Source organism: Vibrio sp. T9 (assembly GCF_003123985.1).
Classification (GTDB): Bacteria; Pseudomonadota; Gammaproteobacteria; order Enterobacterales; family Vibrionaceae; genus Vibrio; species Vibrio diabolicus.
The window spans coordinates 403,700-445,229 of sequence record NZ_NIGY01000004.1; the positions used below are offsets into that span (position 1 = coordinate 403,700).

Below are 41,530 nucleotides of genomic sequence, written 5' to 3' on the forward strand. Positions count from 1 at the left end.
GCTGTCACCCGTTTTTACCGTTTTAAAGTTCCATTCGGGATGATGGTGATGACCCACAATCGAATCAATCGCCGCTTCTGTACAGTAAATTGGCGTGTTCGGAATCTTCTCCATCAATGCAGACAATGCGCCTGAGTGATCTTCTTCTGCATGGTTCACGACGATAAAATCGATCGTTTTAAGATCGATTTCCATTTCTAGGTTCTGGATAAATTGTTGGCTGAATCGATGATCGACCGTATCGATCAGCGCCGTTTTTTCTTCACGAATAAGATAGCTGTTGTAACTGGTGCCTTTTGTCATTTTGTATTCTGTACCATGGAAATCTTGAACTTCCCAATCGCGTTGACCTACCCAGTGGATGTTGTTTTTTACGTGAATTGTCATGATTACTACCTTAAATGACGAAATAAACAAAAATAATTTCTTCTTGTATTGCACTGGGCATGCCAACTTTTAATTACTATATATTTCAATAATTTAATTAAAACACAACCTTAAAGAATGTCATTTAGACACATTTGAAAATTGTCATTAAGACACTACAATGGTCATATTGACACAATTGGTATTGGCTATGACTTCTTTAATCGCGCAATGGCTACACATCACGCAAGACCTAAATTCAGCACTCACTCGGCAAGCTCGATTTGATACCTTATTAACAACGATTCGAGAGGTATTAAAATGTGATGCTTCTGCTCTTCTTTTGTATGAAGATCAGCACTTTAAGCCGCTGGCTATCAATGGCTTAGCAAAGGAAGTATTGGGACGCCGTTTTTCTATAAACCAACACCCGAGATTGGAAGCCATTGCACGCGCTGGCGATATCGTACGGTTTCCATCGAATAGCGACTTACCCGATCCCTATGACGGGTTAATTCCGAACCACGACGACAAGCTGCACGTCCATTCATGTATTGGTCTCCCTTTGCTGATCGACGATCAATTGATTGGCGCGATCACTATTGATGCCTTCGACCCGAACCAGTTCGATGGTTTACTCAATCAAGAACTACGCTTTGTCAGTGCGTTAGCCGCGGGTGGCTTGCACACTGCGCTACTACTGGAGCAGTTAGAAACACAAGCAAGCTTGCCACGTGAGTCTTACACTGAGAAACGCACGCTAAGCAACGAAATCATTGGCAAATCTGCTGGGATGAAAGCACTTCAAGAGCAAATCGATGCGGTGGCAGATACCGAGCTATCGGTGTTGGTAATGGGTGAAACAGGGGTTGGTAAAGAGCTCGTCGCAAACGCAATTCATCATCGCTCTCACCGAGCCAATAATACCTTGGTGTACTTAAACTGTGCCGCGTTACCTGAGTCTGTCGCAGAGAGTGAGCTTTTTGGTCATATCAAAGGCGCTTTTACTGGTGCTATCAGTAATCGCAAGGGTAAGTTCGAGCAAGCCGACGGCGGCACACTGTTTTTGGATGAAGTTGGCGAACTGTCGTTAGAACTGCAAGCTAAGTTACTTCGAGCTCTCCAATACGGCGACATCCAACGTGTGGGTGATGACCGCCATATTCGAGTCAATACACGCATTGTGGCGGCAACGAACCGTGTTCTGCATGAAGAAGTAAAAGCTGGCCGTTTCAGAGCAGATTTGTACCACCGTTTGAGTGTATTCCCTCTTCATGTTCCCCCACTTCGTGAACGTGAAGACGATGTCGTGCTACTGGCTGGTTTCTTTGCAGAGCAACTACGCAGCAAGTTGGGGCTGAACAGTGTTCGACTCTCTCCCACTCTAGTTCAAGCACTTAAAGATTACTCTTGGCCGGGCAACGTGCGTGAACTGGAACACGTAATCAAACGAGCGGGCGTGCTTGCCAAAGCTAGAACTCAATCGATGGATATCGAATTGGTGGAACAAGATTTCGATATCAAAGCGTCAAACAATCAGCCCATCAATGAAGAGCCAGGTATACCTAGCTCTTCATTTGAACTGTCAGACGCTGGTTTAAAGCAAGCCACTGACACCTTCCAAAAAGCCATGATTCTAAAAGCACTAGAGCAGAATCAAGGAAACTGGGCTGCAACAGCACGTCAGTTAGAACTCGATAATGGTAATTTACACCGCTTAGCCAAACGGCTAGGTATAAAGTAAAAAAGGATACGGACGGTTTGAATTCCGCAAGAAAATCTATCTCGCTTATGTCAAAATGCACCATCACAATCGAAAAGTCTGTAATGTAATGAACTACCAAGCTGCTATTTTTGATATGGATGGTTTGCTCCTTGATACTGAGCGCGTCTGTATGCGTATTTTCCAAGAAGCATGTGAAGTCCAAAACCTTCCGTTTTATGAAGATGTTTACCTGTCGATCATTGGTCGCAATGCGGCAGGTATTGAAGCAATTTTCCGCAAAGCCTACGGTGAGAACCTAGACCGCCTGCATCATGAATGGCGTACTCGTTACAATGCTGTCGTCAAACACCAAGCCATCCCAGTGAAAAATGGTGTTGTTGAGCTGCTAGAATGGCTGAAAGCACAAGGCTTACCAATCGCAGTAGCGACTTCTACGGCAAAAGAGGTGGCGAAAATCAAACTGGAATTAGCGGGTTTGAGTAAGTACTTCGACAACCTCACCACAGGCTGCGAGGTAAACCACGGTAAACCCGATCCAGAAATCTATTTGCTGGCAGCGAATCGTCTGGATGTAGAACCAAGCCAATGTTTGGCCTTTGAAGATTCCAATAACGGTGTTCGCGCAGCCGTGGCAGCGAATATGGTTACTTATCAGATTCCGGATTTAGTTGAACCTTGCAAAGAGGTAAAACAATTTGGTCATTTCATCGTGCCGTCATTACATGAAGCGTTAGATGCGTTGAAGCAAAATCGCTAAACGTAAACTGCCGCTCTAACTGTTAAAGCTCAGCAATTTGGCTGAGCTTTTTTATGCTTGAGCCTCTCCTCTCACCTTCTCTAATCTACTTCTAATAAATGCCAAGATACTGCTCCAAAGGCTTAATAAGATAGACCTTATCTCTGTACGGGGCGTGTTCCTTTCTTTTTTGATTTACCTCACGCCATCGCATGAAATAGGGTCTATGAGTGATCAAATAGTGGAACTAACCAGTACAACTTTGCAACAAAACGTCAATATACCGCTTGAAGCACGTTTTTCGAGTGAAAATTGGCTGATAATGAGAACTATTGGATGAGATTAATCCAAGTCAGCCCAAAATATAAAATGGAGAGTGTTATATGTCTTTACGTTTATTAGCAGCAACCTTCGCATTAGTAGGAATGAGCTTTGGTGCCCAAGCCAGTGCCGAGTGTGAAGTGTCCCTAGATGCTAACGATATGATGCAGTTTTCTACTAAAACACTGAGCGTTCCAGCCACTTGTAAAGAAGTAAAACTGACGCTAAACCACACAGGTAAAATGCCTGCACAATCAATGGGTCACAACGTCGTTATCGCAGATACCGCTAATCTACAAGCAGTAGGTACGGACGGCATGGCAGCAGGTGCAGAAAACAATTACGTGAAGCCAAATGACGACCGTGTATACGCTCACACAAAAGTGATTGGCGGCGGTGAAAGCACCAGCATTACTTTCAGCACTGAAAAAATGAAAGCTGGCGGCGACTACTCATTCTTCTGCTCGTTCCCTGGTCACTGGGCGATCATGCAGGGTAAATTTGAGTTCAAATAAGAGCTAACTAAGTCAAAACAAGACTCACTATAGGGAAGCCATCGCTTCCCTTTTTATTGCACGTTAGTTAAGGACGTCGATGGATAATCTCATCCAAAGGTACAGGCCTTGCTAAGTAAAACCCTTGAACTTTATCAACCCCACTTGACCGCACAAAGTCATAGTCAGACTGCGTTTCCACCCCTTCCGCTACGACCTCGCAATTTGCAATATGTCCTAACTTAGCAACCAATCGATACAGTTGCCGTCCACGATGATCGTTAGCGTCCAATAGCAGCGATCTGTCTAGCTTAATCTTGTTAAATGGATATTTGAACAAATGAGGAAACGATGCGTAGCCCGTACCAAAATCATCCATTGTGATACGAACTCCCATACTCTGTAGAGCTTTCATGGTGCTAGTTAAAGAAACTTCATTGTCTAATACGGCTTCTTCAGTAATTTCAATTTCAAGCCATTCAGCCGGGATTCCAAAATAGACCAACCTGCCTTGTAAATGCTGAACAAAATCCACTTGTTGAATGGTAGCAACAGAAACATTAATGGCCACTCTTCGCTGCTCAGATAATCCCATTTCCTTCATATCCGACAACACCTTTTCGAGTACTAGTTTATCGAGCAGTGGCATGGCATCTAACCGATGAAAATCTTCAATAAACGTTGGTGAAAGTAAGTTTCCATCTTCATCTTTATATCGAATAAGCGCTTCGTAAGAATACTGTTCCGCATCCTTTGTTGAGTGCTGCTTTTGATAAAACATCACCAACTCGCCTTCACGAAGAATGGAAGTTAAACGTTTCTGCGCGGATGACTTGCTGATACTCGATGTGTTCGCATCTTTCACACTACTGAGTAGTGATTTAAATAGGGATTGTTCTAAACCATTGTAAGTATTGCTTACACCAAGCTGCCCCACATATTTGCCTGCATAGGCTAGATAAAAAGGTCGATAAATTAGTACACCAATCGCAATCACCACCAGTTGAAGTATCGCCCCCTGTGCATGATGTCCCATTGCAACATAACCACTCAAAAGAGGCGGTGTCATCCAGTTCACAATATTTTCAACAGGCGCAATTAAGCCGGAGGCAATCGCGCAATAGGTGATGATAAAGCTTACCAGCGGCACTAATACAAATGGGACGACCAGAATAGGGTTAAAGATGATAGGCAAGCCAAATAGCAGCACTTCATTGATGTTGAACATCACCAATGGTGCTGCCGCTAATGCCAGTAAAATATGATTGCGCTCTTTAGCGAACAATAACAGACACAGGAGTAAACTGATGCTATTCCCTGACCCGCCCATGGATAAAAATGCGTCGTAAAAACCTTGGCTAATGACGTTAAGCGACGCTTCGCCTGTTTGCCAAGCAGCCATGTTGGCTTCGGTCGCAGCGTATATTTGCTGCTTGATGGCAAACAACATGTTGTGACCATTAATGCCCGCCGCTCCTAATAAGCTCAAGATGGATTGATAAAATAATCCTCCTGTGAACGTCAGCGGATCAAAGTTAAGTCCAGCCACTGTTGTAGTAAAAGCATCCATCACCGCTGCGGTGACATGAGATAAGCTAACCGCAAATAAAACGAATACGAAAAAATGTAAGACATCTTTAAAAAGACGAGAAGAGAAGTCCATTGCTTGAGGATCAAGCAGCTCAATTCGGAAACTTTTACAATAAACGTATGACACCGTTGCACTAAAGAGTGCTAATAACGGGTTATTCGGCAACATGTAATTACTAGAAAGGCTGTCATTCTCTATTGAAATTAAATAGAACATGACCAACGAATAAATGATGATAATCGCGCTCGACACATTCACTTTATGCGATAAATAGTAACCAGCCACAATGCAAAACGCTGTGGGATATAAGTTGATTAAAATATCAGAAAGATGGAACAATAACTGAGAAACCTCTGACACCCCTAGGATTCTAGAAGCGTGACCAAGAAAGATGGCAAGTGCGTTAGATAGCGTCAGCGGTAACAGCAATAAGGCAATAGAAGCGAGATCAGTAAGATAAGATTTAGATCCAAGTCGCCATTTATCTGTAAATACCGTTAGACGATGAAAGGGATCAAATACGCGTTCACGACGAGTGTGCATGGTGAGTTCTTATATTAAGTAATAATCATCGGCTGCGAAATAGGCAGCCGTAAATGCAACGGCCAGACTCAGTAACGTATTATTTGGTGGATAATTTTTAGTGTTTCTATTGGCTAAAACAATAGTTTGAATTGCCAGTCACAGCGCAAAGATGTCGCAAGTGCAATTTAACGATTATATACCCCTTGATCCAATGAGATTATTATCCTTAACGATAAAAGCCATACCAAGCATCTCGATATGGCTATCGTTAAAACTGATGTACATACCCAAATGACTTCAAGAAGGAGGCTTCGGTGACACGCCCTTAACGAGCGAGTTGATTTGGCTCACATACACTGTGAACGATTTTTGATTTAGCACGAGTAGAACTTCAAGTCGTTGTCTCGTCTGTAAAACAAATCATTTAATCCCGTGTAGCTCTTTCCAGTTTCCTGGATGAACCACGTAGCCGAATAGAGCATGCCCACCATAAACTAGCTCGGTTCCTTCCGGGATCCACAGCATTTGACCTGGGTGCACAAAATGTGTCTCACCATTTGCGGTCAGCTCGAAACAGCCTTCAATCACAAAAATAACCTCATCATAAAGCACCGTCCAAGCCACTTGAGCGCCTTCCCATTTAGCAAAGCCTACGCCAATGTTTGGTGAGATTTCTGGGCTTAACGCTCGGGCTACGTACGCCATTCCCGGCGTATCACCACGAACATTAAAATCTAGGTTTTTACTATCAACGAGTTTGACTTGCTTCATAACTCACTCCGGCTTTGCCATTTTGCTAATTGGATACGCGTTTTTACTCCCATGCCTAAAAAAGGCTCTGGCGGATTCAAACAAGGCATTCCTGTCACTTGCTGTATGTCATCCAATGATTTAGATGTCGCACCAACAACATAGTCAGCTAACAGCGTTCCAGAAATGGTTCCCCACGCAGCACCAACACCATTGTCACAAGCGCTGGCATAAACACCTTCATCTAATTGACCAAAAAAGTTAGTAAAGTTACGAGAGATGGCATATACCCCACCCCATGTGTGAGTAAATGGTACGCCGGCCAGCTCGGGGTAACGCGCCAAAAAGACTTGACGATGATCGTCTCGGATTTGCTCTCTGACTTTATCGTTCATGCTTGAGCCATATTTCGGCACGTGTTTGTAAGTATTTCGGATCAAAATACGTCGATCGGCGGTCATACGTAACGTCGTTCCCGCATGATCTGCTGGAGTTAAACCCCAATTCAGCTCACCTCCGTATCGTTGCATTTCTGCGTCGGTCAATGGACGCGTCCAGCTTGCAAACGTCATCACTGGCAGTAATCTGTTTTTAAGGTAACCAAACTCACGAGTAAAAATGCTGGTGCCAAGTAACAGTTCAGTGGTTTCAACAGAACCACTATCTCCATGTAATACCCAGTAACCGTTTTCTTTACTGAGTTTGCGGATTGGCGAGTTTTCTAACACCTCGACATTCTCTGGAAGGCTTTCCCCTAGCCCACGCACCAGAGCAGCAGGTTGCATTAAATAACCACCTGGCGTGTAAATTGCGCGGCTGTAGTAATTTGTCCCTAAGACTTTCGCCAGCTCACTGCCATTAACATGGAAGAATGGTTCGCCAAGGTCTTTCATTAGGTGCTCAAAGTGATCGAGATACGCTTCACCGCGCGCCCCTACGGCTCCTTGATATTTGCCCTTTGCTGACCATTGACAAGAAATACTGTGCTTCGACACTAAAGTGTCTAGCTGAGCAATCGCAGAACGGTTGAGCGATAATAACTTTTGTTTGTGCTCAGGATCGGGATGCTCAAGTGAAAACTTATGGGGCAAATCGATCACAAAGCCCGAATTTCTCCCTGACGCCCCTTGGCCGATACGTTGTGCGTCAATCAGTATAATTCGTGCGTTAGGCTGAAGTTCAGCTAAACGTCTTGCCATAGCTAGTCCAGCGAAACCGGCACCTAGCACGGCATAGTCAGCAGTTTGTTTACCTTTTAACGCTGGTTTTTCTGCAATACTTGGCAACGCATGGTACCAACCACATGTTGCATCATCATTGGGTAAATGAATCATCTTCTTTCTCCGTTACGCTGCTGAAAGTTTCAATGACAATTGATCTAGCCAAGGACTACGTAATGACTGTACTTTTCTTCCTAGCAACGCAAAGCCAAGCATCGTTCCCTCAGGAGAATAAAACGCAGCGGTCAATTCATCTGCCTGACTCTCGATGTACCATTGTCCCAGTTCGTTCGGGGCAACCGGGAAAATAGTGAGTGGAAGAATCGGCGTTTTTACAATCACAGGAGTTGGCGTTAACGAGATTGACGCGACATCGCCTAGCAAGCTTTTCGCTACGGAAGGAATCATTTGATTAATCGGCGCAATATACGGCTGCCAACCTTGCTCCGTTTCAACACAGTCGCCTAGCGAGTAAATATTCTCATCACTCGTCTGGCCAAATTGATTCACTTTAATGCCGCGGCCCACTTCGAGCCCCGCTTGCTCAGCCAGCGATACATTGGGCTTGAGCCCAACCGCGCTTAGCACTAGGTCTGCTTCAATCTGCTTGCCACTGTTCAGATGTAAAACCGCACTGGATTCGGACCTTGGCTCGATTCTGGCGATACTGTCTTGTAGAGCCCATTGCACGCCTCGATCGGTAAGTGCGCTTTGTAATGATTCACCCAACTGTTGCGGGATCAAACGCTCCATTGGCCATTGACCTAACCCGATAACTGTCACTTCATAACCGCTTTCGATCAGGTCATTCGCGAACTCACAGCCAATTAAGCCATCGCCGAGGATTGCGATGCGCTTTTTGTCTTGCAGCTGAGCTCTGAAACGGCGGTAATCAACTAAGTCGTTCACACTCATAACACAAGAGCGATCGCCCTCAATTGGGATTTCAATCGGTGATGCACCTGTTGCCAGTACCAAACGGCTGTAGGCGTATTTACCGATAGAGGTGTGTAGCGTTGAATTGGCACGCTCGATCTTTTCAACGCGGGTATGCGGGTAAACGCGGACATTGAGACGGCTTTCCCACTCCAACGCGCTCTCACTTTGTAGCGCGTCGACATCTTTCTTCATGGCCAGTGCATTAGACAAGGCAGGCTTGCTGTACAGTGTGCCATCATCAGCGGTAAAGACAGTGATCGGAACCGTTTCAGATTGCGCTCTAAGTGCCGCTGCCAACTGGTAACCACTGTGGCCACTACCGATGATAACAATAGGGTCAGCTGAAAATATAGGCTGAGTGACTTCAGATGGAAGTGGCTGAGCCGCATTTGGCTGAACAGACGATCCTACCGATACCGAAGACACTGCCGCGACCTCTTCTACTGGCGCATCATCGGTAATTTCGATCATTTCAAAATCGGCCTTACCCACTAAACAGTCAGGACATAACCAGTCATCCGGTACATCTTCCCATGCTGTTCCTGGTGCAATGCCATCGGATGGCCAACCTTGTGCTTCATCATAGATTAAGCCGCAAATAATACAGAGCCACTTTCTCATCACTTATACTCCAACTACCTTGTTCAGAATTTCCGTGTTTACAAACCGCTGTCAGATTTGTTGTGATTCCATCAACCTCGCCCTAGCTTGTGGTCTGAAATCCAAGCCGGTACGAGGTGATGAAAATCAAGTTACACGGTAGCTATACGTTGCTGTCTTACTGCAAACGAATGGCAATATTGCGTGTCTGGACATAGCTATAAATCGCTTCTTGTCCTTTTTCTCGCCCAAACCCGGACAAGCCCACGCCACCGAATGGTGTTTCGATGCCACCAGCAAACCATTCATTGATGAACACTTGTCCACCACGCAGTTGCTGTGCCACACGCAATGTTTGGTTTAGGCTTTCACCAAAGACACCAGCGACCAGGCCAAAATCGGTGCCATTCGCGATCTCGATTGCTTCTTGCTCAGTTTCAAACGGTGTAATCACCAACACAGGACCAAACACTTCTTCTTGTGCAATGCGCATATCTGGCGTGGCTTCAATCACTGTTGGTGCCACAAAGTAACCCGATAGATCAGGTGCGTAGCCACCCGTCAGGATGTTTGCACCGTCGGCTTTTGCTTGCTCTATCATTTCAAGCACGCGTGCTTGTTGATCAGCCGATACCAACGGTGTGATGTCCGGCTGGCTTTCGCCTTGGCCAATGGTTAGGCTTTTTGCCATTTCCACAACCGCCGCTTTTACTTCTTCATAACGCTCTTTTTGAATCAGCAAACGAGACATTGCCGAACAAACTTGACCCGCGTTAAAGAAAATACCGACTTGAACGCTTTGTAAAAGCGTTTCGAGACTCACATCTTTCAGTGCGATAGCGGCCGATTTACCACCCAGCTCCATCACAGATGGTGTGGCGCGTTGCGCTGAATCTTTCAGGATGCGTTGGCCGGTCGGTACCGAACCCGTAAAGACAATTTGATCAACGTCTTGGTGCTGCACCAAATGACTGCCAACGACTGAGCCTTTCCCACATAGCAAGTTAATCGTGCCTTTTGGGAAGCCCGCTTTTTCAATCGCTTTAATCAACAACGTCATGGCAAGTGGAGAAATCTCTGGCGATTTGATCACCACTGCGTTACCTGCGGCTAATGCAGGTGCCAATGAGCGTGCACAAATAGAGACAGGGAAATTCCACGGCACAATCTGCACTGACACGCCAAACGGCACATATTGAGTGAAGTCGACATAGTCTTTACCCAACGGAATTGACGTGCCTTCCAGCTTGTCGGCCATGCCAGCGTAGTATTCGAAGTAACGTGCCGACTCTAAAAACTCATCTTTGGCATCTTGCAAAGATTTCCCATTTTCACGACAGGCAACTAACCCACCTTCATCAACCATTTCACGAATAGCTGCGGCGGCTTTTAACATCCACTCGGTTCTGACGGCGGGACGAACGTCCGAAAGAAGGCCTTGATTGACCACTCGGCGTGCCGCTGCCATTGCGCGATCGGCATCGGTGATAGTGGCTTCTGCAATCGTCGCATACGCTTCGGCTGTGCCAGGATTCATGACGGCCAGCGCTTGCTCTGAATCGCACCACTCACCATCAATATAATTAAGGTAATGCATCATCTTACTGCTCCAGTGCCGCTTTCACTTGCTTTGCCAACCAGGTTTGGAAGAAATGCGTCGGAACATCCATTTCTGGTGAGAACACGCCACCACTAAAGCCAGGTGAGTAACGACCTTCCTGCATACCTTCGACCGCTCCAATATCTTCGCCGAACACGACTCGCCACGACTCAACGGTAGCGGTACGACACGCAGCAAACTCATCTTTCGTTGCTTCATCACCCACATAGAAAACACGTAGGTGCTCAACACTCTTATTCGCAGTGATTGGTTCAATCATCATTGCAAAGGCATGATCGGCTTGAATACCAAGCAACACGTTTGGAAAGAGTGCAACGTATTCTGCATGACGCAGTTTATCTTCTGGCCAGCTTGGAAATTTAGGTAAGTGTGTTCCTGCTGTATCAGAAAGGTTGTACGCGAGACTACCTTGACCAGCAAAGCGCTCTGCAAACATGATGTTGTAGTGATCCTCTAGGCGAGAATAACTGTTCAAACTCGGATGCACCCAAGGTAAGTGGTAAGCCTCGCAGTAGTTTTCTACGGCAAGCTTCCAGTTACTTTTCACTTCGATCTCTAAGTTGCCACCCATGTTCACGCGGCGAAGAAGCCCTAACCCATCTTCACCTAAGAATTGCTGCCAACGTTGCTCTAGCGGCGCGATATGATCTTCAAAGCTTTCAGCATTGCCCGATAAGTTGACAAATACCATGTCCATCCAAACGGCTGAACGAAGTGGCTTAAGGCCGTGTTTTTCACACTTAAATCGATCATCTTTGTGTTTTGCGATACCACCGATGTGTGGTGTGCCTTTTAGATTGCCGTCAAGATCGTACGTCCATGAATGGTAAGGACAGCGAATCATGCCTTGAACTTCGCCTGCCTCATGCACCAGCTTCATACCACGATGACTACATACGTTGTGGAAGACTTGGACTTCACCTTGACGATTTCTCATCATGAGTAGTGGAAGATTCATGAAATCAAGTGGCATCACATAGCCATTTTTAAGCAGGTCTGATGCAAAACCAATGCATACCCAAGTGTTACCAAACACCTGATCACGCTCAAAAGTAAAATACTCTTCGCTGGTGTAGGCCTGATTCGGCATTCCTGTTGCTTCACTGATTGGGTTCAGTACATTATCAACAAGTTCAACAGGAATAATGGTTTGGTTGACATTGCTCATATTCTTATCTCCGAGAGTCGAGTTGCATCCAGTGCGTACAACATCGTGTTGTGTTAGTGGAGATGATTTTGATTAACAACCCAGCAACAAACAAACGACTTTTTCGCCGGGTTTGGATGAGTTTTTGTCATTCGTGCATTGATCTCAAACAACAAAATAACCTTTTAATTAACAAGGTTCTTCTTGTCATGATTAATACTCATTAACCGATGAGTATTAATCAGTTGAAACACAAAAGCCCTCTCTCTACTCTCTTTCAAAAATTAACAATAACGTAACAAACAATAACGCTAAAACAAACGCACTGTGAGGGATGCCTATGAGAGCAACATCTGGGATATTGAAAGGACTCAATCCGACTGTGACTATCGCATCAAAGATCGTCGTTATCGGTTTTGTACTTTTCTGCGCCATTCTCGCCAACCAAGCGGGCCAATACTTCGAAACGATTTCCGGCATTTTGCTGCAGAATATGAAGTGGTTTTACATCGGACTTGTTTCACTCGTTGTCGGTTTTCTTCTTTACCTTATGGTTAGTCGATATGGACATATTCGTTTGAGTAAAGATGACGAAAAACCAGAGTTTAGTTATTTGTCTTGGGTATCCATGCTTTTTTCCGGAGGCATGGGGATAGGCTTAATTTTCTGGTCGGTCGCCGAACCGATGTGGCATTACGCTGACAACCCATTTACTCAAGGCCTGACCAATGAAGCCGCAACAACATCAATGAAACTGACATTCTTTCACTGGGGTCTACATCCTTGGTCTGTCTTTATTATTGTTGCACTCGCATTAGCCTACTTTTCCTACCGTAAAGATCTGCCTTTTACCCTACGCTCTATCTTATACCCTTTGATTGGCGATCGTATTTATGGGCCTATCGGGCACACGGTTGATATCCTAACAGTCGCGGTGACTGCTTTCGGTATCTCTCAAACCTTGGGGATGGGAGTTATCCAAATAAACTCTGGTTTGAATCAAGCCTTTGGTCTAGACATTAGTTTGGGGATTCAACTCTTTATTATCGTTTCCCTTTGTACTTGTGCGGTTGCATCGGTGCTATCTGGTGTAGGGAAAGGTATTCGCCGTTTATCAGAATGGAACATGCTGCTTTCACTCGCACTCGTGCTGGTCGTACTTTACATTGGCCCAACTCGCTATATCTTAAATACGCTACTTGAAAGCACGGGGCTTTATGCACAAAACATTGTCGGTATGAGCTTATGGAGCGATGCACAGAATGACTCTGGCTGGCAAAACTGGTGGACGGCTTATTACTGGCCTTGGTGGATGACTTGGGCACCTTTCGTTGGCATGTTTGTAGCTCGTATCTCTAAAGGACGCACAATACGTGAACTTATCGGTGGTGCATTAATTGTACCTACGCTAATCACGTTTTTATGGATTTCAGTATTTGGTGGTGCAGCGTTGAAGGTAGAGCAAGACGCTCGTGTTGCTCATCAAGATCAAGTCACTGCGGCACAAGAAGCAAAACAAACACCACCTGCAGATTTTTCTGGCGGCCCAATTCTTGAAGCGACTAAAGCTGATACGACACGCGCTTTGTTTACGCTATTCGACAATCTAGATACAGGTATGTTTGGTAAACTACTTAGCGTACTTGCGTGTCTATTGCTCGGTACTTATTTCATTACCTCCGCGGACTCAGGTACCTTGGTTCTATGTACCCTCGATGCCGCTGGACACAGTGAACCTCCCACGTCAATACGCGTATTATGGGGGATCATGATCGCCGCCATTGCGGGAGTGCTTCTATACGCAGGAGGGTTAAAAGCAATGCAAACGGCCTCCATTATTGCCGGTTTCCCTATCGCCATTTTTATCGCGGTGATGAGCTTAACGCTATTTCATAGTATTCGACGCGAGCCTAAGCCATGGGCAATGCTTCCAGAGCATGTTCACCCAGAGCAAGAGAAACTTGATGGTCCTGTTGAACCGCTTGTTGAAAGCAAAACTGTGGCTTCCGAGCCTATCGCTTCAACATCCTCGCTGAAAGATGATTCCACACTCAATCAAGGACCAGCACTCACTTAGTGCGTCATTTCATCCAATCAATTCAAACAAAGCGGGAACTGATATTCCCGCTTTTTTAACATGACCAAACTCTGTTATTTTCTCTGCTTATTGATTTAGGCTAAGCCTCGATCACCCACCTCATCTGGCAACTGATGCAAAAGCCATTCTCTAAAACGTTTGACGCTTGCTGGGATTAAACCTCTATTTTTAGGTTCAAGCATAGAAAAATTGGAAGGTGTTGAAAGAACATGCTCGACTGGCCTAACCAAAGCGCCGCTTTGTAAATAGTCGTCCACTAATGAGCCCCAGGCTAACGCGATGCCCTGACCATTAATTGCCGCTTGTAACAGCATTGGATAGTTATTGATGTTCATGCGATTACGAGGCGAAATATTTGGCAACCCCACACTTGCAAACCACTGCTCCCAATTCACCCAATCTCTTTGAGACTCTTCCAGATAGAGTAACGTTTTATTGAAGATTTCTTCTGGCTCACTAGGCTGGCCGATTTTCTCTAAATAAAGCGGGCTACACACAGGGAATACTTCTTCTGAAAATAGCGTTGTCACATCCATTTCCGCAGGTGGAGTGCGACAATAAAACAAGGCGATATCGCAATCTAATCGGCGTAAGTCCAACACATTATCTGAGGCCAATATCCTTATATCGATGTCATCATGTTCATTTTGAAATTGAGCAACCTTAGGCAACAACCACAAGGCTGCCATTGCATTTGTCGTCGCAACCGTGATCTTTTGTTCGCCCTGCCACTTCTTCACTTCACCCGTGATTTGAGCAATATCGAGCAAAGATTGGCTGACGGCTTGATAATATTGAAGACCTGTAGGCGTTAAGTTAATGCTTCGATTGGCTCTCGTGAACATAGCCTTGCCTAAGTATTCTTCTAATTGTCTAATTTGGCGACTGATAGCACCTTGGGTCACGTTTAGCTCGTCAGCGGCTAACGTAAAACTCAAGTGCCGCGCCGACGCTTCAAACGCAACGAGGCTATTTAAAGGTGGGAGGGGTTTGATTTTCATGTATCTTCCAGTAAGGCAGTATTGTAATTATTTTTATTCCCTGCAATCTTATGTTGCACGTGGATAATGCCATTCTGGACAACACCTCAAAAACGACAATTTATAAATGATAAAAAATAGAGATGAATCATAAATTGTTGTGAGAGAGGCAACCGTGTACAGTTTCGTGGCTACAAAGAGCACAAAAAAGAGGAGCAGTTACTCCTCTTATGCCTAGCCTTTTGGTCATTTTCTTCGAGTTAGCCCATTTACCCTATTGCCAGTTTAGTGCTCGCGTAACGCGCTTTTTTCTTTCTTGGGCTGGCTAAGAAGTACGCTAAAGTAAGAGGCCCTAATCGTCCCATAAACATCATGAAGATGATCACTAACTCACCCGGTTCGGACAAACTGCCCGTTAAGCCTCGCGACAAACCAACCGTACCCAGTGCCGAGACCGCTTCGAACATAATGTCTAACATAGACGCTTTCTCGGTCAGTAACAGCGTGAATATGGCAAACCAAGTCACCCCCACCGAGATCAGAGTCAGCGCCAATGCCTTGCTGATGGTCTCTTTGGGAATCTCGCGTTGAAAGGCATAGGTTGCTTCATCACGACGCAAATAGCTGTAAGTTGCCAAGACTAACACCATAAATGTCACAACTTTAATACCACTTGCCGTGCTCAATGATCCACCGCCGATAAACATCAACACCAGAATGATCGCCGTTGTGGCATCTTCCAACTGATCGATAGCTAAAGTGTTGAAGCCTGCCGTTCTTGGCGTCACCGCTTGAAACCACGATGCCCACCATTTCCCTGCTTCGCTCAACGGGGCAAGCGTGTTGGGGTTGTCATATTCAATCAGGTAAATCGCGATAAGTGCCACCACGTTAATGATCATCGTGCCTAAGATCATCATTCGACTGTAAACGGTGAGTTGGTGCCAACGGCGATTGCGTTTTAAGTCAATCCAAACCGAGAAGCCTAAACCACCAATAATGAACAAACTGGTAATGGTGAAGTTAACGACCGGGTCGTCCACGTAAGGCATTAAGCTATCGGCACTCAACGCAAAACCTGCATTGTTAAACGCACTGATGGTGTAGAAGAAACCATGGAACAAACTGGTTTTCCAACCCAGCTCTTCACTCCAATAAACGCTCAAAATAGTGAAACCAATAAGTTCAACGAGCAGAGCGAACATCAATACAGATTTAGCGGTGGCAATGAGTGTCGATGAGTCAGTTTGGTTGAACGCCTCTCTCGCGACGGCTCGCTCCAAAAAGCCAATTTTTCCGCCCAGAGCCAGCAAGGTCACGATGGCAAACGTCATCAAACCTAGGCCACCACATTGAATCAGGAAGGCAATAACCACTTGCCCAAAAGGCGTAAACGCCGTGCCCGTGTCTACCACAACTAATCCCGTCACCGTAATGGCCGATGTCGCAGTAAACAGACTTTGAATCCAAGTGATAGGCTCTGTGGTGGCAATCGGCAGTTTGAGTAAAACTGTGCCGAGCATGATCAAGCATGCAAAACTGAGACTAAGTATCAATGGCGGTGCGCCCAACAATTTTTTACCCGCTTTGGGTTTTCGCTCGATTGGGATAATAGAGGGATGCCACAAAACCATGTTACACCAACCTTGGAGCGACGTATTTCAGCTCAGCGCGACTACCGCAAAGCAACAGCGTGTCGAACTCATTAAGCACAAACTCATCATTGATATTGGTGTAGACGGCTTCTTCGCGCTTCACCAATATCGGCTGAATGTTGTAACTGCCTCGGCTGATCAACTTAGAAAGCGGCGTATGGTGCAGATTGGATTTAACGTGGATTTCCACCACATACAAACCATGGCCCATTTCCAAATAGTTGTTCACCATCGGATAGTTGAGTGCCTGCGCGACTCTTACGCCCATCTCCTCTTCCGGATGAATAATACGTTGTACACCAAGCTTAGACACGATGGTATGGTGCGCTTTGGTGCTCGCTTTGACCCAAATGGATTTCACACCCAGATTTTTCAGCGCCAGCGTACACAACAAACTGGCTTGCATGTCTTCACCAATCGCCACCAACACCACATCACTGTTCGCTAGCGCTAATTCTCTGAATGCACCTTCGTCTGTCGCGTCACATATGACCGCTTGCGTTAACTCTTCGACGTATTTTTCGACGATTTTCGGGTCGCTATCCACCCCCGTTACGGTGTGTCCAAGATGAATAAGTTCTAAGCTGGCGGCAACGCCAAATCGCCCTAAACCAATTACTGTAAAGTGAGCCATATCAATCCCTAACTGTGTTTTATGTATAGAAAATGCTAATGCGTTAAGGGCTAGACTGATTTTCCATCACGAAAAATAGGCAACACGAATCCTGTTCGAGTGCCGATAACCAGCACTAAACCTTGGCATTAACGTTGATTAAATTTGGAATTTAGTGGTGCTTGGACGCCTCAAGCACTAAACGATAGCCCAGCCCCGGCTCAGTTTTTAATAGCCGCTGTTCGTCAGCACTATCGTTCAGTTTTTTGCGTAGTTGACTCACTAACACGCGTAAGTAGTGAGTATCTTCGACATGACTTTTTCCCCAAATTACCGATAGCAAATGAGTTTGCTCAATGAGTTTTCCCGGCTTGAGAATCAACTGTTCAATGAAGGAAAACTCTTTCTTGGTGAGTGGAATTTCCCTCTGATCCAACCAAAATTGGTGAGTACTTTTGATGATTTTGACTCGGCCAGCCACCAGCTCATCAGCGACCGTTTGCTCATCCACCAAATCTCGAACCAGCACTTTGATGCGCGCGATGAGCTCTTTTACGCCAAAAGGCTTGCTCAAGTAATCATTCGCGCCCGCTTCTAAAAGGCGGATTTTTTCCTCTTCTTGATCGCGAGCTGTCAGCACTAGCACTGGCGTTTTATACGTCTGACGAAGCGTAGTGAGAAACTCCGCCCCATCGCCGTCGGGCAAGCCTAAATCTAGCAGAATTACGTGCGGCGAATACGCTTCGAAACACGCTTTGGCTTCTGCAATGGTACTCGCGCCAATGTAATCAAACCCTTCAGCAGACAGCGAAATTCGAATAAAGGTATGAATGCGAGGCTCATCGTCCACGACTAAAACTTTGTAACTCACGCCTGCTCTGCTCCTTGATTGAGTGGAAGTCGAATGCGGATCAGCGTCCCTTCTGATACTGGCATAGATTGAATCTCTCCTTGGTGTGCGGTGATGATGCCTTTGGCAACCGCGAGTCCCATTCCGGTGCCTGAATCGGCCGATTTGTTGTTCACACCAGAATAGAAAAGATTGAATATTTTTTCCGCATCTTCAGCTTTGATGCCAATCCCCATGTCCCGAACATCAATCACGCACGACGAACCCTGCTTAGAAAGAGAAACCTCAACAGATTCATTCTCTGGCGAAAATCGCATGGCATTATCCAACACATTGAAGATCGCTTGTTCGATAAGCGAACGACTTACTGATAAATAACCAACGGAATCATCCATATTCATGGATACTTTCTCGGTGTAATTCGGCAAACGAGAAACCGCATCCCGCACAATATCCGCAATCAGCTCATCTTTTTTAGTAATTTTTAATGTGCCATGCTGGAGCTTAGTCGCCTGTAAGAGGTTCTCGATATATTGATGCAAGCGGTGGCTTTCTGAAGTCGCACTGTCGAGCAATTCTTTGCGCTCTAAGTCTTTGAGCTTGGGCATGTACTCGTTGAGTGTGGTCAGTGTTCCAATAATGGTTGCTAGCGGCGTGCGTAGGTCATGGGACACCGATAACAGGATGCTATTTTGCAGCTTGGTTTGTTTTAACTCGCCCTGCTGGCGACGATAAAGATCTGCAAAAGTGCTGGTGATAAATGCCACCACCATAAACACGACTAGATTAAAAATGTCTTCCGGACGAAACATTTGCAAAGAGTAACGAGGCGTCGTGAAAAAGAAGTTGAAGCTCAACGCTTCGATCACCGCCGCCGCATAAGCGAATCGCGAGTTGCATTGAAACGCCACCACTACGACTGCTAACTGCAAAATCAGCAGGACGGCAGCCGTAGAGCCAAACAATTGGTCCAACAGCCATGAGGCCACAACCGCGCCAACAATCACGATGGCAGAAAAGAGAAATGTGTTATCTTGCCAATGAGCAAACATAAAGTACATCAACCAAAATTCGATGCAGAAACTTTAGCAAAAGCCCATTCGGAGTTCGCGTAAAAAAAGCGTAAAAAATGCAAGAACGACAGTGAGTTATAGACATAACCATCATTAAGTTGGCCTAACTTAATGAATAATCACAAGTAAACGTCACCCATTGACGCCTACTCACTCGGTATAAACGGCAGACACAAAAAAGAGGAGCATTTGCTCCTCTTTCGTGTAGCGTCATATTAGATGACTTGCAGTTGAGCATCACCTTGCTCAGACAAAAAGCCGCCGGTTTGATGCTTCCACAACTGAGCGTAAACGCCGCCCAATTGCAGCAGCTCGTGGTGTGAGCCTTGCTCAATGATTTTGCCGTCATCCATCACAATCAAACGATCCATCGCGGCAATCGTTGATAAACGGTGAGCAATTGCAATCACTGTTTTTCCTTCCATCAGAACTTCAAGGTTTTCTTGAATTGCCGACTCCACTTCTGAATCAAGTGCAGACGTTGCTTCGTCCATGATCAAAATTGGTGCGTTTTTCAGCAGCACGCGAGCAATCGCCACACGTTGACGCTGACCGCCAGACAACTTCACGCCGCGTTCACCCACTTCAACGTCATAGCCAACGTTACCTTGCTCGTCTCTTAGAGATTGAATGAAATCATGAGCGTGTGCTTTTTCAGCAGCTGCGATAACGGCATCCATTGAAGCATCTGGATCACCGTAAAGAATGTTTTCCTTAATTGAGCGATGTAGCAAAGAGGTGTCTTGCGTGATCATACCAATGTGTTGGCGCAGCGACTCTTGTTCGACTTGAGAAATATCCTGTTCATCAATACAAATTTTCCCCGTATTTACGTCGTAAAAACGCAGCAACAGGTTAACCAACGTGGATTTGCCTGCCCCTGAACGACCGACAATACCGACTTTTTCGCCCGGTTTGATGGTCAGGTTCAAGTTCTCAAATACCGCCTTTTCATCACTGTAGTTAAAACCTACGTGATCAAAGCAGATCTCACCTTGAGAGATTTGCAGAGGCTTGGCATTTGGTATGTCTTTCACTTCAACGTCGTTTGAAATCGTATTAATACCGTCTACTACTGTACCGATGTTTTCAAACAGTGCGCTAACTTCCCACATGATCCACTTCGACATTCCTTGTACGCGCAACGCAATACTAATGGCAATCGCAATAGCACCAATTGTTACAGCGTGATCTAGCCATAGATAAACCGAAATGGCACTGATAGACATCAGCAGTAAATAGTTGATGGCATCGACACTAAACAGCAAACAAGTCACCATGCGCATTTGGCGGTAAACCGTCACCAAAAACTGCTTCATGCTGCTTTCTGCGTATTCCAACTCTCGCTGTGAATGAGCGAATAGTTTTACGGTAGAAATGTTGGTGTAAGAATCGACAATGCGCCCAGTCATTACAGAGCGAGCATCCGCTTGCTCTGTCGCTACTTGTTTCATTTTAGGGATAAAGTAGAACTGGATAACCGCGTACATTCCTATCCAAATCACAATAGGCAACATCAGCAAACCATCGGCCTCGCCCATCATCCAGAGCATCGAAAGAAAATAAACGCTGATATAAACCAGTACATCCACCAGCTTCATGACCGTTTCTCGTACCGCTAACGCACTTTGCATCACTTTGGTCGCAACTCGGCCTGCAAAGTCACGTTGGAAAAATCCAACCGCTTGTTTTAGCAAGTAACGGTGAATCAACCAACGGATAGACATCGGGTAGTTACCCAATAACGTTTGGTGCATCACCATTGAGTGGACAAAACCCAGAGCTGGCATCACAACCGCCACTAAGAACAGCATCATTAGCATGCGATCACCCTGATCTTGCCAGAATGTTGCGCGATCTTGATTAGAGAGAATATCGACGAGCTCACCCATATAACGCAACAGCGTCACCTCAGTAATGGCAATAAGCGCACTGAACACAGCCATGACAAGTAAAGGGGCTTCAAAGCCACGAGTGTAAAAGCGACAGAAGCCAAAAAGTGTCTTCGGTGGCTTTTCGGTTTCCATCTGGGGAAAGGGTTGGGTCAGTTTTTCAAACCAATTGAACATAACAACGACTTTAAGTACCGCGAATGAATTTGCGAACGTTTTACTATCTTTTGATACAAAAGTCAGTAAAATACCGAAACAAAAGTTCAAATGATAATAATTACAATTAAGCTTAGCGTTAATCATAATTGTCGGGAATATATTTATGACAAAGAATAACTTACTGACCATCGCGATCCGTAACGCATTGGTCTGTGCTTTGGCACCAACAGCAGCAGTGGTTGCATTCACAGCACAAGCTCAAGAAGACGTTGTACAAGATGACATTATTGCAATGGAGACCATTACGGTCACCGCACAAGCACTTAAAGTAGAAACCCCTGCGGCAGAAACGCCGCGCAGCGTATCTATCATTTCTGAAGATGAACTTCGTGTTCGTGCACCGCAAAAATTGGACGAAGCATTACGCTACACGTCTGGTGTAACCGCTCAACCTTATGGCGCAGACAACGACACTGATTGGTTCAAAGTTCGTGGATTTGATGCAGCGACTTACCTAAACGGCAACCGCCTATTCCGCGATGGTTACTACACATGGTTAGTCGAACCTTACGGCCTAGAAAGTGTAGAAATCGTTAAAGGCCCATCAGCTATTCTGTTTGGTGAATCGGCACCAGGCGGTATCGTGAATGCGGTGCAGAAAAAACCAACGTTTACGCCTCAAGGCGAAGTAAAAGTCGAAGTTGGCAACAACCAACACCAATCCGTAGGTTTTGACATTGCTGACGAAGCAAACGACGCAGGCACCGTGCGCTATCGTTTGGTTGGTTTGATGACAAGCCAAGACGGTGAACTGGACGGCACAAATAACGAGCGTTTCTACCTAGCGCCAAGTGTCGAGTTCGACATTTCTGACCGTACAATGCTGACCGTTTTGGCTACTTACCTTCATGATGACGGTGTACCAACTAACCCATTCTTCCCGGCAGCAGGTACTCTGATTGGTTCTAACTTTGGCAAAATCGATCCTTCGACTAACCTTGGTCAGCCAAACTACGATAAATACGAACGCACGCAGTTTTCTCTAGGTTACTTACTAGAGCACGACATCAATGACACGTGGTCATTCTCGCAAAACCTCAACTACGGCTCCAATGAGTTGTACTTGCGCAGCTCTTACGCATTCTCAAACAACGATCCAGCGAAAGAAGAGTTAACGCAAGGCATCGTATTCCGTGACGGAAAAAACCAGAGCATCACGTTCGATAACAATGCTGTCGGCAACTGGATGACAGACAACGCAGAGCACACGGTGCTTGTCGGTATGGATCTGCAATTCCACAAAACCGATGGCGACGAGCAGGACAACTACGCGTTTGGCACCATCAACCCGTGGAACCCAGTTTACGGCAACTTCACCCCTCTTGATCCTGCCAACAACGTGAAACGTGAGATTGAGAAATCTCAAGCAAGTGTCTACTCACAATACCAATTGAAACTGCATGAACAGTGGATTGGTAACATCGGTGCTCGTTACGACTGGGTGAAAACAGAAAACTCTGGCAAAGGCGCAGGCGTTGATCAAAACGAATCTCGTGATGATGGTCAGTTGTCTCTCAGCGCGGGTGTTATGTTCCTTGCAAACAATGGTCTGTCACCTTACGCAAACTACTCTCAGTCGTTTGAAGTGATCAGTACAATTGATACAGCAACCAATGAACTATACAAACCGCTAGAAGGTGAACAAGTAGAAGTAGGTGTGAAGTATGAGCCAGGCTTTATGGATGGCTTTATCAACCTTGCATGGTTCGACATTACGCAAAAGAACGCGTTGGTGACTAACCCTTCAACATGGATCGCGACACAAACGGGGGAAGTGACTTCTCAAGGTATTGAGCTTGAAAGCACGGCGCAGCTAACCGACGATCTAAAACTGATGGCAAGCTACACCTACACTAAAGCGAAAACAGATGAGAGTTTTGGCCAAGGTAAAAAACAAGCCGCACTTATTCCTGAACACCAAGCTTCAGCATGGGTAGACTACAGCGCCTACAGCCTGATTCCAGGCCTCAATATCGGTACTGGTGTGCGCTACGTAGGTGAGTCAAAAGATAACCCTAAGAGCTCGAACCTAACTGTTCCTTCAGTCACTCTTTGGGATGCGTCAGTCACTTACGACATCACTTCACAGTGGCAAGCACAGCTAAACGTTAACAACATTCTGGATAAAGAGTTTGTTTCAGGTTGCGATTACTGGTGTTACTACGGCCAGTCTCGCTCTGTTATGCTAAACGCAAACTACCGCTGGTAATTGAACTTTCTACTCCCCTCTCTTGAGGGGAGTTTTCTCCTAAGAGTCATCCATGTTTCAACTGTCTAATATTGAGATCGTTCGAGGTGGACGTCAGATCCTCGTCATCGACCAACTTAACATCCCAACGAATGAACTAACTGTCGTTTTGGGCCATAACGGTTCAGGCAAATCGACACTGGTGAACCTGCTTTCTGGTCAAATGTCTCCAGATAAAGGCACGGTAACACTAAACGACACTTCCCTTTCATCACTCAAAACCAAAGAGCTGGCAAAGCAGATCGCCTATTTGCCACAAAAGCTGCCCTCCTCGGCTGGTTTAACAGTAGAAGAGCTAGTGCGCTTAGGTCGCTTTCCGTGGCGTGGCGCACTTGGTCGCTGGAAACCTGAAGACAAACAGATCATCGCAGAAGCCATGGCTCTCACTGGCGTAGCTCCGTTTGCTCAAGCATTAGCGGACGATTTATCGGGCGGTGAGCGCCAACGCGCTTGGGTGTCTATGCTGTTGGCTCAACAATCGCCAATTTTGATTCTCGATGAACCAACCTCGGCGCTCGATGTTCACCATCAGTTTCAACTGATGGCGTTACTGGCAGAGCTAAATAGAACCGAGAACGTAGGCATTATCGTGATCCTGCACGATTTGAACTTAGCACTGCGCTATGCAACCCACATTGTTGCGCTCAAGAAAGGTCAAATTGCGTTCGAAGGCAACGCCGGCATGTTGCTAGATGAGGAGCGCCTTTCTGAGTTGTATGAGTCACCAATTAAGCTCATTGATCATCCAACTCCAGCCAACACATTGGCGAGCCAAAAGGTGGCTGTTGTATGCGCATAATAGCTCGTTTACTTACTGTGGTTACACAATCTGCTTTTCTGTTGGCATTTTTTATGACTAATGCAAATGCAGTCATCACCGTTACCGATGAATATGGTGAGCATAGTTTTGAGCAAGCGCCACAACGCGTTGTTGCCTTAAACTGGGACATCTTAGAACAAGTTTTGGCGCTAAACGTAGAACCAATCGCAGCCCCAAATTTACCAGGCTACCGCCAATGGGTCGTCAATCCAACTGCACCAGAGTCAATTGAAGATATTGGAACCCGAGCAGAGCCCAACTTAGAAAAAATCGCCAGCTTGAAGCCAGATGTCATCCTTACTGCGTCTCCACAGCAAGACTTGATTCCGTTACTCAAACAAATTGCTCCGGTAATCTATTTACCTAATTTTTCTGAAAGTGAGGCCGCAGCTGAAACGGCCATTCGTCATTTTCGTACGCTCGGCAAGCTATTCAATAAAGAGGCACTTGCTGAACAGAAACTGACACAATTAGACACATCATTTGAGCAAATGCGCCAGCGAATTCGCCACTATTACTCTGAGCCACTCAGTGTTTTGGTGATGCGTTTTTCAACGCCGAATACAGTGTTTCTTGCAACCGAAAATTCCACCACAGACTACGTGGTCAGAAAGCTGGGATTACAGACTCCAATTAAAGAGGACCCACGTGCGTGGGGGGTAAAGCAAGATCGGATTAATCGACTTCAAAACCTTCACAACAGCTACGTTCTCTACGTACAACCTTTCCCAGAAGAACGCAAACTGAAAGATTCGCCACTTTGGCAAGCGATGCCGTTTGTAAAGAAGCAGCGGGTAAATTCAGTCAGAGCAGTGTGGGCGTATGGCGGTGCTATGTCTTTGCAATACACCGCTGAAGCGATTACCGACAGTCTAATAGAGCTGGCACCAAAGCAATGAGAACGAAACATTATATTGGTTATCTGGCGCTGATTACGTTACTTAGCGTCTTTAGTCTACAAATTGACACTAATTTATCACTCTTCGAACAATGGCAATTATTAACAAAACCAGAGGTAGCGAGCGAATTTCGTGACGTATTTTTTACGCAAGCTCAGCTTCCTAGGTTAAGTATTACTCTGCTTGTTGGTGCCATGCTTGGTCTCACTGGCAGCTTAATGCAGCAATTAACGCAGAATAACCTCACCTCTCCTTTGACTCTTGGCACCTCTTCTGGGGCTTGGCTTGCATTAGTCGTGGTAAACATTTGGTTTGTTGATTGGGTAGCCGACTACTCTGCATTAGCCGCAATGGTAGGCGCCTTAGTGGCGTTTGGCCTGATCGTATCTATTGCCGGTGTGCGTAATATGACAGGTTTGCCGTTGGTCGTTTCGGGGATGGTGATCAATATCTTGCTCGGTTCTATCGCCACAGCCATTATTATTTTAAACGCCCAGTTTGCACAGAATATCTTTATGTGGGGAGCAGGAGACCTTTCTCAATACAGCTGGGATTGGTTTGAGTGGTTATTGCCTCGCTGCGCTATCGCTATCGTAATTTTGATCGTCGCACCACGTATTCTGACCTTAATGAAACTAGGACAAGAAGGCGCAGCAGCCCGAGGCTTATCGGTAGTACCTGCTTTTAGCACGTTAATGGTGATGGGTATTTGGCTGGTATCAGCCTCAATCACTGCGGTTGGTATCATCAGTTTTATCGGCTTGTTAACACCAAACATCGCCCGTGCAATGGGAGCGAGAACGCCACGTGACGAATTGATCAGCAGCATGCTAATGGGCGCAATGCTATTAATCATCACCGACTCTGCCGCCATCTCGCTAAGCTTATGGTTAGAGGAAACCATTCCTAGCGGCGTAGCGGCTGCAGCTATTGGCACTCCCGCTTTAATTTGGTTTACTCGTAAAAAGCTGACGGCAACCGATCAACTTAACCTTTCAATGAGCCAAGGAAAAACGGCGCTTTCTAAGCGCGCAGTTTGTAGCATAGTGATAATGAGCATCGTCGGGGTTCTGGTTTACTCATTCGTTACCCATGGTATAAACGGGATCCAATGGTCCGTGCCAGGGGAGTTCCAATGGCAATTACGCTGGCCGCGAATGCTAACCGCACTTTCTGTCGGTATTGCGCTATCCGTTGCAGGAATCATTTTGCAACGCATTGTTTACAACCCTCTGGCAAGTCCCGATATTCTCGGTGTGTCTTCCGGAGCCACGTTTGCCATTATTACGACAGGAGTCATCGCTGGGTCACTTCTCTCCGCATTTAACTGGGGGATCGCTTTTTTCGGAAGTATGTCCGTATTGATGTTATTGCTGATTATCGGTAAACGAAGCCATTTTAATCCATCTAACTTCGTGTTGTCCGGCATCGCACTAACGGCACTATTAGAAGCCCTTGTTCAATTTTCGCTAGCTCAAGGTTCTGGTGACAGTTACAAAATTTTATTGTGGCTAACTGGTTCAATTTATCGAGTCACAGCCGACACCGCACTGATGCTATGTTTGGCAATAATGGTTCTGCTTACCGCTGTATTCGCGATTTCTCGCTGGCTAACATTAATTTCCATCGGACGACAATTCTCAAATGCACGAGGACTTAACCCCACCGTAGCCAATACGCTAATGCTCACCATCGTTGCTTTATTATGCGCCTTTTCTACCGCTACAGTTGGTCCGATATCTTTTGTTGGCTTGGTCGCTCCCCATATGGCGATGATGTTAGGAGCAAGAAAAGTGAAAGAGCAACTAAGTGTCGGAGCCTTAATTGGTGCAACCCTAATGTTGTGGGCAGATTGGCTGGGACAAATCGCTATTTATCCAAGTCAGGTCGCAGCTGGCACATTGGTCTCTATTTTAGGCAGTACTTACTTTCTGTTTTTAATGCTGAAAAGTAAATTCAGCTAAGTATTCAGGGAATATAGTTAGAGCTGGAAATAACGTTAGAAAAACAAACCCCGCTATGTTTGATAGCGGGGTTTGTTTTAACTGGCGTACGACACTTCTCTATTTTTCACTCACCACAGGAAAGCGCTGCTCATAAAGTTCCATAAAGTCTTTACGAATCAAATGCTCCAAGTGGTTAGCTTTATCGGTCGGGCAGAAAATCATAACATGCAAAATCTGCTCACCATTGATATTGCTAGAAATATGCATATGTGGCTCTGCACCGGGAAGATCGACCCCAGCGTGTTTTTCAATCATCGCATTGTAGCGATGTGCAACATCACTGAAGTAGCTACAATGCTCTTCAATCTTGTCGGTCAAGATTGGTAACAGAGGATACAAATTAACGAAGTCTTTCACCACGATAGAGAAATTGTGGTAGACGTAGCGCTTCATAAAATTGAGGTTCTTTACTGGGTAAGTAAAAAACATACTATTGGGTAAGGTCGCGGTTTTTCCGGTGTAGTGATATTGCCCATGGTGCAGGTCGATCTCTTGAATCACCGTCGCCATCATATTGTGCTCGATCACTTCGCCGCACAGTTTACCGACCTCAATCCAGTCACCGACACGAAAAGAACGTGAGCTTGCTCTTTGAATCGAGCCTGTAAAACACAAAATTATCTCTTTGGATGCCACAACAATGGCAACCGCTATCGCCGTGACACTTAGAGCAAACTCGTTTATTTCTGATTGCCATAAAATAAATAAAATCAGTAATGTAACGGCAAAGGTGCCGTTCTTAGTTCTGGACATCCAGCTGCGCTGATCTTCAGAAAGAAAGGCATGGTCACCACGAATCATCGATAAAATGGTACGACGAATTAACCACATAATCACAAAGATCAGTGCGGTAAAAATCAGTTTATGAGTGAGAAGAAAATCGACGACTAACTGCACTTTCTCCATTCCACGGCTCCCTTAGAATTAAAATACGGCCTAGTAACGGGTAACCATAACAAATTATTTTGTCAGTTGTCCGTGTTCACTCAAGTACTTTTGAGATTACTCCTCTCTAAAAGCGCGATTCATGCTTTCAGTGATTGGCTTTATTAAATAACTTAAAGGCGTTCGCGGTTCAGATAAAATAAGCACTTCCGCGTTCATTCCTGAAGTTAAGCGGTGTTTGGCTACATCTTCTTGCGAAATTGCAATTCTAGCGAGGTAAAAATCCTCTTGGTTTTCTTGTGAAAGCTTATCCGCAGAAATCGTTAACACCGTGCCGTCTAATGGTGCCAACGTTCTAGCATTCAGAGCGGTCAGACGAACATGCGCCTGCTGACCTGGGTTAACTAAATCGATATCCTGGGGATTCACGCGAGCCTCGACTAACAACTTATCGTCTTGAGGAACCAACTCCAATAGCGTTTCACCCGAACCAATCACACCTTTTTCAGTAAACACCTGCATGTTGACCACACGGCCTGCAATAGGTGCATTGATGGTTGTTCTCGCTACAATATCTTGTGCTGAGCGATACTCTTCACGAATGGCGACGATTTCCTTTTTGGTGTTTCGTAGCTCCTCGACAATCTCATTTAGTCTTTCAAGCTTCAACTCTTCAATTTGCGCTTGGTTTTCATCCAACCTTTTGCTTACTGTGAGTGATTGTCTGTCTAACTGACTTAAGGTACTCCGCACTTCCGCCGCAAGACGTTTGAGTTGAAGTAAGGTGGATTTACCCGAAAAGCCTTTTTGAACTAGAGCTTGGTTACTGTCTATTTCTTCGGCGATAAAATTGAGTCTTTCTCTCTCAATTACTTTGGTTTGCTGGAGGTTTTCCAGCTCCAAATTTGCCCCAGAAATACTCTGCTCAATGATGCTCAGCTTACTATCAAAGAATCGCTTTCTCGCTTCAAAGATCTTGTTTTGAACCAGTTGAGCTTCTTGGACGATATCGACGCGAGGAATACTTTCAAGATCATCAGACCATACGATCGTTGGCAATTCATCTAGCTCAGCACTTAGACGGTTTTCCTTCGCTAGAGTATGAATAAACTGACCACTTAATGAATCCAACTTCGCCATAGCTTGTCGCTTAGAGAGTTGAATTAATAATTGACCTTTTTCAACTAAGTCCCCCTCCTGCACGTACAGCTTTTCAATAATGCCGCCTTCTAGATGTTGAATTTCTTGTCGCTTAGTGAGAACAGACAAATCGCCATAAGCAATCGCAGCACTCTCTAATTTCGCTGTCGCAGCCCAGTAGCCTAGACCGCCAAGAAAAACACTTAGCGTCACCACACCAAGTAAAATTGGCTTTCGAAAGCTTAGTTTCGCTTGCGGACTAAAACGATAAACGGTTTCAGACGGATGCTGATTAACGGCTGGCAGTTGATTGCTCATTTCTTACCCTTGGAATATCTGTTCTTTCTTCGCCCATCAAGCGTTTTAATACTTCATCTTTATCACCGTATAATTTGACTCGACCTTCAGCTAAATACAGCAATCTATCCATTTGTCGTAATGTACTCGGATTATGGGCAATGACGATAATCGTTGATCCTTGCGCCTTTAAATGGGCAATCAAACGTTGATATGCAGCCTCTCCTTCACCATCAAGGTTGGCATTAGCTTCATCGAAAATCACAATAGATGGATCGCCATAAACGGCTCTTGCAAGTGCGATTCTCTGCCTTTCTCCTCCAGATAAACCACGGCCATTTTCGCCAATAACGAAATCATAGCCTTTGTTTTTCTTGAGTATTAATTCATGACATCCTGCTAGTTGCGCCGCCTTGATGACTTTAGCGGGGTCTTCCTCTTTGAAGCGCGCGATGTTCTCCCGAATTGTGCCAGGAAACAACTCTACTTCTTGAGCGAGATAACCAAAATGGGCGCCGCGGTCTTCCGATGCCCAAGTAGACACTTCCATACCATCAAGCGTAACCTTACCCGCTAGTGGCTTGATCGTACCTAATAACAACCGAGCAAACGTCGATTTACCAGTACCAGAAGGGCCAATAACTCCGACAGCGACTCCGGGAGGAATAGATAAGTTGATCGATGAGAGTACAGGCTCTGTTGTGCCAGGATGGCGATAAGCAAGTCCAGTAAGTTCATAGTGTCCTTTTGGCTTTGGCAGTGGCATATTCGATTCATCTTGGCGTACGATTGCGTCGATTTCTTTTAGTCGTTTATACGCGCCTTTAGCAGACATAGCACTTCGCCATGTTCCAATCGCCTGCTCCATCGGCGAGAGTGCCCGACTCATTAAAATGGAACTCGCGATCATCGCTCCCGCAGTAATCTCATGTTGGATCACTAACCATGCTCCGCCTCCCAGCAAAAAGATCTGTAGTGAACCACGTACAAACTTAGAAAAGTTAGCCATGTAAATGGACTTACCTGCCACTCGCTCTTCGAGCATATTGACTTCATTCACGCGCGACTGCCATTTCTCTAAGAACGCGTTCATCATCCCCATCGCAAGAATTGAATTGGCATTTTGCGTGGCTAACTCGGCGTTGTTGATATGAGAGATCGCCCTGACTTCACTCTCTTGCATGGTTTTACGCGTCATTAGCTCATTGAGTAGCCCGAGGCTAAACAATACGATAGACCCGAGTAACGCGATGTGACCCAATACTGGGTGCAATAAATATACGAACAAAATAAACAGCGGTGTCCAAGGCGCATCCAATAGTGGATAGGGTGCTTGGCTGCTCAAAAAGCTTTTGATGTTCTGAATGTCTCGCAGCGTTTGCGAGGTGTAACTCTTCCCTGTGTGCGATTGGTATTGAATGCTGCGCTTAAGCATAAAAGTGGACAGTTTGGTGTCCATCCAATAACCAAATGATTTACTCATTTGCGCGCGAGCGATATCAATAATCGACATGGTTAGTAACGCGACAATCACGATAATAGTGAGCAAAAGTAGAGTATCGGTTGAATAGGAGGATATCACTCGGTTGTACACTTGAAGCATGTACAAGGGAATCGAGAGGACTAGTATGTTGATAAAAAGGCTAAAAGCGATTAGCAAGCCCGCAAGCGTGCATAGTTTTTGTCTCACTTCTTTGAAAACCGTTTTTTGCACGACTATTTCCGTTTAAATTGAAAATTTAGGCGCCAGCAAAAGCTAGCACCTAACTTAAGACAGCCTCAAATACACTCTAGAATGACCGAGTTAGTTCACCTCAGCGTGACAGAGCCACACAAACTAAATCCCATTCTGAGTGATTTAAGTCATTTAGATTGCAAATAAATCCGCACCGTAAGTATTGATGTCAGTTTCGGTAACGCCAATGAGTTTCACGGTTAGATCAGCACCATCGGTAAACACGGCATTACCTACAGCATCATAGCTAAAGCTTAAATCACCGAAGTCTGTGACCGAGTCGCTAATAATGTGCAAAGAATCTTCACCAATGGTGAAATCCACAACTTTTGCTTCGCCATGGCCACCAAACTTATCCGTGAACACAAACTTATCGCCATTGCTGCCGCCAACTAGAACATTATCACCAGAACCAGCTACAAGAATATCTTCACCGACGCCGCCATTTAGTTTGTTGTCACCCAACAAACCCAAAAGCAAATCATTACCTGTACCACCGCCGAGGTAATCGTTTCCTGTACCAGCCCTTAAGATGTCATCACCAGCACCACCAGTTAGGCGATCATCACCGTCGCCGCCGATCACATAATCGTTACCGCCACCGCCAACAAACGAATCATTACCACCAAAACCAATAAACAAGTCATCGCCGCCATCGAAATCAGCAAATTGGTTATTTACACCTGCATCGCCTAGATACGTGTCATTGTCACTTGTGCTCATTTTTATTCCCTCTTGTCTTAATAATTGAATAGACCTTTTATTCTATGTCTGAGTAGATTTGTAACAGACATGAGAAGTCTAATAGTCAACCTAATAGGAATAAGTTTGAATATGGGATGATATTTCAGACTGACATTTTAATAATAAATATAAAACTTAGTACTTTATAGAGTATTTTCTTTTTATTACAGTAAGTTAATACTAGTACTACAGATTTCGCCTAGCCCAACTTGTTGCTTGCGTACGGTTCTTTACTTCTAACTTTCTAAAAATATTGTATAGATGTGATTTAATAGTATGCTCACTGATAAATAAAGAATCAGCAATTTCCATATTTGAGCCTCCTTCTTTCAACATTTTTAAAACTTGAATTTCACGCCGAGTAAGCTCTACCTCGATAGCAGGCTCAATAATGCTATTCGCTTCTTTTCCTCGATAATAATTAACCAGCTGATCCAGTAATCTTCGAGACAGCCAATTATCTCCTTTTATTATTGCTTTTAACCCCTGACACACCTTGTCCATAGAGTCTCCCGGACCGAATATACCCTTTACATTCGGCCATGAGGCGAGTTCTTCTGTGTCTAAGTCATAACCTAAATTAAGCATTATGGTTCCTAGCACTTTATTACTATCTTTTAAATAAACTAAAGTTTCGGATGGAATCTCAACTGAAAAATCAACAAGCAAAAAGTAGCGTTCCGGAATGAGTTCGTGATAACTAGGGTTTTTAGTATCTATGATCGTTATTTTAGTTTCTATATTTTTAGAAAGCATTTCCTTAAAGTTTTCACTCTGTAAACTTTGTTGAGTGAGCATTAGGACTTCAGGCTTTTCCATATACTGTTCCATAATGTTTCTCATACTTTCAGTGACTTAACATTCTTAAATTCGTCGTTAATCGCCCGCACTTAGTGTGATATGTAAGTGCTAGTCCACAGAGTAAAGTTATTTGCTACTTTTTTAAATTCCAAAGTTATTAAAAAGAGAATCAAAAAAAGTGTTTCTCATAAAAGAAACACTTTTAACACATTTAGGTCACAGCAATGATTAAGAACTCACTAAATTAAATAACGTAATATTTCAAGGACATTACACTGTTAACGAGTTATCCGAAATATTTTCTTTCGCCCAAATAAGTGCTTGGACTCTATTTTTTACTTCAATCTTCTTGAAAATATTGTGTAAATGAGTCTTTACCGTATTCTCGCTCACAAATAGTTGTTCGGCAATTTGTTGATTGGAAGCCCCCATAGAGAGAAAGGTAATTATTTGTTGCTCTCGTTTGGTCAAAATAGCGGGAACATTCTTATTTATAGGTTTGCAGTGGCGACGAAGGTGAGTAATATATTGCTGAGAAAACTTACGGCTGAACCACATATCCCCCTGAAGTACCTTACCAATCCCAACTTGCAGCGTTTTTATATCATCAGAGGTATAGAAAATACCTGCTAGAGTACGCCAAGCAAAAAGATCTTCAGTCGAAATGGATTGATCACAATTAATTAAGATTTCGAGCGTATCTTTCTGTTGCGACTCTTTAAATTCCGAATAACGCCGAAAGATTTCATCAGTGATCACACTGCAATCAACAATAATGGCTGACGCTAAAGGCGAATCTAACGCTCCGTGAATAAGAGAGTCTGGTGTGATTAGAGCAACACTAATACAGAGTTTGGTCTCCAATACATCTTTCAGCAGAGATGACTGCAGACTGCCCTCCGTGATTAAAATGACATTTCTTGTTTTTTGTTGCTCCATCCTGATCGCATTCCCTTGGTCGCTTTTATTGAAATACGCAATAGATTTAGATAGAGCAGTAGTATTGTCAAGTATGAAAATAACTAGTACTAATTAATAACTCATTGAAGTGTCAATAATTTTTAAGTGGCAAGTCTGTAAGAGGTATTAGCATTTTTCAGGCATTAAAAAAGGGAGCATACACTCCCTTTTTTGTATTTGAGTTGGTGATTTTGTCGCGCCCGTTAGAGCCGAAACCTCACCCTAGCTTAGTGAACTGGAACAGAGTTTTTCTGGTTAAATTTACCAAAGTGTTGCTCTAACACTTCTGGCGTCAACTTACCTTCTGCTTCCAGCTTTTTTAGCTCAGCGACGATCGCTTTTTGCTCTTCTAGCGACGGCAGTTTTACTTCTGGCTCCTGAGCGGCTTCCTGAGAAATCTGCTCTAGTTCTTTTTCGAAGTCATTCATAGTACTTACCTAAATTTAGTTAGTGAACTTTTAAACTTCGGCTATTCTATCCAACTCTATAGCTTGAAGCTACCAACCATCTTGTCCAGACGTGAAGAGAGCGCTTGAAGATCACGACTTGCATCCGCCAGCTCTTCTGCCGTTGCCGTTGTCATTTCATTGATCGCGTTGATTTCTTCAATGTTTTGGTTAATGGTATGCACCACAGTGGATTGCTCTTCCGTCGCCGTAGCAACTTGCGTATTACGATCAGAGATGTCTGTAATTCGCTCAGAAATATTGACTAACACTTCCACTGCTTCATCGGTTGAAGCGACCCCTTCAATAGTGACCGCTTTACCCGCTTCCATCGCACTTACTGCGTCTTGTGCGTCACTTTGAAGTTGGTTGATCATCCGTTGGATCTCTTCTGTTGAATCAGCCGTGCGTGACGCTAGGTTTCTTACCTCGTCAGCAACCACCGCAAAACCACGACCTTGCTCTCCAGCACGTGCAGCCTCAATCGCGGCGTTCAACGCAAGCAAGTTGGTTTGTTCTGATATGTCACGAATTACGCCCAGAATCGAGCCAATATCTTTAGTTGTCGATGCCAGCTGCGTGACGACAATATTGGTCGTTTCTACGTCATCAGCTAGGCGGCTAATCACCTCTTTGGCTTTCATAACCACTTCACGACCCGTTTGAGTATTATCAGAAGCCTGATTTGCCGTATCGGCAGCAGTAGCCGCGTTCGATGCAATTTCGCTGATGGTCGCACCCATCTGGTTAATCGCCGCAACAACTTGAATGGTTTGATCACGCTGCTCTTGGCTGTTGTCATGTGTGGATGTTGCTTTCGTCGAAACACTTTCTGCGGCTTGACTTAATGAGCCACTGGTTAAAGCAACTTCTTTCATTGTGGCGTGGATCTTCTCAATAAATCCGTTGAAGCCTTTTGAAAGCTGAGCAATTTCATCATTACCCTGAATTTCAATGCGCTGCGCCAAGTCGCCTTCACCTTGCCCAAGGTCGGTAAAACGATCGGCAATCAGTCGAATTGGTTTAGTAATACTATTTGCCAACCATACGCCCATCAGAATGAATACAACGGCGACAATGATGGTCGTAAACAGCATTTTTTGCGCAGTAGCATTTAGGTCCGCGAAGACTTCATCGACAGGAACTACACCAATGACAAACCAGTTCATTGAAGGAACATACAAACTGGAAACAAACGTGTCCTGCCCTTCAAAGTCCACATTAATCAAATTGAAGCTGTTTTTATTCAGCAGTGCACTCGCATCACTACCAAATAGCTTGGTGATAGAAGTTTGGTTTTTACCTTGTTGACGATGTATTTGAATCTCACCCTGTTCGTTAGTGAGGAACACATAACCCGTATCTTCAATTTTAAACCCATTGAGCAGCGCAACCATGTCGTCCATCGACTTTGAAAGACCTGACATTGATGTACCATTTAAGTCTTGGTAGTTGGCAAACATTTTTACTTCGCCGTTTGCCTCTTGGAAAACGCTCACTGACGTTTCTTGACCAGAAGACGTAAAGCCAAAGAACCAAGCATCTTGAGTTCGATTAAGCTGACGCAAGAACCCGTTTTGATTCCAGTAATATGCCGTTTGACGATTGGCTACCGACGCATCATTAAGTCCGTACTGGGATTTAACGTTATTGAGCTGCTGAACTAACTGAACTTCTACCGACGGATCGCGGTCTGTATTAGATAGAGCTTCGACAATAAACTCGTTTGTTGCGAGCTGTTTTGCGGCTTGTTGCATCTCTACAACTTCGCGGTCAATTTCTGTATTGATTTGCTGCAGCATCGCAGGTAGTTCGATATTAATAAGACGGTGGCTCAACACATCTCTTGCATGACGCTGAGCCATAACACCAACGATAATTGTTGATGCTAAAACAGCAAACGTAATACCAAGTACAACCTTCTGTTTGATGCTCAAGGAATGAAGTTTCAACATATTCGGACCTTTTAAAAGAATCACTTGTTATTGGCCCCATAAGGGGAATCTGGTGCATATCTCATGACACGCACATCACAGAAACTTTATCGGCTCACATATACAAAACTAGAGGCATTTCTCACTATATTATGAAAAATAAATGTAACGCTCTGTCAGATAAGAACTTTCAGTGATAGCAAGTACTTGCAATTCTCTGCAGCGTCCCAATATTGAAAAGATAAATTGCGAAAGCGCATTGGAACTTTTTCCATCTGGAAAATGACCAATACTCAACACAAAAATCAAATGGATATCGAGAGTCCAAAGCATGCATAAATCTAACTTCGAAACTCTTCAGCAATACCTAGAGTCGCAGATCATTGGTCAGCAAGATCTAGTCAAACAACTGCTTGTTGCCCTTTTGGCAGATGGACATATTTTGGTTGAGGGCCCTCCTGGGCTGGCAAAAACCCGTGCAGTAAAATCACTCTCAGATTGTGTTGAAGGCGACTTCCACCGAATTCAGTTTACCCCTGACTTGCTGCCAGCCGATTTAACCGGCACCGATATCTTCCGCCCCGAAACCGGAGAGTTCACTTTCCAATCTGGTCCTATCTTCAATTCTCTTATCCTTGCGGATGAGATAAACCGTGCACCGGCCAAAGTACAAGCGGCGATGCTTGAAGCAATGGCAGAGAAACAAGTCACAGCAGGTCGCCATACTTACCCGTTGCCAGAGTTGTTTTTGGTCATGGCGACTCAAAACCCGATTGAACAAGAAGGGACTTATCCACTACCTGAAGCACAGCTAGATCGCTTTTTATTACATTTAGAAGTGGAATACCCAGATGCGGAGCATGAGCTATCTATCTTGCGTATTAACCGCGGTGAAGCAAAAGGCGAAACTACCGTCGAGCGCCCAATGTTAAGCCAACAAGATATATTCACTGCGCGTAAAGAAGTGTTGGATATTCATATGGCCGAAACGATAGAGCAGTACATCGTCCGTTTAGTTATGGCAACACGTCGAGCCAGCGAATATGACACTGAGCTGGATAAGTGGTTGTCAATGGGCGTTAGTCCACGTGCCACCATCGCTCTGGATCGTTGTGCCCGTGCGCACGCTTGGCTTGCAGGTCGTGATTTTGTGTCCCCAGAAGATGTTCAAACCATGGCTTATCCGGTTTTGCGCCACCGTTTATTACTGAGTTACCACGCTCAAGCGGAAGGCATTACGGCAAACCAAGTCATTGATAAGCTGCTAAACCTCGTTGGCAGTGCATAAGACGAGGGAGTGATATGTCCACAACGCATCCATTGCCACCTCATGCGAATGGGGTGACATTAACCCTTGAAGAGCTGCTGCAATACCGCACTCAATCTGTACGTTGGTTGCCACCAGCACAAAGTATCTGGTCGCAAATGAGCGGTAACCATACCAGCCGCCAAAAAGGGCGAGGCATGGATTTTATGGAAGTACGCCAATACCAACCTGGCGATGATATCCGCAGTATTGATTGGCGGGTAACTGCTCGTACAGGGAAAGCGCACACAAAGTTATTTGCAGAAGACAAAGAGCAAGCTGTGATTCTTTACCTTGACCTGAGTTCTAGCCTGCATTTTGGGTCTAAGTATATGCTTAAGTCGGTTCAATTGGCTCACTTTGCCAGCGTGTTGATTTGGCTCACTTTGGCTAAAAAGGATCGCATCGGTGCGGTGATTGACGATGGACATCAATGTTTTGAGTTTCGCCCTTCCTCTCTACAAAAACAGGGGCTGCGGATTCTTAATGCTATCGTCGATACACATAACGCGCAGGTGGCTCGTACTGCCAACAACGAGGCTCGTACACTGCAGTATACTCAGGTGTTAGAAACACTTCATACACTGACACCTAAGGGCAGCGAACTGATTATGCTCAGCGACTTTGCCCACATAAGCGCAGCAGAGTTGACGCAGTTACGTCGACTAAAACAGCACAACAGTGTGAGGGCTATTCAGTTTTATGATCCTTTAGAAAGAGGTGAAACAAACTTTAGAGGTCAAGTAAAAGCCTCGGATGGACAACGTAGTCAATGGTTCAACTTTGGCTCCAAGGGCCAAAGAAAGGAACTCGAAACACACTTTACTCAACACCAAGAAACCATTAAACAGCAATGCCATTCGATGGCGATTCCATTTAACACGCTATCAAGTGGTTGGCCCTTGATTTCACAATTAAGCTAACAAACTGTACAAGCAGCATTTATTAAGCAGTAATAATAATGACAACAAACAACCAAAGCCTAGACCTTGAACCTCTGATTTTACCAAACGCTCCGGATTGGTTTCCGCTCGCTTGGGGATGGTGGGCAGTGCTTGCGGCCACCGTACTTTTCGTTTTCAGCATTTATCTTTATACGAAGTGGCGTAAAAAACGCCTACGCGCGCAAAAGGCAGCCTTAAAACTTTTAACTCAATCTGTCACACCTCATACCCCTTCCTCTGCTCTAGAAATATTGCGTCAGGCGGCATTGAGTTACTTTCCGCGTGAAGAAATCGCGCCATTAACTGGAATCGCTTGGTATGAATTTCTCGATAGCCATACCAAAGAAACTCGATTCGTAGACAAACAACATCAGTGGCAAGAAGCGCTGTATCAGAAATCCTCTCAAGAAAATCATCAAAGCTTGGTCGATGATTGTGTCTTTTGGATAACTCACGCTTTGCCACCAAAGAAAAAGGCAAATAACCGTGACTGAGCAAACACTCATAACCGATCTTGCCCAATGGCTAAACATTGAATTTGTCTGGTGGTGGGCACTATTTTTGCTGCCTGTCCCCTGGCTGGTATACAAGCTCCTGCCACAAGAATCTCAACAAGCCGAGATCAAATTGGCGTACTTACCAACTAATGAGAATGGCAGCAAGCCTAGGCAAGCCCTGCAAAAATCACTATCAATGGCGATCTGGGTTCTTCTTATCATTGCTTGCGCGCGTCCAGTTTGGTTTGGTGATCCAGTTGAGTTCCAACCCAAATATCGGGACTTGATGTTAGTCGTCGACCTATCTGGCTCGATGCAGCAAGAAGACATGGAGCTCAACGGCGAATACATCGACCGCCTCACCGCTGTCAAAAAAGTTCTGTCGGATTTCGTGGCAAAGCGAAAAGGCGACCGTCTCGGGGTTGTTTTGTTTGGCGATCACGCGTATTTGCAGACGCCACTCACTGCAGACCGTAAAACCGTCATGCAGCAGATTAATCAAACCGTCATCGGCTTGGTTGGTCAACGAACCGCCATTGGTGATGGCATTGGTCTAGGCACGAAAACTTTTGTAGACAGTGATGCTCCGCAACGAGTCATGATTTTGCTTAGTGACGGCAGCAATACTGCCGGTGTGCTCGAACCGCTCGAAGCAGCGGAAATCGCAAAAAAATACAATGCGACCATTTACACCGTAGGCGTAGGTGCTGGTGAAATGATGGTGAAAGAGTTTTTCATGACTCGCAAGGTTAACACCGCAGCCGACTTGGATGAGCAAACACTAACTAAAGTGGCAGAGATGACTGGTGGACAATATTTTCGGGCGCGAGATACTGAACAGCTCGAAAAGATCTACGACACGATCAACCAGCTCGAGCCCGTGTCAAGCGACACGCAAACTTGGCGTCCGCAGTCAGAATGGTTCCCATACCCATTAAGCGCTGCATTCGTACTGTCGGTATTGTTATTCCTACTGAGGAGAAAACATGGCTGAGTTTATTTTCCTTAACCCTTATTGGCTTTTGGGGCTTATCGCAATCCCTATTGCGCTCTTGCTCAATCACAAATTTAGAGCAAAAAAATCGACACTGATTGCCCCTCACCTAGCTAAAGTGCTCGGACAAAACACGCAGTCCAAACACTATTTTATTCTCTGGGGCGTAGCTTGGGCGATTGCCTGTATTGCGCTAGCGGGACCAAGCTGGCAATCCAACGCTCGCCCAAGCTTTGAGTTAAACCAAAACCGCATTTTAGTGCTTGATATGTCTCGCTCGATGTTCGCTACGGACATCAAGCCTAATCGACTCGCGCAAACACGTTATAAGGCGCTGGACTTACTTCCTAAATGGAAAGAAGGGGCTACGGGTCTTATTGCTTACGCTGGCGATGCCTATAACTTAAGTCCACTGACGACTGATTCCAGTACGCTTGCCGGCATTATCGAGAATTTGTCACCAGAGCTAATGCCTTTTCAAGGGGCAAACCTGCCTTCCGCAATTGAATTAGCGCTCAACCAGTTCTCTCAAGCAGGTGTGCAACAAGGCGACATCATCGTGTTAGCTGATGACCTTGATGAGTCAGAACTGTCTCGCGCGTTGAATTTGGTCGAAGGTAAAAACATTCGGATCTCTGTTCTTGCAGTAGGAACCGCTAATGGTGCTCCCATCGCCCTACCCGATGGTTCTCTTTTAAAGACTGCACAAGGCACAACTGTCGTAGCGAAAACAAATCTGAAGAATTTACAAATACTAGCAAAGAAAACAGATGGAATTTTTGTTCCTATTCAGCACACCAATCGCGATGTTGAGAACATTTCGGCCTTTACGAGCAACGTTGGCAGTCAACTTTCGGCCAAGAAGAGTGAAGAAGTGAGCACTGACTCTCGCTTAAACGGTGGCTTTTGGTTGCTGCCGCTGTTACTTCTGCCTGCAGCTTTACTGTTCCGACGCGGCCTGATTTGGATGTTTGTGGCAACAATAATACCGATGACTTGGACACAACACGCCGAAGCAAATCCGTTCTTAAATGCCGACCAACGAGGAGCGGAACTCTACAAGCAAGGTGAGTATGAACAGGCGCAAAACCTATTTACAAACCCAAGCTGGAAAGGAGCCGCCAGTTACCAAAAAGGTGACTACGAAGCCGCTATTGAAGCATTTTCTCATGACTCCTCTCCTAACGGCCGCTATAACCTTGCCAACTCTCTGGCGCAAAATGGTCAATTAGAAGAAGCAGCAGAGCTTTATAAAAAACTGCTTGAAGAAAAGCCCAACTTTGAAGCTGCAAAGAAAAACTTGTCGGTTGTGGAACAAAAGCTGAAACAGCAACAGCAACAGCAACAGCAACAGCAACAGCAACAGCAACAGCAACAGCAACAGCAACAGCAACAGCAACAGCAACAGCAACAGCAACAGCAACAGCAACAGCAACAGCAACAGCAACAGCAACAGCA

General features: G+C 45.1%; 34 protein-coding genes and 1 pseudogene (1 of these 35 only partly in view). 13 read left to right on the forward strand and 22 right to left on the reverse strand.

Annotation, left to right across the window (positions count from 1 at the left end; all coding sequences use genetic code 11):
* Window positions 1-387, reverse strand: partial view of an anaerobic nitric oxide reductase flavorubredoxin gene (gene norV, locus CBX98_RS10690; RefSeq protein ID WP_109169175.1) — the beginning only. The gene continues 1,116 nt to the left of window position 1, outside the view; 387 of the gene's 1,503 nt are visible here — the first part of the coding sequence; the start codon lies at window positions 385-387; its stop codon lies beyond the left edge, outside the window.
* Between the two features lie 190 nt (window positions 388-577).
* Here norV and norR point away from each other — a divergent pair, with 190 nt between their 5' ends.
* The 3 genes from norR to azu all read left to right on the forward strand — a co-directional run bounded on the left by norR (window position 578) and on the right by azu (window position 3,664).
* Entirely contained in the window at window positions 578-2,110 is a 1,533-nt protein-coding gene (gene norR / locus CBX98_RS10695; RefSeq protein WP_109169176.1) for a nitric oxide reductase transcriptional regulator NorR, read from the forward strand.
* An 88-nt stretch (window positions 2,111-2,198) separates the two neighbouring features.
* Window positions 2,199-2,849, forward strand: a complete 651-nt coding sequence (locus CBX98_RS10700; protein ID WP_048625344.1) for an HAD family phosphatase — start codon at window positions 2,199-2,201, stop codon at window positions 2,847-2,849.
* A 362-nt stretch (window positions 2,850-3,211) separates the two neighbouring features.
* Entirely contained in the window at window positions 3,212-3,664 is a 453-nt protein-coding gene (azu, locus tag CBX98_RS10705) for an azurin (protein WP_005392455.1), read from the forward strand.
* Between the two features lie 67 nt (window positions 3,665-3,731).
* Here azu and CBX98_RS10710 read toward each other — a convergent pair whose 3' ends face one another.
* The 7 genes and pseudogenes from CBX98_RS10710 to CBX98_RS10735 form a co-directional block, all read right to left on the reverse strand.
* The gene (locus CBX98_RS10710) at window positions 3,732-5,777 is read right to left on the reverse strand and encodes an EAL domain-containing protein (RefSeq protein WP_109169177.1); all 2,046 of its coding nucleotides are present in this window, start codon (window positions 5,775-5,777) and stop codon (window positions 3,732-3,734) included.
* A gap of 402 nt (window positions 5,778-6,179) precedes the next feature.
* The gene (locus tag CBX98_RS10715) at window positions 6,180-6,530 is read right to left on the reverse strand and encodes an ethanolamine utilization protein EutQ (protein ID WP_074189841.1); all 351 of its coding nucleotides are present in this window, start codon (window positions 6,528-6,530) and stop codon (window positions 6,180-6,182) included.
* A complete protein-coding gene (locus CBX98_RS10720; protein WP_109169178.1) occupies window positions 6,527-7,843 on the reverse strand; it encodes an FAD-binding oxidoreductase in 1,317 nt (438 codons plus the stop codon). Before CBX98_RS10720 ends, CBX98_RS10715 begins: the two co-directional genes overlap by 4 nt.
* A 12-nt stretch (window positions 7,844-7,855) precedes the next feature.
* Window positions 7,856-9,139 (reverse strand): FAD-dependent oxidoreductase, encoded by a 1,284-nt coding sequence (locus CBX98_RS10725; RefSeq protein ID WP_242446584.1) that lies wholly within the window; start codon window positions 9,137-9,139, stop codon window positions 7,856-7,858.
* Window positions 9,128-9,289, reverse strand: a pseudogene (locus CBX98_RS26570) (rubredoxin); the annotation flags it as partial. The pseudogene CBX98_RS26570 and the gene CBX98_RS10725, both read right to left, overlap by 12 nt.
* 157 nt (window positions 9,290-9,446) lie before the next feature.
* On the reverse strand, window positions 9,447-10,868 hold the full coding sequence (locus tag CBX98_RS10730; protein WP_109169180.1) for an aldehyde dehydrogenase family protein: 1,422 nt from the start codon (window positions 10,866-10,868) through the stop codon (window positions 9,447-9,449).
* Between the two features lies 1 nt (window position 10,869).
* Complete coding sequence (locus tag CBX98_RS10735) at window positions 10,870-12,057, reverse strand: aromatic ring-hydroxylating dioxygenase subunit alpha (RefSeq protein WP_005392447.1); 1,188 nt, start codon at window positions 12,055-12,057, stop codon at window positions 10,870-10,872.
* 319 nt (window positions 12,058-12,376) lie between these two features.
* Between CBX98_RS10735 and CBX98_RS10740 the strand changes: the two genes are divergently transcribed.
* The gene (locus CBX98_RS10740) at window positions 12,377-14,113 is read left to right on the forward strand and encodes a BCCT family transporter (protein ID WP_109169181.1); all 1,737 of its coding nucleotides are present in this window, start codon (window positions 12,377-12,379) and stop codon (window positions 14,111-14,113) included.
* A 95-nt stretch (window positions 14,114-14,208) separates the two neighbouring features.
* Here the strand turns inward: CBX98_RS10740 and CBX98_RS10745 are convergent, their stop codons facing one another.
* The 6 genes from CBX98_RS10745 to CBX98_RS10770 all read right to left on the reverse strand — a co-directional run bounded on the left by CBX98_RS10745 (window position 14,209) and on the right by CBX98_RS10770 (window position 21,374).
* On the reverse strand, window positions 14,209-15,135 hold the full coding sequence (locus CBX98_RS10745; protein WP_005392445.1) for a LysR substrate-binding domain-containing protein: 927 nt from the start codon (window positions 15,133-15,135) through the stop codon (window positions 14,209-14,211).
* Between the two features lie 248 nt (window positions 15,136-15,383).
* Window positions 15,384-16,748: a TrkH family potassium uptake protein gene (locus CBX98_RS10750; RefSeq protein WP_109169182.1), complete on the reverse strand. Its 1,365-nt coding sequence runs from the start codon at window positions 16,746-16,748 to the stop codon at window positions 15,384-15,386.
* 1 nt (window position 16,749) lies between these two features.
* Window positions 16,750-17,403, reverse strand: coding sequence for a TrkA family potassium uptake protein (locus CBX98_RS10755; RefSeq protein WP_109169183.1), 654 nt, complete (start codon window positions 17,401-17,403; stop codon window positions 16,750-16,752).
* A 151-nt stretch (window positions 17,404-17,554) separates the two neighbouring features.
* On the reverse strand, window positions 17,555-18,253 hold the full coding sequence (locus tag CBX98_RS10760; RefSeq protein WP_109169184.1) for a response regulator transcription factor: 699 nt from the start codon (window positions 18,251-18,253) through the stop codon (window positions 17,555-17,557).
* Window positions 18,250-19,284, reverse strand: coding sequence for an ATP-binding protein (locus tag CBX98_RS10765; protein WP_172605956.1), 1,035 nt, complete (start codon window positions 19,282-19,284; stop codon window positions 18,250-18,252). The genes CBX98_RS10760 and CBX98_RS10765 overlap by 4 nt, the downstream gene beginning before the upstream one ends.
* 236 nt (window positions 19,285-19,520) lie before the next feature.
* Window positions 19,521-21,374, reverse strand: coding sequence for an ABC transporter ATP-binding protein (locus CBX98_RS10770; protein WP_109169198.1), 1,854 nt, complete (start codon window positions 21,372-21,374; stop codon window positions 19,521-19,523).
* A 145-nt stretch (window positions 21,375-21,519) separates the two neighbouring features.
* Here CBX98_RS10770 and CBX98_RS10775 point away from each other — a divergent pair, with 145 nt between their 5' ends.
* The 4 genes from CBX98_RS10775 to fhuB are packed head-to-tail and all read left to right on the forward strand — an operon-like array spanning window position 21,520 to window position 27,347.
* Window positions 21,520-23,625 carry a TonB-dependent siderophore receptor gene (locus tag CBX98_RS10775; RefSeq protein WP_109169186.1) on the forward strand — a complete coding sequence of 702 codons (2,106 nt, stop codon included), beginning with the start codon at window positions 21,520-21,522 and terminating at the stop codon, window positions 23,623-23,625.
* A gap of 52 nt (window positions 23,626-23,677) precedes the next feature.
* The gene (locus CBX98_RS10780) at window positions 23,678-24,463 is read left to right on the forward strand and encodes an ABC transporter ATP-binding protein (RefSeq protein WP_109169187.1); all 786 of its coding nucleotides are present in this window, start codon (window positions 23,678-23,680) and stop codon (window positions 24,461-24,463) included.
* A complete protein-coding gene (locus CBX98_RS10785) occupies window positions 24,454-25,383 on the forward strand; it encodes an iron-siderophore ABC transporter substrate-binding protein (protein WP_109169188.1) in 930 nt (309 codons plus the stop codon). The genes CBX98_RS10780 and CBX98_RS10785 overlap by 10 nt, the downstream gene beginning before the upstream one ends.
* Window positions 25,380-27,347: a Fe(3+)-hydroxamate ABC transporter permease FhuB gene (gene fhuB, locus CBX98_RS10790; RefSeq protein ID WP_109169189.1), complete on the forward strand. Its 1,968-nt coding sequence runs from the start codon at window positions 25,380-25,382 to the stop codon at window positions 27,345-27,347. The genes CBX98_RS10785 and fhuB overlap by 4 nt, the downstream gene beginning before the upstream one ends.
* A gap of 99 nt (window positions 27,348-27,446) precedes the next feature.
* On the opposite strand, the gene CBX98_RS10795 is transcribed toward fhuB, so the two are convergent.
* The 8 genes from CBX98_RS10795 to CBX98_RS10830 all read right to left on the reverse strand — a co-directional run bounded on the left by CBX98_RS10795 (window position 27,447) and on the right by CBX98_RS10830 (window position 36,352).
* A complete protein-coding gene (locus CBX98_RS10795) occupies window positions 27,447-28,295 on the reverse strand; it encodes a mechanosensitive ion channel family protein (RefSeq protein ID WP_005392418.1) in 849 nt (282 codons plus the stop codon).
* 96 nt (window positions 28,296-28,391) lie between these two features.
* Window positions 28,392-29,732 carry an HlyD family type I secretion periplasmic adaptor subunit gene (locus tag CBX98_RS10800; protein ID WP_047008476.1) on the reverse strand — a complete coding sequence of 447 codons (1,341 nt, stop codon included), beginning with the start codon at window positions 29,730-29,732 and terminating at the stop codon, window positions 28,392-28,394.
* Complete coding sequence (locus tag CBX98_RS10805) at window positions 29,707-31,425, reverse strand: type I secretion system permease/ATPase (RefSeq protein WP_109169190.1); 1,719 nt, start codon at window positions 31,423-31,425, stop codon at window positions 29,707-29,709. The genes CBX98_RS10800 and CBX98_RS10805 overlap by 26 nt, the downstream gene beginning before the upstream one ends.
* A gap of 153 nt (window positions 31,426-31,578) precedes the next feature.
* The gene (locus CBX98_RS10810) at window positions 31,579-32,169 is read right to left on the reverse strand and encodes a calcium-binding protein (RefSeq protein ID WP_005392412.1); all 591 of its coding nucleotides are present in this window, start codon (window positions 32,167-32,169) and stop codon (window positions 31,579-31,581) included.
* 207 nt (window positions 32,170-32,376) lie between these two features.
* Window positions 32,377-33,033 carry a LuxR C-terminal-related transcriptional regulator gene (locus CBX98_RS10815; protein WP_109169191.1) on the reverse strand — a complete coding sequence of 219 codons (657 nt, stop codon included), beginning with the start codon at window positions 33,031-33,033 and terminating at the stop codon, window positions 32,377-32,379.
* Between the two features lie 228 nt (window positions 33,034-33,261).
* A complete protein-coding gene (locus CBX98_RS10820; protein ID WP_109169192.1) occupies window positions 33,262-33,930 on the reverse strand; it encodes a LuxR C-terminal-related transcriptional regulator in 669 nt (222 codons plus the stop codon).
* Between the two features lie 248 nt (window positions 33,931-34,178).
* Window positions 34,179-34,379 (reverse strand): restriction endonuclease subunit S, encoded by a 201-nt coding sequence (locus CBX98_RS10825; protein ID WP_005392406.1) that lies wholly within the window; start codon window positions 34,377-34,379, stop codon window positions 34,179-34,181.
* Window positions 34,380-34,435: 56 nt separating this feature from the next.
* A complete protein-coding gene (locus CBX98_RS10830; RefSeq protein WP_109169193.1) occupies window positions 34,436-36,352 on the reverse strand; it encodes a methyl-accepting chemotaxis protein in 1,917 nt (638 codons plus the stop codon).
* 310 nt (window positions 36,353-36,662) lie between these two features.
* Between CBX98_RS10830 and CBX98_RS10840 the strand changes: the two genes are divergently transcribed.
* From CBX98_RS10840 to CBX98_RS10860, 5 genes are all read left to right on the forward strand, one after another.
* Window positions 36,663-37,619 carry a MoxR family ATPase gene (locus tag CBX98_RS10840; RefSeq protein ID WP_005392397.1) on the forward strand — a complete coding sequence of 319 codons (957 nt, stop codon included), beginning with the start codon at window positions 36,663-36,665 and terminating at the stop codon, window positions 37,617-37,619.
* Window positions 37,620-37,633: 14 nt separating this feature from the next.
* Window positions 37,634-38,560: a DUF58 domain-containing protein gene (locus tag CBX98_RS10845; RefSeq protein WP_006741915.1), complete on the forward strand. Its 927-nt coding sequence runs from the start codon at window positions 37,634-37,636 to the stop codon at window positions 38,558-38,560.
* Window positions 38,561-38,598: 38 nt separating this feature from the next.
* The gene (locus CBX98_RS10850) at window positions 38,599-39,075 is read left to right on the forward strand and encodes a DUF4381 domain-containing protein (RefSeq protein ID WP_047008481.1); all 477 of its coding nucleotides are present in this window, start codon (window positions 38,599-38,601) and stop codon (window positions 39,073-39,075) included.
* Window positions 39,068-40,072 carry a VWA domain-containing protein gene (locus tag CBX98_RS10855; protein WP_085344156.1) on the forward strand — a complete coding sequence of 335 codons (1,005 nt, stop codon included), beginning with the start codon at window positions 39,068-39,070 and terminating at the stop codon, window positions 40,070-40,072. The genes CBX98_RS10850 and CBX98_RS10855 overlap by 8 nt, the downstream gene beginning before the upstream one ends.
* Window positions 40,065-41,530 (forward strand): VWA domain-containing protein (locus tag CBX98_RS10860; protein ID WP_109169194.1); only part of this gene is annotated, 1,466 nt, incomplete at its 3' end. The genes CBX98_RS10855 and CBX98_RS10860, both read left to right, overlap by 8 nt.

What these genes read in the sequence shown, in the direction of transcription:
- CBX98_RS10795 (WP_005392418.1), bottom strand. Translation starts at nt 28,295, where the DNA reads ATGGAGAAAGTGCAGTTAGTCGTCGATTTTCTTCTCACTCATAAACTG.
- CBX98_RS10830 (WP_109169193.1), bottom strand. Translation starts at nt 36,352, where the DNA reads ATGTTGAAACTTCATTCCTTGAGCATCAAACAGAAGGTTGTACTTGGT.
- CBX98_RS10700 (WP_048625344.1), top strand. Translation starts at nt 2,199, where the DNA reads ATGAACTACCAAGCTGCTATTTTTGATATGGATGGTTTGCTCCTTGAT.
- CBX98_RS10750 (WP_109169182.1), bottom strand. Translation starts at nt 16,748, where the DNA reads ATGGTTTTGTGGCATCCCTCTATTATCCCAATCGAGCGAAAACCCAAA.
- CBX98_RS10820 (WP_109169192.1), bottom strand. Translation starts at nt 33,930, where the DNA reads ATGGAGCAACAAAAAACAAGAAATGTCATTTTAATCACGGAGGGCAGT.
- CBX98_RS10725 (WP_242446584.1), bottom strand. Translation starts at nt 9,139, where the DNA reads ATGATCGAAATTACCGATGATGCGCCAGTAGAAGAGGTCGCGGCAGTG.
- CBX98_RS10845 (WP_006741915.1), top strand. Translation starts at nt 37,634, where the DNA reads ATGTCCACAACGCATCCATTGCCACCTCATGCGAATGGGGTGACATTA.
- norR (WP_109169176.1), top strand. Translation starts at nt 578, where the DNA reads ATGACTTCTTTAATCGCGCAATGGCTACACATCACGCAAGACCTAAAT.
- CBX98_RS10775 (WP_109169186.1), top strand. Translation starts at nt 21,520, where the DNA reads ATGACAAAGAATAACTTACTGACCATCGCGATCCGTAACGCATTGGTC.
- CBX98_RS10745 (WP_005392445.1), bottom strand. Translation starts at nt 15,135, where the DNA reads ATGAAAATCAAACCCCTCCCACCTTTAAATAGCCTCGTTGCGTTTGAA.
- CBX98_RS10720 (WP_109169178.1), bottom strand. Translation starts at nt 7,843, where the DNA reads ATGATTCATTTACCCAATGATGATGCAACATGTGGTTGGTACCATGCG.
- fhuB (WP_109169189.1), top strand. Translation starts at nt 25,380, where the DNA reads ATGAGAACGAAACATTATATTGGTTATCTGGCGCTGATTACGTTACTT.
- CBX98_RS10800 (WP_047008476.1), bottom strand. Translation starts at nt 29,732, where the DNA reads ATGAGCAATCAACTGCCAGCCGTTAATCAGCATCCGTCTGAAACCGTT.
- CBX98_RS10730 (WP_109169180.1), bottom strand. Translation starts at nt 10,868, where the DNA reads ATGATGCATTACCTTAATTATATTGATGGTGAGTGGTGCGATTCAGAG.
- CBX98_RS10765 (WP_172605956.1), bottom strand. Translation starts at nt 19,284, where the DNA reads ATGTTTGCTCATTGGCAAGATAACACATTTCTCTTTTCTGCCATCGTG.
- CBX98_RS10740 (WP_109169181.1), top strand. Translation starts at nt 12,377, where the DNA reads ATGAGAGCAACATCTGGGATATTGAAAGGACTCAATCCGACTGTGACT.
- CBX98_RS10735 (WP_005392447.1), bottom strand. Translation starts at nt 12,057, where the DNA reads ATGAGCAATGTCAACCAAACCATTATTCCTGTTGAACTTGTTGATAAT.
- CBX98_RS10770 (WP_109169198.1), bottom strand. Translation starts at nt 21,374, where the DNA reads ATGTTCAATTGGTTTGAAAAACTGACCCAACCCTTTCCCCAGATGGAA.
- CBX98_RS10780 (WP_109169187.1), top strand. Translation starts at nt 23,678, where the DNA reads ATGTTTCAACTGTCTAATATTGAGATCGTTCGAGGTGGACGTCAGATC.
- CBX98_RS10825 (WP_005392406.1), bottom strand. Translation starts at nt 34,379, where the DNA reads ATGAATGACTTCGAAAAAGAACTAGAGCAGATTTCTCAGGAAGCCGCT.
- CBX98_RS10710 (WP_109169177.1), bottom strand. Translation starts at nt 5,777, where the DNA reads ATGCACACTCGTCGTGAACGCGTATTTGATCCCTTTCATCGTCTAACG.
- CBX98_RS10850 (WP_047008481.1), top strand. Translation starts at nt 38,599, where the DNA reads ATGACAACAAACAACCAAAGCCTAGACCTTGAACCTCTGATTTTACCA.
- CBX98_RS10815 (WP_109169191.1), bottom strand. Translation starts at nt 33,033, where the DNA reads ATGAGAAACATTATGGAACAGTATATGGAAAAGCCTGAAGTCCTAATG.
- CBX98_RS10785 (WP_109169188.1), top strand. Translation starts at nt 24,454, where the DNA reads ATGCGCATAATAGCTCGTTTACTTACTGTGGTTACACAATCTGCTTTT.
- CBX98_RS10755 (WP_109169183.1), bottom strand. Translation starts at nt 17,403, where the DNA reads ATGGCTCACTTTACAGTAATTGGTTTAGGGCGATTTGGCGTTGCCGCC.
- CBX98_RS10810 (WP_005392412.1), bottom strand. Translation starts at nt 32,169, where the DNA reads ATGAGCACAAGTGACAATGACACGTATCTAGGCGATGCAGGTGTAAAT.
- azu (WP_005392455.1), top strand. Translation starts at nt 3,212, where the DNA reads ATGTCTTTACGTTTATTAGCAGCAACCTTCGCATTAGTAGGAATGAGC.
- CBX98_RS10840 (WP_005392397.1), top strand. Translation starts at nt 36,663, where the DNA reads ATGCATAAATCTAACTTCGAAACTCTTCAGCAATACCTAGAGTCGCAG.
- CBX98_RS10715 (WP_074189841.1), bottom strand. Translation starts at nt 6,530, where the DNA reads ATGAAGCAAGTCAAACTCGTTGATAGTAAAAACCTAGATTTTAATGTT.